Genomic DNA, 57671 nt, shown 5'->3' on the forward strand with positions numbered 1-57671 from the left:
TCTTGCGGAAAGAAATCGCCCACATTTATTAAAGACGTTAGAGCTTGAAAAATATGCTCAACATAAAATGAGACAAACAGAAGATCACATGGAAGGCATTCAAGCTTTTATTGAAAAGAGAAAGCCTCAATTTAGAGGAAAATAATGCTCTTAAACAAAAAGACTGGCTCTCTGTAGAGGACCAGTCTTTTTGTTTAACGGTGGAACAGAATTAACTTTCCACTTGGAGAGGTGCATCTGTGTGTTTTTTCTAGAGCATCTTTTTCTTTAAGCATTTTTTCACCTAAAGCTTTTGCCTCGTTGTCATCCTTTGCCTCAAAGCCTTCATCAAGGATTTTCTCTCCATTTGCTTCAAAAGCTGTTAATTTGTAAGTTTTCATATGTAAATCCCCCTAATTTCAATATTCAGATAGTTGATTATACTATTATTCTTGCATAATTTATTCTTTCTTGCAAAAGAAAATTTTTTGTGGAAAAATGAACCTTTTTTAAAACTTACCCGTATAAGTTAATGAAATGGAGGAATGAGAGATGGTATTAAAGCTAGAAGGTGTTTCGAAGAGGTTCGGAAAATTTACAGCTGTAGATGCTTTGTCAATATCGATTCCAGAGAAGGAAATGTTCGGATTCTTAGGGGCAAATGGTGCCGGAAAAACAACAACTTTTCGAATGATATTGGGGATTTTAGATGCAAGTGAAGGTTCTATTAGTTGGGATGGGAAGCCCATTAACTATACCACTAGCCATTTAATCGGCTATTTACCAGAGGAAAGGGGACTTTATCCAAAGCTTAAGGTTAAGGATCAAATTGTCTATTTAGCCAGATTAAGAGGCATGGAAAAGCAAGATGCTTTAAAAGAGCTAGACTATTGGTTAAATCGATTCAAAGTTCCTGAATATGCCAATAAGAAGGTAGAGGAACTTTCTAAAGGGAACCAGCAAAAAATTCAATTTATTGCATCCGTTATTCACAAGCCAAAGTTATTAATCCTGGATGAACCGTTTAGTGGCCTCGATCCTGTAAATGTAGAACAGCTAAAAGATGCAGTTCTTGATTTAAAAGAGAAAGGAACTACGATTGTTTTCTCAAGTCACAGGATGGAGCATGTGGAGGAAATGTGTGAGCATTTGTGTATCATGCATAGAGGAAGCCCAGTTGTTCACGGATCTTTAAAAGAGATTAAACGCAGTTTTGGTAGAAAAAATTTAATCATTCATGGAGATTTAGATTTTGGGTTCCTTAAAAACTATCCAGGTGTGACTAAAGCAAAAACAACTCCGGAAGGTATTCATCTACAAATTGAGGGAGAAGAGACTGCTGAGAAAATTTTAAGTGAGGTTGTAGGAAAGGGTTTTATTCGAAAATTCGTTCTAGAGGAGCCTTCCTTAAATGATATTTTCATAGAGAAAGTAGGTGCATCCTATGAATAACTTTTGGATCATATTATTTCATACTTACCTGAGCAAATTAAAAACAAAATCATTTATTATTACAACCATTATTACAGTGGGTATTATTCTAGCATTAACCAACTTGGAAAACATAATCAGTACTTTTAATGATGGAGAAGATAGTGATAAAGTTGCTGTCATTGATGATACAGGAGCACTATTTCAACCCTTGGAGGAACAATTAAATTTAGTTAATGAGGAAGTTGAATTAACGAAATTAGATGCTAGTGAAGCGGATGGAGAGAAGGAAGTTGAAGAAGGTAATTATGATGGTTTACTAGTGTTATCTTTTAACAATGAAAATCTTCCTATTGCTACCTATAAATCCATGACGATTGCAGATACTAGTTTACCTATGGATTTACAATCTTCTTTACAACAGATTAAAACTCAGCTTGCAGCAACACAAATCAATTTAACTTCTGAACAATTGGGTAAACTATACGAACCTATTTCGTTTGAGCGAGTGGCTCTTGAAGAAAATGCGAAAACGGCAGAAGAGTTAAATCAAGCTAGAGGACTTGTTTATGTTTTACTATTTGTTATCTATTTTGCTGTTATTCTGTATGCGAACATGATTGCCATGGAAGTAGCAACGGAAAAGTCATCACGCGTTATGGAGATTTTGATCTCAAGTGTATCTCCTATTAAGCAAATGTTTGCAAAGATACTAGGAATTGGATTACTTAGCTTAACGCAATTAGCTGTTTTGTTAGGGGTAGGGTATTTCTCTATTAAACAAAATTTAAGCTCAATGGAAGGCGGATTCTTTAGCTTCTTTGGCTTTGGTGACGTTCCTGTTGCAACCATTATCTACGCTGTCGTGTTTTTTGTACTCGGATATTTCCTGTATGCAACTTTAGCTGCATTTTTAGGATCTTTAGTAAGTCGAATTGAAGATGTACAGCAGATGATTACGCCAATGACACTAATGGTTGTGGCGGGCTTTATGATTGCCATGTTCGGGCTAGGTCAGCCAGAAACACCATTCATAACGATTACTTCTTATATTCCGTTTTTTACACCTATGCTCATGTTCATGCGAGTAGGGATGCTATCATTACCAGTGTGGGAGCCGATTCTTGGTATCGGAATTCTTTTAGTAACAATTATTATATTAGCTGTATTTGGTGCAAAGGTATATAAAGGTGGAGTACTTATGTACGGAAAATCTAACTCTTTTAAAGATATTAAGAAAGCCATTGATTTAACAAAAAATGATTAATGAGAGAAGCTCCGTTTATCGGAGCTTCTTGAGTATTTAAAAAGGGTATTTTCATATATTGGTTATAGTTTTGATGAAAATTTGTTTGCAACTAAATATGGTTATGTTATAGTAGCTATGAAAATAGCATAATATGTGTCACTAGGGGTGCCGGATAAATGGCCGGCTGAGAGTAAGACCCGTATTTAAGTCTTTGACCCTTTTACCTGATCTGGTTAGTACCAGCGGAGGGAAGTGTATTGACTGACGTCTACATACGCAGATTCCTGTTGCTGGAGTCTGCTTTTTTTGACTCCAACAATAGAAATTTGCATATTTAACTTCCCTCCATGCTAAGAAATTACATCATTGGAGGGATTTTTTTATGAGGAAAACACACAAAATGACTTTGACAGCGATGATGGTCGCAATTGGAACCCTTACAAGCCACATGTTCTATATTCCAATTGGCTTTGCAAAGGTCTTTCCTATGCAGCATTTCATCAACGTATTATCAGCTGTCCTATTAGGACCTTACTATGCAGTCGCTCAAGCCTTCACGGTTTCGTTGCTCCGGAACATCATGGGGACTGGTTCATTATTTGCTTTTCCAGGAAGTATGATTGGTGCTTTATTAGCAGGATTAGTATTTTTAAAAACCAAAAAGACCATCTATGCAGCATTTGGTGAAGTGATCGGGACAGGGATTTTCGGTGCTATGCTTTCTTATCCCATTGCGACTTTGCTTTTAGGAAGTGAAGCAACTCTATTTGGTTTTATTCCTGCGTTTATTGTTAGTTCACTGAGTGGAGCAACGATTGGTTTTATTATTTTAACAGCGTATTTTAAAAAGGTTGGAGAAAGAGGGGGACTAGGGTGGAAACAGCATTAACAATCGCAGGGTCAGACTCCAGTGGTGGGGCAGGAATTCAGGCTGATTTAAAAACCTTTTCAGCCCTAAAGGTTTATGGGATGTCAGTAATTACTGCAGTAACAGCTCAAAACACGACAGGTGTACGTTCCATTGCGACCATTCCAACAAACATCATTCAAGACCAAATGGAAGCGGTATTAGAAGATATTCCAGTAGGTGCAGTGAAAATTGGGATGCTATCATCCTCACACGTTATTAAAACAGTTGTATCAACTCTTGTAAATGTTAAGGCAACGAATATTGTTCTTGATCCAGTAATGGTATCAAAAAGTGGTCATCACCTTCTTGAATACGAAGCGGTTCAGACATTAAAAGAAGACCTAATTCCTATAGCAACGATTGTGACCCCAAATCTTCCAGAAGCTGAAGCCATTTTAGGAAGGAAAATTCTTTGTGAGGAAGATATGAAGGAAGCATGTCAACAACTAAATGAGCTTGGACCTAAATATGTACTTTTGAAGGGCGGACATTTAGAAGGAGACCCAGTTGATGTCCTTTATGATGGCACCGAGTTTCATCATTTTTACCAAGAAAGAATACTTACAAAAAATACACATGGTACGGGATGTACTTTGTCTTCGGCAATTGCTGCACATTTAGCAAAAGGAAATAGTGTGGTAGATTCAGTACATTTGGCTAAGGAATACATTACCGGTGCAATCCAGCATAGTATTTCTATTGGTCAAGGACACGGGCCGACTCACCATTTCCATCAGCTATGGTAGGGGGTAAATACGTGAAGTGTGGTGAAATTAAGCATCTTTTTAAGCTTATTAAAGACAACAATCCATTAGTTCACCATATCACCAATCAAGTTACGATTAATGATTGTGCAAATGTTACTTTAGCGATTGGCGCATCCCCCGTTATGGCAGACTACACGAGGGAAGTAGAGGAAATCGTTAGTAAAGCTGATGCCCTATTGCTAAACCTTGGGACCTTTAACGAGGAGCGGTACCAATCTATGAAAGTAGCTGGAAAAAAAGCCAATCAACTAGGGATTCCCATTGTTTTTGATCCAGTTGGGGTTGGTGCTTCAAGCTTTAGAAAAAACAAAGCACTGGAACTTCTAAAAGAAATTGATATTTGTATAATACGAGGAAACTACGCTGAGGTTAGTAGCTTAGTTGGATTAGGCGGAAAAGCAAAAGGTGTGGATTCGGTAAATCTTGAAGAGAGCTCGAATGATGTGATAAAGATTGCGAAACTAGTCGCAACAGCATTCGATTCAATCGTGGTAATAAGTGGGGAAATAGATGTTGTCACCAATGGACAAAGAGCGTGCATAGTTGAAAATGGAGACGAATGGCTTTCAAAGATAAGTGGAACGGGATGTGCTTCAGGCTCTTTAATTGCTTCATTTTCAGCGGTTACAAACGATTACTATCTTGCTGCAGTTGCTGGAATATCTACGATGGGAGTATGCGGAGAAAGAGCAAAGAAGGCTCTGGAAAAAGCGGATGGATTGGGAACATATAGAGTTAAGCTAATGGATCAGCTTTCTAGTATGGATGGAGATACATGGGGGAGAGAGGTGAGAATATATGAAGTGGAGTATGGATGAAGTTTTAAAGTTGTATTTAGTAACAAAGGAAGATATGCACATAGATATTCTACTTAAAAAAGTCGAAGAAGCTGTAAAAGGCGGAGTCACGATGGTTCAGCTAAGGGAAAAAAATTCTTCTAGTCATGAATTCTATAATAAAGCAATACGATTAAAAGAGTTACTAATTTCTTATAAAATCCCACTCATTATTAATGACCGCGTAGATATCGCATTGGCTATTGAAGCAGACGGGATCCATGTTGGTCAAAGTGACCTCCCTGCAAAAGTAGTGAAATCAATGATTCCTGATGGCATGATTCTAGGCGTTTCGGCAAGAACGATTGAAGAAGCAACGAGAGCAAAAATGGCAGGCGCACATTATATCGGAGTAGGTGCTTGTTTCCCAACCTCTACCAAGAATGATGCAAAGCTCATTCACCATGATTTAATAAAAGAGATTAATACGAAAGTAAATATTCCATCGGTAGGGATAGGTGGAATTACCATGGATAATGTTGAAAATCTAAGTCACCTTGGTTTAAATGGAGTAGCTGTCATTTCAGCCATTCTAAATGCGGAGAACACAACTCTTGCCGCACAATCCATCACAAGCAAATTTGAATCATAAAAAATATTATAGCAAGTCTACTAGGGGAGTCCATTATGCTGGGCTGAGAAAAAACGCTAAAGTCTTTGACCCTTTGAACCTGATCTGATTCATATCAGCGTAGGGAAGTAGAAAGGTGCGTCTTATGCACTTACATACTTCTTGTAACGGGTTCTTAATTGAGCCCGTTTTTTTTATGGTTCCTGTAAATTAATTGACGGTTTTACGGCCAGGCAAAAGCCAGGTTTTCAGAAAAATTTATGAAAAGAGGAGAAAACATGTCAAATAAACTTCAAGCTTTATCTCAATTTCCAGGAAGTAAGAAAGTGTACATTCAAGGGGGAAGAGAGGATGTCCTTGTCCCAATGAGAGAAATTTCCTTGTCCCCTACTGAAGGGATTTTTGGGGAAGAAGAAAACAAGCCAGTACGTGTATATGATACGAGTGGGTTATATACGGATCCGACTTATGAAGTAGACATTAACAAAGGGTTACCCAAGCTTCGTGAAAAATGGATTTTAGAACGAAAGGATGTAGAGAGCTATTTAGGAAGAGATATTAAGCCAGAAGATAACGGATACCGTAGTGAAGAGGATGCGAGACAAGTAGAAGTGTTCCCGAATGTTGTAGCAAAACCATTAAGAGCAAAAAATGGCGGGAATGTTACACAAATGCATTATGCGAAAAAGGGAATCGTTACTCCAGAGATGGAATTTATTGCGATTAGAGAGCAACTGGAACCTGAATTTGTAAGACAAGAGGTTGCGAGTGGAAGGGCAATTATCCCTTCAAATATCAATCACCCTGAAAGCGAACCAATGATTATTGGGCGAAACTTTCATGTGAAAATTAACGCTAATATTGGGAATTCAGCTGTATCATCGTCAATTTCTGAAGAAGTAGAAAAAATGACATGGGCAACCCGTTGGGGGGCAGATACAATCATGGATCTATCAACAGGAAAAAACATTCATACAACGAGAGAGTGGATTATTCGTAATTCTCCCGTTCCAGTCGGGACGGTCCCAATTTATCAAGCACTTGAAAAAGTAAAAGGTGTTGCAGAAGATTTAACATGGGAAGTGTACAGAGATACATTAATTGAACAGGCTGAGCAAGGTGTGGATTATTTTACCATTCATGCAGGGGTGTTACTACGTTATATTCCAATGACAGCCAAACGTACAACTGGAATTGTTTCTCGTGGAGGATCTATTTTAGCACAATGGTGTTTAGCTCATCATCAGGAAAACTTCTTATATACACATTTTGAAGAAATTTGTGAAATCCTAAAAACATATGATATTGCCGTGTCACTTGGTGATGGCTTAAGACCAGGATCAATTGCTGATGCAAATGATGAAGCACAATTTGCTGAATTAGAGACATTAGGTGAATTAACGGATATTGCTTGGAAGCACGATGTTCAAGTCATGATTGAAGGTCCAGGTCATGTACCGATACACATGATTAAAGAGAACATGGATAAACAACTAGAAATTTGTAAGGAAGCACCTTTCTATACGTTAGGACCTTTAACAACGGATATTGCACCAGGCTATGATCATATTACATCAGCCATTGGTGCAGCGATGATTGGGTGGTTTGGTACAGCGATGCTATGCTATGTAACACCTAAAGAGCATTTAGGTTTACCGAATAAAAATGACGTACGTGAAGGGGTAATTGCTTATAAAATTGCGGCTCATGCTGCAGATTTAGCCAAAGGACATCCTGGTGCACAAGTTAGGGATAACGCTTTGTCTAAGGCTCGTTTTGAGTTCCGATGGAATGACCAATTTAATTTATCTCTAGACCCAGAAAGAGCAAGAGAATATCATGATGAAACACTACCAGCCGAAGGAGCTAAAACAGCCCACTTTTGTTCAATGTGTGGACCTAAATTCTGTTCGATGAGAATTTCTCAAGATATTCGTAATATGGCAAACGAGAATAATAAGACTGAGGAAGAAATTATAGAAGAAGGGATGAAAGAAAAAGCGAAGGAGTTTGTTGAGCATGGATCAGCTATTTACAAATGATTCGCATATGCCCAAAGTATCTGTTTTAAAGGCTGAAATTAAACAACTAAAAGCGAACATATCTTACTTAGAAGAAAAAATAGAACAAATTCAGTTTCAGTGTAAGCATGTATTCTTAGAAGTTGAAGGATTTAGAAGATGTACGAAATGTCAGAAAGTGGATGTGTATCACTATTAAAGAATCGGAAAAAGCCTGTCATTTCTGACGGGCTTTTCCAATCCGGTACTATAAACTTTTTAAACTGGTAACGACTTGCTTTAAATAAACTTTGTTTCCCAGCACGAAGAACAGAATACTCCCTAACGAGAGAAAGGAAATAATAATAAACATCCATTGCCCACCATACTGACTTAACAAGGCTCCACCCATAATAGGGCCGAAAAAATGACCGATTTTTCGAAATTGTCCTGCACCAAAATAGGCTCCTCGCATGTTTTCATCTGCCAATTGATCAATTAAAAGACTGTTAGAAGGAAAGATTAGTATTTCTCCAATTGTGAGTAAGACGATTGATAAAATAGCAGAAACCCAGCCATTCACAAAGCTAAATCCTACTAATCCTGCACATAATAGAATTGCCCCAACCATCATTACTTTCATAGGGCTAAATTTTTCTGCAAAGTGACTAATAGGAATTTGAAAGAAAACAACAAATACAGCATTTATGGAAAGCAATACGGAGTAAATGAATACCCCATTTATAATAGAATTCTCCAAATGCTGAGGCAGGCTTGATTCTAATTGAGCATAACCAATATTTATAAGGATCACACCTAGGATAAGGAAGCGGAGTGCTTTGTCTCTTTTAACAATGTTAAAAGCATCTAAGAAAGAAATCACATTTTTAGAATCAACCTTTTTATTTTCTACAAGCATATTCAATAAAAAGAAAAGGGCAATCGCATAGATAAGATACATGGAGCCCGTAATGACAAATGTAGAATTTGCTGAAACACTTGCAAAATAAGCACCTAGTAAGGGTCCAATGGCTGCTCCTATATTAATGGCTGTGTACCTTAAGGAATAGGCCTTCATTCTATTTTTCTTATCAGTCAAATCGGCAATTAAAGCTTGAGATGTAGGTTCGAAAAATGAATTGCAAAGTCCATTAAGTGCATTAAGTAATACATATAAAAGAGGACTGCTCGCAATCGAAAAACCGAAGAATACTAGAGACAAACAAAATAAAGCAATGAGCATGATTGGTTTTCGCCCATATCGATCTGATAGGTGTCCGCCAACAAATCCGCCTATTGTTCCCATTAAAGGACTGATCCCAACCGTGACCCCAATAAGAACAGGGTGTAGGTCATGGGTTTTAGATAAATAGATGGCCAAGAATGGTAGAGTCATGAATGAAGCAAGTCTAACCATTACCGTTCCTAGCAATAATACCCAGACAATCGGGTGAAATTGATATTGATTTATATACGTTTTGATTTGATTCATCGTATGGACCTCATGAAAAAGTATTTGGAATATATCCCCATACTGTACTATAGTTCCTTTGATTGTATAAGTAAAATTTAATTTAATTATAAAAAGTCATAAGAAAAACTTATTTAGTGTTCCCATCTCTCTGTAACCCTTTTATAACTAGCCAAAAACCTCCTATAAAAATAGTGCCTAATAATCCAATTGTTAAGGCTACCTCAATTTTATGTATTAGATGGTGAAGTTTCATTATCTGTGCTCCTTGAATAATGTTCATATATGATGTAATTACTTTTAAGCGGCTGAACATAGCCTCATGTATAAAAAGACGAAATTAAAGAAATAAATGTTACAAAGACAGAACGTGCATTCGCTTTTTATAAATGATAAAATGAGAAAAAAGAGCTGGGCGAGGAACTGACATGAACGAAATCAAATTTATACATGCTGCTGATTTACATTTAGACAGCCCCATGGTTGGACTAAAGCATTTACCGAAACACATTTTTAAAAGGTTGCAGGAAAGTACCTTTCAAGCTTTAAAGACTTTAATTGATAAGGCCATTTCTAGCAAGGTGGATTTTGTTATATTAGCTGGAGACCTTTTTGATCATGAGGATCGAAGTATTCGAGCACAGGCTAGACTTCGAAGTGAATTGGAAAGGCTTCAATCAGAAGGAATAAGTGTGTTTATTGTATACGGAAATCATGATTTTATGGGAGGAAGTTGGCCGCATCTTGATCTTCCTAATAATGTTGAAGTTTTTCGAGAAACGGTTGAAACAAAGACCCTTAAAACTAGAAACGGTGCAGTGGTTCACCTATATGGATTTAGTTATCCAAGTAGACATGTCCTAGAAAGAAAGATTGATGATTATAAAAGGACGGGGAATGCTGACTATCATATCGGAATTTTACATGGAAACTTAGAAGGGAATCAAGAACATGGGAATTATGCTCCCTTTCAGTTAAACGATTTATTGGAAAAGCAATTTGATTATTGGGCACTGGGCCATATCCATAAAAGAGCAGTATTGTGTGAAGAACCTCCAATTGTGTACCCAGGAAATCTTCAAGGCCGTCATCGAAAAGAGGCAGAAGTTAAGGGATGCTATCTAGTATCTCTAAATCAGGCGAACCATTCACTAGAGTTTATCGAGACGAGTGACGTTATATGGCTTGAGAAGCAATTAGATGCAACACATATGAAATCCTTTAATGAACTTTATCACTCATGCCTTGATTTGGTAGAGAGGGTTCGTTTAGACGAAGTGGGAGTATTGTTATGCTTAAAGATTATAAATGTTAATTTAGACGAGGTTACTTTGGATGATTTAATGAAGGAGGAACTTCTAGAAGCTTTACAAGGAAATGAAGAAAAAGAAGACTCTTTCGTCTGGACCATCTCCATTCAAGTTGAAAACCAAATGACATACAACCGAGACCTCTTGGCAAAAGAGGATGACTTTTATAGTGAAATGTTTGATATGACAGATAATCTTGAATTGTTGGAGGAAAGTCTAAGTCAACTGTATCATCATCCGTTAGCTAGAAAATACTTAAAATCGTTAACACCAGAAGAACTAAAGCAGCTAAAGCAAGAGACAGAATGGATGTTGCTTCAGGAATTACTTAAGTAAAAATAAAGGAGGTGAAGGGGATGAAAATTGAAAGCCTTCATATATATGGGTATGGAAAATTTGACCAAGTAACAATTGATAATTTGAGCGGAATGAACATTTTTTATGGTGAAAACGAAGCAGGGAAATCTACCATTATGTCGTTTATACATAGCATATTATTTGGGTTTCCAACTAAGCAGCAAACAGAATTAAGATACGAGCCGAAAAAAGGTTCAAAATATGGTGGTCAATTGATTATTCAGTTTGAACAACATGGAAAAACCGTCGTCGAGAGAGTAAAAGGCAAAGCAACAGGCGATGTCAGCGTACTGTTAGAGGATGGAAATAGAGGGGGAGAGGAACTACTAAAAGAGCTATTAAGCTATGTAGACAAATCCTTATATCAATCTATATTCTCTTTCAACCTTAATGGGCTGCAGAATGTACACCAATTAAAAAGTGAAGATATTGGGAAGTTCCTATTCTCGACTGGTGCAGTGGGTACTGAAAGATTATTAACTTTAGACCTTCTACTTCAAAAGGAATTAGATTCACGTTTTAAACCAAATGGAAAAAAACCATACATAAATGAAAAGCTGCAGGAGCTAAGGGATCTTCAAAATGAGTTGAAAAAGGCGGAGCAGCACAACAGTAAGTTTTGGGATTTAAGCATAGAAAAAGAAGAGTTGCTCGAACAAGCGGAAAAAGCACAACAAAAACTTGAAGCTCTACATAAAAAGGTTACAAAACTAGAGGAATGGAAGAAGATCTCACCGATCGTGAACGAGAAGGAGTTTCTTGAGCAGGAATTAAAGAAATATGAAGGTCAGTCTTTTCCTGTGGATGGGATGACAAGGCTAAATCAATTAAAACAAATCTTACAGCCAATTGAAGGTCAAATGAAATCCCTTCGTGAGCGGATTGAACGCTTGAGAAACGAACTTAATGAACATAGACCTTGTAGAAAGGTTATAGAAAAAGAATTAGAAATTACTTCAGCTATTGAAGGTTATCCCCTTTATGAATCATTCCTAGAAGAGGAGAAGGATCTGGGGTCAAAATTAAAGAAGATAGATGAGGAAATGGAGGTTCTTAAAGACAAGCTCCATGCTCCAACAACTAATTTTGAAGATTGGCTGAGGAGTAATACTAGTGTTTTTATGAAGGAAAAAACACTTGATGCACAAAAGAAACAGGAACGATTAAGAGATAAGAAGATTGATTTAGACGAACAATTTAGCCAGGAAAAAGAGACGCTGGAAAAGATCGAAACAAATATCGAAGAGTTAAAAAGAGAGCTTCTACCAGAAAGTGAAAGAGAGCAACTCGAGAGGAAAGTAAGTGCTTTAAATAGCAAAGGGAATTTAGAAACTGAGCTTAAGAATGCACAAGAAAAAATTGCCCTTCTAAGAAAAACCGAACAACGAGAAAAGAAACACCACAAGAAACAGTTGATTCAAAATAGGGTTCAGACAGTCATATTAAGTGCACTTTTAACGGTAGTAATAGGTTGGGGACTCTGGGTTTCTGAAGTGATGGTGACGGTTTTTGGTGGAGTAGGGTTATTGACCATCATTATCCTGTATTTGAGCAAGAATCGCCAAGCAGAAAACACTGAATTGCGAGACGAAATTGAGAGCATGGTACAAAAAGAACGGGAACTAATCCAACATATAAATTCTAATTCCCCGGATTTCGCTTTAATGGAGGAGAAATTAAGGAATAATCAAGAAAAATTTGCCCGACTTAAAGCATTAGAAATCAGGTTGTCACAACAAAATGATCAATATGAGAAAGTCATATCCTCTTATGAGAAATGGGAGAAGGACTTTATTGAGCATGAATCACTTTTATTAAGTTTGGGGGAAGAGTTAAATATTCCAACTGAATTGGCACTGAATCATTTACATGATGCATTCTTAATCATTGATCAATTAAAAAGCTCTGCAAGAGATAGACAGTATGTTCTTGAACAATTGATTAAAAAGCAGCAAGCGAAACAAGGAATAGTAGAAAAGCTAGAGCAATTAGGTGAACTTATTTTAGATAAAAAATCTCTTTCTCTAAGTGATACCGTTTTTTTACTTAGGAAAAAAGTAAAAGAAGAGATGGAAAAAGAGGTTAAATTTAAAGAAAATGAAGAAATGCTAAGGGGCTCTGAAATTGAATTTCAAGGTCTTCATAAAGAATGTGCACATATTCAAGAGGAACTTTATAGCTTATTTGAGTTAGCTTCAGTAAATACAGAAGAGGAATTTCGCCTTGCTGGAAGGATGGAAGAGAAGCGGAGCCAGCTAATCGAAGAAATTGAAAATCTTTCTCTACAAGTACATCTGTCTTCTCTAACAGAAACGGAGAAAGCTGAATTTGGAAGCATAGAGGATGTCGTAGAGGAATTAACTTTGATTCATGCGCATATAGAGGAATACAGCCAATCTATTAAAAAATCTCAAAAAAGAGTTGCTGAAGTGAACCATGAAATAAGTGTACTGGAGGAGGGGGGGAAGTATACGGATTTACTCCACCGCTATCATCAGTTGAAATCAGAGCTTAATGAAGAAGCAAAAAAATGGGCTAAGTATGCTTTTGCGAAAAATGTATTAAATCAAACGATTGATTATTTTAAGAAAAAACGACTTCCTACCATGTTGAAGAAGGCAGAAGAATATTTAATTCATTTGACGGATGGGAAGTATACTCGAATTATTCTAAAGAATGAAGGTCATGGCTTCTTAGTTGAAAGGATTGATCACACCGTTTTTGAAGCAAATGAACTAAGTCAGGCAACAACCGAACAACTATATGTGTCGTTAAGACTTGCGCTTGCTACCACCATCTATCACAAATATCAGCTTCCTATAATTATTGATGATAGCTTTGTAAACTTTGATCATATTAGAGCGGAAAAGGTTATTCAACTTTTGAAGAAGGTTGAAGGTCATCAGGTCTTGTTTTTTACATGTCATAAACACATATTATCGTTTTTTGATCATACGGAGATCATCCATTTAAAAGAGGCTACAGGCTCAGCTGTTCATTTTCCTTAATAAAAAGAAGAGAAAAAGAGGCTGGTAAAATCAGTATGAGGTGACTTCATACTGATTTTACGAAACTTTGCATAATAACTAATATTGGTAGGATGTCTGAATACCGATAGAAATAAGAAAGTGTTCGGAAATATGATATACTAGTTTCAAAGAGAGGAGCGTCGGTGCAATGATAGTTAAGGGAATTCTTGATCATGAGGTGGGAGACCAAGTTGAGAAGTTTCTTCTAGTTAAAAGCTCAACCAAAGGAACTGCTAGTAACGGAAAGCCTTTTTTAACTTTAATCTTACAAGATCAAAGTGGGGATATTGAAGCAAAGTTATGGGACGCTTCAGAGGAAGATGAAATTAATTATAGTGCAGAAAAAATTGTAAAAGTTTTAGGAGATATTCAAAATTACCGTGGTCGAAACCAATTAAAGCTTCGTCAAATCCGTCCAGCTGCTCCAACTGATGCAGTAAAACTTTCAGACTTCTTGGAAACCGCGCCTGTTAGCAAGGACGAAATGACAAGTAAAATAACTCAGTATATTTTTGAAATGAAGAATCCCAATATCCAAAGAATTACACGACATTTATTAAAGAAATACCAGCAGGCCTTTTTGGAATATCCTGCTGCAACGAAAAACCATCACGAATTTGTATCTGGTTTAGCTTATCACGTCGTAAGTATGCTGGACCTGTCTAAGGCAATTGCAGGTTTATATCCTAGCTTATATAAGGACCTTTTATATGCAGGAGTTATTCTCCACGATCTTGGAAAAGTAATGGAGCTTTCAGGCCCTATTTCGACGACTTATACGGTAGAAGGTAATCTACTCGGGCATATTACGATTATGGTAAATGAAATAGGAAAAGCAGCCGATGAGTTAGGAATTTCAGGTGAAGAAGTAATGGTTCTACAACACTTAGTTCTGAGCCACCATGGAAAAGCAGAATGGGGAAGTCCAAAGCCACCATTAATAAAGGAAGCAGAAATTCTTCACTATATTGATAATTTAGATGCAAAGATGAATATGCTAGACAGGGCACTTGAAAGAGTAAAACCAGGTGAGTTTTCAGACAGAGTCTTTGCTCTGGACCAACGTTCATTCTATAAACCTAGCTTTCATAAATAAATGATTAATAGCGCCTATATTATAGGCGTTTTCTTTTTCTAAAAAATTGATAGACTATCATATTTACTTTTATAAATGCATATGTTTTAACAAAGATGGGACAACCTATTGAATGGAGGAAATGTGATGGAAGTAATACCAATTTGGGTGTTTTTTGTTGTACTAGGAATCGCAGTTAGTGCGTATATGGCTTTAAAAACAGGAAGAGAAGAACGACAGCTTGAGCAGGAGAGCATTGAGAGAGAAGGAGAAATTTATATAAAACGTCTTGAAAGAGAAAAAGAGGAGAGAGAAGTAAAACGCTCTTTAGGTTAAAATAAGGCTGTTCTCGCATGGATTTTGTAATTCGTATCTATTTACAAACTTATACTTTTTCGTAAAGAAACGGCACTATTTCCAGTTCAAAAATGCAAGTTTACGAAAAGGCAAATAAAAAAGGTTCCATAAGGAACCTTTTTTGTATCTTATTTCGCTTCTTCCTCAGTAGCAGCTTCTTCTTCTGTACCTAGGACACCCTTTAGATCTTCATCATTTACTTTCACGTTTGCTTCTTTAAGCTCGTTTTGAAGTGCTTCTTGCATAATCGTTTGATCAAGCTTAGCAACCTTCACTTCAAATTCTATATCTTCTTTCATTTCTTCAAATGAAGGTTTTTCTTTCTTCTCTGTTGTTTGGATAATATGGTAACCATGTTGTGACTGTACTGGTTCACTAATCTCATCTATTTCTAAAGCATAAGCAGCTTCTTCAAATTCAGGAACCATTTGCCCAGGACCGAAGAACCCTAAGTCTCCACCTTGTTCAGCAGAAACAGTATCTGTTGAATATTCTTTAGCTAAATCTTCAAATTTAGCCCCTTCGTTAAGCTTTTGTTTAACTTCCTTTGCTGTTTCCTCGTCGGCAACTAAAATGTGACGTGCCTTAATTTGAGTCTTGTAGTTATCGTAATACTCCTGAAGTTCTTCTTCAGTTGCTTCAATATCTTTAATCGATGCTTTTTGAACTAGTAGCTCTCTTTTTAGGATGCCTCTGAATTCTTCTTCATCCTTAATATTGTTTTGCATTAACACAAGTTCAAAGTTTTCTCCGAACTGGTCTTTTAATTCGTTAATTTTCTTATCCAATTCTTCATCCGTTACTTCATACTTTTCTGAAAGAACTTTTTCATAAAGTAACTCTTGTAGAGCTTGTTGGCCATATTTTTCTTTCATCGCTACATAGAGCTCGTCCTTCGTAATATTTCCAGCTTCTGATTCTACTACGACTTCAGATTCCTCTGCATTGTTACAGGCGGTTAAACCAATTACACCTGCTGCTAATGTGAGGGATAGGATCCATTTTTTCATGCTGCCATCTCCTAATAAAAAATTTCTGCCTGTGAGTTCCTTTACTACCCATCCAACCTAACTACATTTGGGAGGAAGTAACATGATCGTCACCCACTTAAAACCACATCAACTACTATAACATATCTTTAAACAAGAACAAAAATAATATCCATTCTGATAGAAAAAATTGGAATTTTGTAAAAATAGGCGGGAACCTATTCCCATTTCTGGGACTCCTACATAGGATAACAGTGTAATAACCAATTAACTCAGTTGGTTATAAAAAATTCATAACGATTTTAGCAGCATTCACTCAGTTCAAAGAGAGTGGATGGTCGAATTAATGAACCAATAGGAGGGATAACGATGAGCCATTTTAATCAAGGTTTCGCGTTAATTGTAGTGCTGTTCATCCTATTAATTATTGTTGGTACAGCATTTTGCTAAGGGATTTTTCCTAAAAGTGGGTTACGCGCCTACTCGAAATGAATAAAGCATGAATAGTATAGAGTATACACATTAAAGGAGGTGTTACTATGGGTCACGCATATGGTGGCGGTTTTGCGTTAATCGTAGTATTGTTCATTTTATTGATCATCGTTGGAGCAGCTTGGCTTTAATTAAAAAATAAAAGGAACATGGGGAAAGCCCCATGTTCCTCATTGTTTATGTAAAAATCAAGCAAATAGGATCTCTACATAAGATGAAATAAGCAGAATTGTCACCAAAATATTTATCGTTCTAAATACCTTTGGCTGTCGCTCCTCAGGTATTTCTTTTTGGAGGCAAAGAGAATTAGTCATTTTATTAATATTAAATAATATGAAAATAGCAAATATAATAAAGATGGAGATCATCATTGAATCCCTCCCAAGTATAGTCGTTTTTTCTCTTAAATTACAATAACAAAATTTCCAAAAAAAAGATAGTAATAACCCTTTAACAAAGTAGGATATAAAAGGACATCTTATTAGATGCCCTTAATTTATCAATTTCTACATACTAATATTTCAAAGCCATCTTCATTTTCTTCAATGTATGCATGTTTTGGCGCAAAAAGTATATCTTTTGCACATATCATATCGGAAACACACAGTCCGATGTGATAAGCTAGTAAAATGGTAAAATAATGTGCATAATCTGGTAGCAAGAAGCATCCAGCCAATAATATTGAATTAATAACCACAAATGGCATTAACAATGCTGTTAGAAATAGATGTTTACTAATCGGCTCAGTGACTCTTATATGGATAATCGGATAAAAGCCAAACTTTAGCCTTGTTGTAATTTTTAATTTATCTCTCAAACTAATCACAGGTACATAATGACAAAGTTTGTGGAGTGGATAAGTAGCAAATAAGAAAGCACAAAACACTAAAAAGTAATTATCGTTAAAAGATGAACTTACAAATAAATAAGACGATGGAATATATAGCAAAATAAAAGCAAATAACATTGTGATGATAGAGAGTATAAAAATTCTCTGAGAACCATATTGTTTTGTAATATTAATGGTCTTCCAACAATTCATCGTAAAAAGCCTCCAAAATGGAGAGAAGATATATTAGCAATGCTAATATAAGTAATCTCAATTAGTAAGTAATATAAGGTTTCATCAAACTTACTAAGATACTTTACGATGAAAAGTACAAAAAATCAATAGGGAATTTTGATTCATTTTTTCACCGTATTTACGAAAATGTTTAAACGTTATTTATATATTATGAAGTGTTTAGTATATTAATGTATAATAACTTTGGACGAACTGAAAAGAGGTCTTTACATGAATTACGAAATCTTACTTAAGAAAATCGAAAAGCTTGAATATCATCAATCTCTTTTACTAAAAATGGTGACAGATAACCAACATGATTTTTTTAAGTTAGTTATTAAATATTCTTTAGATCAAAAGGATGTAGAATCATTTCATAAACTATGTGAACATATGAGCACAGAACTTGAAAAACAGAAAGCGGAAGGTTTTGTGTACTTTCATCCGCTTTACGAAGAATTCAGAAGGAATTTACATCCGAATGTTCCTGTCGAAGAGGTTATCTTTGCATGTCTTAATCAAAGACTGTTTGAACCACTAATGGTTGAGTTTAAAAAATATTTATCGTATTAGACCACTTCTTTAGGAGTATCTTTTTTGCGAAGCTTACCATCTTCCTCAATAAATTCATTCTCAATATTGTCAAATGACCTTTCAAATATCTCCATGAAGTCATCTCCGTATATGTTACGAATGATGGCCATCATTTCAATGATATCTGGAAACTTACCGTACAATTCTTTTAAAGGCATGGCACCAGAAAAGGCAGCATTTTTATGAGGTTCATAAGTTTCCATTAATTCTAGTAAAACGCTTTCACCTTTTTCAGTTAATTGAACGTAGGTGTTCCTTTTGTCATTTTCCTTTTTAGAAAAGTTCAGTAATCCTCTTTCTTCTAACTTCTTTGAAAAATTGAATGCAGTTGAGACGTGCATAACCCCAAATTTTGCAACGTCTGAAATGGAAGCACCATTTAAGTGGTAAGCGATCCATAAGATATGATGTTCGTTAATATTCAAATCAAAAGGCTTAATCCATTGTTGCCAATCTTTCTCGATTGATTTCCATAAAGCTTTACTCAGTTGTGCAATCCTTTGGCTAAAAAGCAATGCTTCTTTCATTGAATAATGTTTTTCATTCATCCCCAATATTCACCTACTTTATTGATTCTCTATTAACATTATGCCAATAAAACAAAAATTAATAAAGATAAAAATTTACTAAATTTTTAGAAATTAAAAAAATTATCTTTAAAATTAAAGTTTCATAAGACTTTAGCATGATATTTAGAGTGTACTAGCAAAAAAAACAAGAAAATTAATAGTATATTAGTTTTCTTTTTAAATACAAAAAAATCCTTCTTTTTAGGGAAGGATTTTTCTGGAAAGCTTGTTATTGCATAATTTTTTTATCAAGTGTAGTTATTTAGTGTCTGTTTTGAGCTGGGTTTCAAGTTCACTGACGGCAGATTGAATAGAATCTAACTCTTCTTTTAAACGAATTTGGTGTGGTTGTATGTCTTGCTTCCAATCAGATATCAATAATTTTAGATCTTGTACAAATGTTAAAAGGGACTCTTTCCCTTCCTTTGATGCAGATAACACCGTTTCTTTTAATTGGAGTACAGTACTGTTTAAGTCAGCCAATTGGGACTTCCACTCAAGGCTGTTTTCCATTATATTTTTCCTAGCCTCTTTTCCTGATGTTGGAGCTGATAATAAAGTGGCAATTCCAGCTGCAACACCACCGACAACAAATCCTAAGAATAAAGACCTTAGTTTCAACTTAGAACACCTCCATATTTGGATTACCCTTTTAAAACAAGTTCTACACGAGCTGTAAAATTCCTTCAACGTTTTGACCCTACTGGTTTGCTCATACACCTAGAGTTTCAAGCATAGTTATATAATAACGTATTTTGGGGTTTCCTTCTTATAAAAGGAGTGAGTAAAGTGTCAGGAATCATTTTTGCCTTTTTTGTATTAAGTGCTGTCCTGTTTTGTGGTACTTTTTATAATATTATGGCTTTACAAAAACCGGGTTTTTATCCTCCCAAGAAGATATTAAAGAAGAGGGCAGGGGCATTAGCTGGAGGGGGAGCCTTATTTTTAATTATCGGGATGATATTCAGTAGCTTTCAGTAAAGGTATAAAAAAAGAACCCAAAATAGGGTTCTTTTTCAGTTTAACTACACTGTTTGAGTGTTAAGCTTAGTACGTTTCACAATGGTAAGGGCAACAGGGTATAGAATAATCATTGCGATTGTATTTACCGCAGCTGCTGGTAATACAACAGCTCCGAACAATGCTGCAAATGGTCCAGGTAGACCAACGATTAAATAAGCTGATGTTAAGAATGCGACTCCAGAAATAAGGGTACCAACTGCTGTTAAAACAGCTACACTAACAATTGATTTTTGGAATTTCTTTAGTAATAAAAATAAACCAAAGAAAGCAAATGCAGTAATAGGTTTGTCAATAATGTTTGGTAGTAAACCACCTGGGAAAGTTGTTGTTAATCCTGAAATTAGTCCTGTAACTAATCCTAAAAGTAAAACACTTTTTCGATCTGGAAAAAGAACAATTCCTAAAAACATCATTGTCAACATCATATCAGGTTTCATTCCGAGGAATATTCCCGGAACCACCGCATGTAAAACAGCACCCATCCCTACTAAAAGTGAAAGTACAACAAGATTCTTCGTATTCATTTCTCATCTCTCCTCTGCTATTCTAGCTTATCTAGGCTTCTCCTGTAGTGCACTCATTGCCTACAGCGAAAAACTTTCTATCATTATAGCATACTCATTTTTATAATAAAAGTTAAAGTATTCTGTTAATTTAAGGTTGTTATAGGTTTATTAATTGGGCTCTTTTCGTAAACTTTGTTGCTATTTAAGTACTTTAAACTGCTTTTAAACGGATTATGGTGCTGTTTTCTTTATTTTGGGAACAAAAGATGCCACGAAGCAGCATGGAATCCGTGTTGGAGACCATATACGAATAGAAACAATCTATGCGAAAACAGCTATTAATTAAGTTAAAGATTTAAATTTCTTCATAAACTCTGCTAATTGTATAACATGGTCAAGCGGCATTGCATTGTATATTGATGCTCGGCATCCTCCAACAGATCGATGGCCATTTAACCCCACAAAACCATAATCCTTAGCTTGTGCTAGGAATGAACTTGTAAGCTCTTCAGTTGGTAATGTGAACGTAACATTCATTTTTGAACGACTATCCTTTTGTGCATGACCGTTATAGAAACCTTTACTTCCATCAATCACATCATATAGAACGTTTGCTTTTTCAGTATTTTTTACTTCTAGCGCTTCAACTCCGCCTTCTGAATGAGCCCACTCTAGTACAAGGTCTAGTAAGTAAATAGCAAAAGTTGGAGGCGTATTGTAGAGAGAATTATGATCCGAATAAGTTTGGTAATTCATCATCGTAGGTAATTGATCGTTTGAGCGCTTTAAAAGATCCTTTTTAATAATGACAACCGTTACCCCAGAAGGACCAAGATTTTTTTGAGCACCTGCATAGATTAGCCCGAATTGATCAACATTTAAAGGTTTGCTTAAGATGTCACTAGACATATCTGCGATTAGAGGAACTGATACCTCAGGGAAGGTATCCCATTGAGTTCCGTAAATCGTATTATTACTTGTTATATGGAGATAGGCTGAATCTTGAGATAGTTTATTAAGATCTGCAGAAGGAATTTCCTTATATTGTTGATCTTTACTAGATGCGAGAACTTGTGTTTGACCGATTTTTTTAGCTTCTTTTAAGGCTTTCTCCGACCAGGAACCTGTTAATACATAAGATCCAACTGATTCGTCTATTAAAAGATTCATCGGAATCATTGAGAACTGCAGGCTAGCTCCACCTTGTATAAATAAAATTTCATATTCATCTGAAATAGTAAGTAGTTTTTTTAGTTTTAATTTTGCTCCATTATGAACTTCTTCATACACTTTGCTGCGATGACTAAGTTCCATAACAGACATTCCTGTTCCTTTAAAGTCTAATAGATGCTTTTGAGCTTCTTCTAGAACAGTTTGTGGCAGTGCAGCAGGTCCTGCATTGAAATTTAGCGCTCTACTCATGATCTTCTAGCCTCCATACAATTGTTTTTTCAATCAACGCGTCAACTAAGTAAAGATTAATATCATTATCCTACCAAAAAAATCCTAGCTGTAAATAGAAAATTGAACATTTGGAAAACTTTATTTTTAGATGATTAAAAAAGCTTTTCAGGAAGTTCCCGAAAAGCGAATTTTTTTAAGAAATTTGATTGTTGATTTCTTGAGCAATTTTTTGTAAATCTTCTGGAGTGTATTCACTTTGATGTGACTTCCATACTGCACCGAAGCCGTCTTCTTCACCATAGCGTGGTAGGAGGTGTAGGTGGAAGTGAAAAACAGATTGTCCTGCTTTTTCACCATTATTGTTTAGGAGGTTAAGGCCCACTGGCTTATAAGCTGCTTTAATGCCGTTTGCAATCTGTGGAACAACCTCAAATAGGTTTTTGGCAATCTCAGGAGTTAATTCATATAGATTTTCTTTATGTACCTTTGGAATGATAAGAGTATGTCCTTTTGTTACTTGGCTAATATCAAGAAAAGCAACTACATGTTCATTCTCAAATACTTTCGCAGCTGGGATGTCACCATTTACAATTTTACAAAAAATGCAATCACTCACTGTTCAGATCTCCTTCCATAATTAGATATTGATTTCAGAATATTTTACCATAAACTTCAAGAATTAAAAATGAACAGAATAAATGCTTATAAAAAAGTGAAGGCAGGATCCGCATGGAATCCTGCCGTCGTTGAGGGGAAATTGCTTCTTACTGGACGTTTCTACTAAGGTAAATTCTCTTTGATAAACACCTCATTTTAATATGATTTGTTATCTGAAGAGTTTCGATCTTTGTTCAAGCGAACCATCCCCTTAGCTTTTTATAAGTTGTCTCAACGTATAAAGCATGGTGATAGTCTTTAACCAACACCCCATTTTCATATTTGAAATGTGTGTTCTAAGATCTAGGTTAAACTGCAATTACATGCAACAGAACCATCCCCTTATAGGAACGTTGGAAGCTTATATTGAAAGGAACTTGTCTGCGACAGACACCCCGTTTCAAAGTTTAGTGATATTAAATCACTTTTTCTTCCCCCTCGATAATTATCATGCCCGCTTAGGGAAGCATTATGTAATTATTTTTTAATAAAGTTTTGATTCGTTGAGTAGTATTAACTATAGCTTTAAAATGACCATATTGAAGCGATTAGGGTAAATTCTATTTTTTAATAGCACAATTTGTTAAAATAAAAATAACTATTTTATGGAAGGAAGTTTTAGATGAGCTTGCTCGAAATCAAAAACTTAACGGGTGGATATACAAGAAATCCCGTCTTGAAGGATATATCGTTTGAAGTGAAAGAAAATGAAATAATCGGTCTGATTGGACTAAATGGTGCTGGAAAGAGTACAACGATTAAGCATATTATCGGATTAATGGAGCCGCAAAGTGGAGAAATAACGATTAAAGGAAAAGCGATACATAACGATAAAGAAACCTATCGAAGACAATTTACTTTTGTTCCTGAAACGCCTGTTCTTTATGATGAGTTAACATTGGAGGAACATTTGAGATTATCCGCAATGGCATATGGAATTGATGAGAAAACTTATGAAGAGAGAAAGGCTCAGTTATTAAAGGAATTCCGAATGAGTAAAAGGCTAAATTGGTTCCCAGCTCATTTTTCAAAGGGGATGAAGCAAAAGGTAATGATTATGTGTGCCTTTTTAGTACAACCCTCCCTTTATATCGTTGATGAACCTTTTGTCGGGTTAGATCCACTAGGGATTCAATCCCTTCTCGATTTAATGAAAAAAATGAAGGAAAATGGTGCAGGAATATTAATGTCCACTCACATTTTAGCAACGGCTGAAAGGTACTGTGATCGATTTGTTATTTTACATGAGGGAACGATTCGTGCATATGGAACATTAAAAGAACTAAGAGAACAGTTCTCAATGCCGGATGCAACCCTTGATGATTTATACATTCAGCTAACAAAGGAAGAAGATTATGTTTGAGGAAAATAAACTATGGAGAGAGCGGCTTGGAAAAACCTCCAAGGAGCTCGGCAAGTATTTTCGCTATATATTTAATGGACATGTTGTCATTGTACTCGTATTTCTAATCGGTACGGCAGCTTATTATTATCAGGAATGGGTAAAAACACTTTCACCGGATTTTTTTCCTGCATCGCTAATCATGGCAGCTTTATTAGCGGTTTTGTTAACGTATAGTCCCATTTTCACCATGTTAATGGAGGCTGACCGAATTTTCTTACTCCCTCTAGAATCGAGACTTGAGAAGTATTTTAACCGTACAATGGTTTTAAGCTTCTTTGTTCAAGTCTATTTACTTATTATCGGGCTAGGAGTTTTTATGCCTTTATATGCAAGGGTGAATGGTGGGGACTTTAAGCCATTTTTCATGTTTCTTATAATCATGTGTGTTGTAAAACTGCTAAATATACTCATTCGTTGGAGAATCCAGTATTTCGTTGAGACGCGCGTACATATGGTGGATTCCATCGTACGGTATTGTGTAAATGCTGTATTTTTATATTTTTTATTTTCCAATGGAGGAATACTGTTTGTACTACCTGTTTTCTTTCTGTTAATCGGGCTATTCTTGTTTTATCAAGCACAAACAAAGCATAAAGGGCTAAAGTGGGAATTCCTAATAGATCAAGAAGAACGAAGAATGATGTCCTTTTATCGGTTAGCGAATATGTTTACTGATGTACCTAAGCTTAAAGATCGTGTTAAACGGAGAAGATGGCTTGATTGGATTGCAAGAAGTCTGCCTTATCGACAAGACGTAGCCTATTTTCATCTAATGGTAAACACATTTGTGAGAGGTGGCGATTATTTAGGTTTAGTTATTCGCCTGACTGTCATTGGGATTGCGGGCCTGTACTTGATTACGTTTGGATACGGCCAAATTCTGTTTGTAGTTTTGTTTTTATTTTTAACAGGATTTCAACTTTTGCCACTATGGAATCACCATCAAAACAAGATTTGGGTGCATCTTTATCCTATCAAGGACGAGCAAAAGAAAAGTTCTTTTCAACGCTTGTTAAATCGGGTGTTGGCTATTCAAGGAATTTTCCTAAGCATTCCTCTATTTGCAAAAGGGGAGTGGGTAACAGGGGCAATTGCTCTAATTGCAGCATTTGCATTTAACTATTTCTTTGTAAATGTATATAGTAAGAAAAAATTAGAGCCGTTGAAGTGATTTTTTTAAAAGCTAATCTAAACTTGCGTGTTGAGTTGCCCTGTAAATGTTAAACAACTTTACTAACATTTGCGGGGTTTTTATGTGATTTTATAAGAAATAAGGTAGGTTCTGACAGGAGCAACGAAAAAAAGCGTAGTCGAGCAGAAGACAGATCAAGTTCTGACAGGAGCAACGAAAAAAAGCGCAGCCGAGTCAGAAGGTAGCATAAGTTCTGACAGGAGCAACGGAAAAAAGCGCAGTCTAGTCAGAAGGAAGCCCAAGTTCTAACAGGAGCAACGAAAAAAGGCGCAGCCGAGTCAGAAGAAAGCCCAAGTTCTGACAGGAGCAACGAAAAAAGGCGCAGTCGAGTCAGAAGGAAGCTCAAGTTCTGACAGGAGCAACGGAAAAAAGCACAGCCGAGTCAGAAGGAAGCTTGAGTTCTGACAGGAGCAACGAAAAAAAGCGCAACCGAGTCAGAAGACAGATCAAGTTCTGACAGGAGCAACGAAAAAAAGCGCAGCCGAGTCAGAAGACAACTCAAGTTCTGACAGGAGTAACGAAAAAAGGCGCAGCCGAGTCAGAAGGAAGCCCAAGTACTGACAGGAGGAACGAAAAAAAACGCAGCCGAGTCAGAAGGAAGCCCAAGTACTGACAGGAGCAACGAAAAAAGCGCAGCCGAATCAGTAGGTAGCCCAAGTTCTGACAGGAGCAACGGAAAAAAGGGCAGCCGAGTCAGAAGGAAGCCCAAGTTCTGACAGGAGCAACGGAAAAAAGCGCAGCCGAGTCAGAAGGTAGCCCAGGTTCTGACAGGAGCAACGAAATATAGCACAGCCAAGTCAGAAGAGAGCTCAAGTTCTGACAGGAGCAACGAAAAATAGCGCAGCCAAGTCAGAAGGTTGCACAAGTTCTGACAGGAGCAATGAAAAATAACGCTGCCGAGTCAGAAGACAGCTCAGGTTCTGACAGGAGCAACGAAAAATAGCGCAGCCAAGTCAGAAGGTAGCCCAAGTTCTGACAGGAGCCACGAAAAATAGCACAGCCAAGTCAGAAGGTAGCCCAAGTTCTGAAAGGCACAACAAAAAGCACACCCTAGTCACAAGACACATCTATGAGATCAGCTGGCACGCTAATATAAAGAAATCAGGTACCAATACTTAACTATTACCATTCTAAATGAAACTAAAATCATAATTTACCCGTATACTATTTTAGAACTACTTTTTAAGGATGATAACGGATGAACGAGTACGAATTAAAAGTGTTTGATGAAATAGAAGAATGGAAAAGAAAGCTTTTAAAGCGCTCTAGTTTAATGAATCGAATCTCAAAAAAAGCACAGGTGAAAATAAATAACTTAATTCCAGAAAAAGCCCATCAGATTGTAACGGAAAGTATTAAGAATATGGTAAAAGCAACATTGGTTGGGTCTAATTTAACCATGAAAAGAGGCCAAGAAACCTTTTCTTCATTGGCAGAGCAAGACCAAAAGGTAATGGAGAAAATGGCTGTCTACCGAAAAACAGCAGCTATTGAAGGTGCTGGAACTGGGGCAGGTGGGATTTTCTTAGGGTTGGCAGATTTTCCATTATTGCTTTCAATTAAAATGAAATTTTTATTTGACGCTGCAGCTGTTTACGGATTTGATCCGAATGAATACGAAGAAAGACTTTTCATCCTTCATATTTTTAAACTTGCTTTTTCAAGTGATGAGAAAAGAAGGGATACCTTTGAAATCCTTGACCAATGGGAGGATAGGAAACGTGAGCTAATTGATATGGATTGGCGAGAGTTCCAGCAGGAGTATCGAGATTATATTGATTTAGTAAAGATGTTTCAGCTTGTGCCAGGGATTGGAGCAGTTGTAGGGGCGTACGCAAATTATAACTTGCTTGAGCATCTAGGAACTACTACGATGAATGTTTATCGTTTAAGAATACTAAAAACATCCCCAAGACCTATGTGATCTGGGGATGTTTGAATGATTAAAATTCTTGATATTGTAAGGCTGCACTACCAAGCGTCTTAGCAGCAACTAATAAGGCTTTCTCATCAATATCAAATTTTGGATGGTGATGAGGATATGCTACAGGAACATTTTCTGGCCTTGCCCCAGTGAAAAAGAATGTCCCCTTTACATGTTGTAGATAATAAGCAAAATCTTCGCCACCCATTTGAGGTTCCGTTTCTTCAATGGTTGTAACAAGTTCGATTTCCTTAGCACATTTAATTAAGAACTCTGTTTCTTCTCCATGGTTTACTACAGCTGGATAGCCTCTTTCATATTGATATTTATAACTGCTATCGGAAGTATAACAAGTCCCTTTTACGACTCTTTCAATCTCAGCTTCTATAAAACTACGAACTTCCTCATTAAACGTTCTAACAGTTCCAATTAACTTAGCCTTATCCGCAATTACGTTAAACGCATTATCAGCTACGAAAGAACCGACCGTTACGACAGCGGAATCAATGGGATTAACCTTTCTGCTAACAATCTGTTGAAGGTTCACAACTAGCTGTGATGCTGTAACAATGGCATCTTTTGTTTTATGGGGTTGTGCCCCGTGTCCACCCTGTCCTTGGATCGCGATCTCAAACCGATCTGCAGCAGCCATAATTGGTCCTTTCCGATATTGAATTTTACCAGTAGGTTCCCCAGCCCATAAGTGAGTTCCAAAGATAGCGTCAACCCCTTCTAGGCAACCATCCTCAATCATAGATATTGCCCCACCAGGAGCATATTCTTCTGCATGTTGGTGAATCATAACATATGTACCTTCAAGGTCATCTTTCATTTCATGGAGAACCTTTGCCAGAACTAGTAATGTAGCTGTATGGCCGTCATGACCGCAGGCGTGCATAACTCCAGGGGTTAGGGATTTATATGGGACATCCTTTTCATCTTGAATAGGAAGGGCATCAAAGTCAGCTCTGAGTGCAATCGTTTTGCCAGGTTTCTTTCCATATACTTTCGCTACTACACCATTTCCACCGACATTTCCTCTAACTTCTACACCGATATTTTCATAGTATGAACGGATATAATTAGCCGTATTAACTTCTTGAAACGAAAGCTCAGGGTGTTGGTGTAGGTATCTTCTGATTTCAACCATCTCGTCGAAATGGCTTTCCAGTTTAGAAAAAAGCTGTTGTAACATTCTATTCTCTCCCTAATGTTCAAAATTTTTTTATTATTTAATAATTATAACATTCTTCTTGGGGGATTAGCTGAATTTTATCTTGAGTTAAGAGTAAAATAGTGAACATAGACTACATAAATATTAAGTGCAATTGTTTCTAATGTTGTAACTTGTTTACCTTAATAAGGCAATAATCTAAATTGACTTCTTGACCTCACTTTTTAGTAGTGTTAATATTCAAAAAAACGTTAAGTTCGATTTTTTAAAAAGGGCTTCTTAATAAGGAAGCTAATCCCATTCTTTTATAAAAGGGAGCGGATTGGCAATTCTTATAGTCTAGCTTATCTTTAGCGTTACACGTACAGAATTTTTTTCTTTGTAACAGATTTTTAGAGTAAAGTATTTTGGAGAAAGAGTAGGGATCGATGATGTTGAATAATAGACAAACATCTATATTACGAGAACTCATAGCTGCAGATTCTCCTATTACGAGTGAATTTTTGGCAAACATTATACAAGTTACTTCCAGAACGATCAGAAATGATATTAAAGAATTAGAATCACTAGTTGAGAAATATGGGAGCACCATTAAATCAACACGTGGAACTGGATATGAGTTAATCATCAATGATAACCAGTTATTCCGTAAATTACTGCAAGAAATCTCGCAGGATGATATATCTCGTTCTGAAGAACATCCGGATTTGCCAGAGGAGCGGGTTCAATACTTAATTAAGCGCCTATTACTTGAACCTAATTATGTAAAATTAGAAGATTTGGCAGATGAGTTATTTATTAGTAAATCAACCATTCAAAATGATTTACGTGATGTAAAGGAAGTTTTAAATAAATACGGAATTGTGTTAGATAAACGCCCTAACTATGGAATCAAACTAAAGGGCGAGGAAGTTAAGCTGCGTTTTTGTATGTCTGAGTATTTGTTTAATAGGAAAAAGACTGAGTTAGATATGATAAATGAAAGAGTATCAATTCTCCCAAATAGTGAATTGTTAGAGATAAAAAGAGTGATTCTAGAAGAAATACAAGAGCATGACATTCCTCTTTCAGATGTTGCTTTCAATAATCTTATTATCCACATCGCTATTGCCTGTAAACGAATAAGAAACCAAAACTACGTCTCCCTATATCCTGACGATTTACGCGATATTATTAACCAGAAAGAATTTGAAGTTGCTAGGAAAATTGTTGAAAAAATTGAAGTCCAACTGGATGTCGTTTTCCCTGAAGCTGAGGTTGCATATGTAGCAATCCATCTACTCGGAACGAAAATGGTTGCTGAATCTGGATTAAATGGAATAGAGGTAGAATACCTCATTAATGACGATATTCATGATTTAACCAAAGAAATCTTATTAGGTATTGAAGAAAAGCTAAACCTAGGAATACAAAATGATAAAGAGTTAAATATTGCATTAAGTCTTCATTTAAAGCCTGCAATCAATCGTTATAAATATGGGATGAACTTAAGAAATCCAATGATTGAAGAAATTAAGTCTAATTATCCTCTTGCCTTTGAAGCTGGAATTATTGCAGGGATGGTTCTCAAGAGAAAGCTTGGCATTAATATTGAAGAAAGCGAAATTGGCTATATAGCCCTTCATATCGGCACGGCGATTGAAAGAAAAAAAATGATTCATCAACCTAAAAAGTGCATGATCGTTTGTGCAAGTGGAGTAGGAAGTGCAAGGCTCCTAACGATTAAACTTCAATCTAAATTTCGCAACCAACTAGAAATTCTAGGAACGACTGAATATTATAAACTTCATGAAGTTCCATTTCATAAACTAGATTTCATAGTTAGTACTATACCAATTTCTACTCCAGTTCCCATTCCTATCATTGAAGTAAATACGATACTTGGTGGCAATGATTTTGAAAAAATTGAGATGGCACTTAGAGAAGAAAAAGAGTATTCGCTAGAATATACAAAAGAGGACTTGGTTTTTCTACAGGAGAAATTTGAAACGAGGGAAGAAGTAATTCAGTTTCTATGTGGAAAATTAGAATCAAAAGGGCTAGTAGATGATACATTTTTCCATTTGGTTATGGAAAGAGAAAAAATTTCTTCGACTGCTTTTGGGAATCTAGTTGCAATTCCTCACCCAATCATGCCAAAAACAGATTCAACGTTCTGGACTGTTTGTACGCTTCAGAAGCCGATTGAATGGGGTGGGAAACGTGTTCAATTTGTTTGTTTACTATGTGTGCAAAAAGAAAACGAAACTGACTTAAAGAAGATGTACGATTTACTGATTAAAGTGATAGATAACGAAAAAATTGTACAGCAGCTCTTAAAATGTACGAATTATAAACAATTTATTAATATTTTTTTACAATAGGACAATAGAACAATCTTACATTTAAAATCCCTATGGAAACCCAGGGGATTTTTTTATTGATATAATTATTTGAAGATTTAGAGTATTTAAACAACTATTTCCTTTAGGCAACGGAAAAAAATTATGTGTTAATGTAAGCGTTTACAAAATAGGATGAAATTACAACTAGAAACAAAAACTGGCATTGATAAAATTCATTACAAGGGGGAAGTGCATGAATATTTTATTATGTTGTGCAGCTGGTATGTCTACAAGTCTTTTGGTAACGAAAATGGAAAAGGCGGCAGCAGAGCAAGGGAAGGAATGTAAAATCTGGGCAGTATCGGGTGATGCAGTAAAAAATCATATTGACCAAGCTGATGTGTTATTAATTGGACCGCAAGTACGTTACATGCTGCCACAGTTAAAAAAGGTTGGTGAAGAGAAGGGCATTCCTGTTGATGTTATTAATACTGTTCACTATGGTACTTGTAACGGAGCAGAGGTTTTAAAGTTTGCTTTTCAGTTAGTCACTAAATAGGGGAGTGATCAATTATGAGTAAAGTGAATGATATATTAGAGAATAAGGTCATGCCTGTTGCGGGGAAAATTGCTGCACAACGTCACCTTCAAGCATTGCGTGACGGATTAATTTTAACAATGCCATTAATTATTGTCGGGTCCTTATTTTTAATTTTAGGTTTTCTTCCAATCCCAGGTTACACAGAATTTATGGCTTCAACTTTTGGAGATGCATGGCTAACGAAACTATTATATCCAGTTGGAGCAACCTTTGATATTATGGCACTAATAGCCGCTTTTGGAATCGCTTACAGACTCGCCGAAAAATATGATGTAGATGCTCTCTCGGCAGGTGCAATCTCAGTGGCAGCATTCCTATTGGCTACTCCTTATGAAATTTCTTTCACCCCTGAAGGTGCAACAGAGGCAATGATCGTTGGGGGAGCAATTCCTTCAGCCCTAATGGGAAGTAAAGGGCTATTCGTAGCCATGTTAATCGCTATGCTTTCAACAGAAATTTATCGTTTCATTATTCAAAAGAAAATTGTTATTAAGATGCCTGACGGTGTTCCGCCGGCTGTAAGTAAATCCTTCGTAGCACTTATTCCTGGATTTTTTGTTATTGGTATTATATGGTTATTACGTCTGATTGTCGAGCAAACCGATTTTGCAAGCTTACACAACATTGTTGGAGTAATTTTAGGAAAGCCACTTGGTGTATTAGGTGGAAGTTTAATTGGAAGTCTGTTAGCTGTTTTCTTAGTACAGTTGCTTTGGTCTTGTGGGTTACATGGAGCCTCTATTGTAGGGGGAGTAATGGGTCCGATCTGGTTAGCATCAATGGATGAAAACCGTATTGCTTTCCAAGAGGGCGCATCAGATTTACCAAATATTTTCACAGCCCAATTCTTTGATATCTTTATCTACATTGGTGGAAGTGGAGCAACGTTAGGACTTGTAATTGCTATGTTGTTCTGGGCGCGAAGTCAGCAGATGAAACAGCTTGGGCGGTTAGCTATAGCTCCTGGTTTATTTAATATCAATGAACCAATCACATTCGGTATGCCGATTGTTATGAACCCTCTGATGATTGTTCCGTTTGTATTAGCTCCGCTTGTAACAGTTATTATCACCTATGTTGCCATGTCAACTGGATTGGTTGCTAGACCAGCAGGGATTGCGGTTCCATGGACTATGCCACCGATTATTGGAGGATATTTAGCTGCTGGTGGGAAAATTTCAGGTGCGGTATTACAATTAGTTAACTTTGTCGTAGTGTTCGCGATTTACTATCCATTCTTTAAGATATGGGATCGTCAAAAGCTTGCGGAGGAACAAGGAACAATTTCCTCAAGCACATCTGATAATAATTTAAAAGCTTAGGAGAGAACAATGACTAAATTAATCATTAATGCAGACGACTTTGGATACTCAAAAGGAGTTAATCTTGGAATCATTGAAGCATATAAAAATGGAGTTGTTACATCTGCAACGATGATGACAAACATGCCGGGAGCTGCTCATGCAGCAGCTCTAGCATTAGAAAATCCAGATCTTGGTGTGGGAGTTCACCTTGTATTAGACTGTGGACGCCCGGTAAGTGATTCGGTTCCGTCTTTAATAAATGAAAATGGTGACTTTCACAAGATAGATGGCCTAGAGAAATATGCTGAACTATCTGATATCGAAAAAGAATACACATGTCAAATTGAGAAGTTCCTCTCTCTTGGATTAGTGCCAACACATCTTGATAGCCATCATCATTTACATGGACATAAGAAGATTTATCCGATTGTTGAAAAGCTTGCTCAAAAGTATAATCTACCTGTTCGTAAGGTATCAGCCGAGCAAGGTCATTCAAGTAATTCGAACCTAAAAATGGTTAACTATTTTAATCATGAATTCTTCGGTGATGACTTAACAACCGAGCTTTTTATCGAGATTATAAATAAAACACTTTCATATGAGATTTCAGAGGTCATGACTCACCCTGCTTTTATTGATGAGTCAATTTTAAGAGGCAGTTCTTACGCTCTTCAAAGAGTTAGAGAGTTAACAATCCTAACAAGTGAAGAGGTTAAAGAAGCAATCGTAAATAAAAAAATTGATCTAGCTACTTATAAAGAGGTCTCCCATCAATCTCTTGTTTAAAGGAGAGATAATTATGTCTAATCAAGAAGAAGTCATCTTCCAAATTATCCTTCATGGAGGAAATGGAAGAAGTGCAAGCATGGAGGCAATAGCAGCAGCTAAACAAGGGAAGTTTAGTGAGGCTAAAGAGAAGTTAACAGAAGCTAGTGAGGAATTGGCACAAGCGCATCATATTCAAACTTCTCTGATCCAAGGGGAAGTAAGAGGGGAAAAAAGTGAGATTTCTCTCTTGATGATTCATGCACAAGATCACTTAATGAATGCCATAACGATGAAAGATTTGGCTACTGAAATTGTTCATTTACATGAGAAGATAGGTTAGTTGCAACTTGGTGATTTAGGAACTGAAAATGAATGCGTTAACCATGAGTACTGAAACTTGAACTGGATGGCCCGTGGTGATATAGGAGTTAAATATGAGCTTATACACCTTCAAAAATGAAAAACGGAAGAATGAAGGTGTGATAGGAGAGTTCCGACACCTTCAAAAATGAAAAGCGGAAGAATGAGGGTGTGATAGGAGAGTTCCGACACCTTCAAAAATGAAAAACGGAAGAATGAAGGTGTGATAGGAGAGTTCCGACACCTTCAAAAATGAAAAACGGAAGAATGAAGGTGTGATAGGAGAGTTCCGACACCTTCAAAAATGAAAAACGGAAGAATGAAGGTGTGATAGGAGAGTTCCGACACCTTCAAAAATGAAAAACGGAAGAATGAAGGTGTGATAGGAGAGTTCCGACACCTTCAAAAATGAAAAGCGGAAGAATGAGGGTGTGATAGGAGAGTTCCGACACCTTCAAAAATGATAAACCGGAGAATGAAGGTGTCATAAGAGAGTTTTGATACCTGAGAGAGAGGCGAATCAATTTCCACACTCAGGGTATCAAACTAGACAATGCCACCGAGATAGTTTACTTAAGATTAGTAAATGATTCGGCAAAAAGACATTGTAAGAGTAGAAACTCTCTATAAATACCTTGGAGGTGTAGACATGACAAAGGGTGTTAAGATCGTAACCATTGGTGGAGGCTCTAGCTATACCCCAGAATTGGTAGAAGGTTTCATAAAAAGATACCATGAGTTACCTATAAAAGAATTATGGCTTGTTGATATACCAGAAGGTGAGGAGAAACTCAACATTGTAGGTACCTTAGCTAAAAGAATGGTAGAAAAATCAGGCCTTCCAATCGATGTTCATTTAACCCTAGACAGGCGTGAAGCTTTAAAAGACGCTGATTTTGTAACCACTCAATTCAGAGTTGGTCTACTAGATGCTCGGGCTAAAGATGAAAGCATTCCCCTTAAATATGGGGTTATCGGTCAAGAAACAAATGGACCTGGCGGGTTATTCAAAGGGTTGCGGACAATTCCCGTTATTTTAGATATATGCAAAGACATGGAAGAACTGTGTCCTAATGCTTGGTTGGTTAATTTTACGAATCCAGCAGGAATGGTAACAGAGGCTGTGTTGAGATACACGAATATCAATAAAGTTGTTGGGTTATGCAATGTACCAGTTGGTATAAGAATGGGTATTGCAAAGGTATTAGGGGTTGAGGCTAATCGAATTCAAATAGATTTTGCTGGTTTAAATCATATGGTTTATGGACTAGATGTTTTCCTAGATGGGGAGAGCATATTAGAAGATTTAATTGATAAATTAACTAGTAACAATGAGTCAGGTGTTACTATGAAGAATATCGTAGATCTTGGTTGGGAACCTGATTTCATCAAAGGATTGAAAGTGATTCCTTGTCCATATCACCGCTATTATTATCAAACAAGTAGAATGTTGGAAGAAGAACTAGAAGCTTCAAAAACAGTAGGTACACGTGCTCAAGTTGTGAAGCAAGTGGAAAAAGAATTATTCGAATTGTATAAGGATCCAAACCTAAATATTAAGCCACCTCAATTAGAAAAACGTGGTGGAGCATATTATAGTGATGCTGCTTGTAGTCTTATAAGCTCTATTTACAATGATAAGCAAGACATTCAAACCGTAAATACGAGAAACAATGGTGCAATAGCAAGTATTCCAGATGATTCAGCTATTGAAATAAACTGTGTCATTACGAAAGAAGGACCAAAACCAATTGCGGTAGGAGACCTTCCTGTTGCCGTAAGAGGGCTTGTCCAGGAAATAAAGTCCTTTGAACGGATTGCTGCTGAGGCAGCTGTAACAGGTGACTACAATACTGCTCTTTTAGCAATGGTTATCAATCCATTAGTTCCTTCTGATAAAATTGCAAAACAAATTCTAGATGAGATGCTAGAGGCACATAAGGACCATCTTCCTCAATTTGCAAATTCCATTAAGGTTTAATAAGAAAAACCAGGCTGCAATGCAACCTGGTTTTCTTATGGTTATACATTCAGAAACTTCACACAAACTGGATCAGGAACGGTGATGTCAGATTGTAAAAGAGACAGTTTTCCGCTGGATGTATCCCTTTTGAACAAGACAAGATTACTTGATTCTTGATTAGAAGCAACCAAGTAATTTTCTGAAGGATCTAGAGCAAAATCACGAGGCCAGTTACCTTCTGTTGAAGTATGCTCAATAAATGTCAACTCTCCAGATTCTTGATGAACATTAAATACCGTGATACTGTTGTGACCTCTATTACCCGCATAAATAAATTTCCCGTCAGAAGAAATATGGATAGCGCTTCCTTGATTATTTTCTGAGAAATCTGATGGAATGGTAGAAATGGTTTGCAATATCTCGAAGCTTCCATTATCACTGTTATAGCGCAACAAAACTACTTCTGAACTAAATTCAGTCATGATATAAGCAAACAGATTGTTAGGATGGAAAACGAGATGTCTAGGACCACTTCCTGGTTTAAAATCTAAACGGTTTACCTCATGTAATTCTCCGTTTGCATTTACTGTATACGTAAATAACTTATCTGCTCCAAGTTCAACTGCTGTCACATATTTTTCATCAGGTGTAAAAGCTGCATAGTGTGTATGCGGCTTTTCTTGTCTAGGATCTGGTCCGGAACCTTCATGTTTTACAGTAGAAGAAACGGGATTTAATGACCCATCTTTGTTAATTAGAAAAGATTCCACAGATCCTTTATGGTAATTAGATGTAAACACATTATGATTACCTCTGCCTACACTTACATGACACGGAGGCGCACCTTCAGCTAATTGACTATTTAGTGCAGTAAGTTCACCAGTTTGATTATTTACGGAGTAGGATGCAACTCCTCCTAAATCCCCCTCTTTTATCACTGAATAAACAAATTGATTATCTTGGCTTACGGCCAAATATGTAGGATTATCTAGTTCTGCAGCAACTTTAACGTTTGTTATCGTTTCAGAATCCGTATCTAAAGAGAAAGAGTAAATTCCTTTACTTTCGCCTTTTGTATATGTACCAACATATCCTAAGAATTTCTTGTTATTTGACATACGATTCTACCTCCTGAATTTAATGAATTAGATTATAACATGATTTGTTTTAGAAGTTCGATAATTAGGTCTACTTATATTTTTGTTCATAAAGGAAAAGATATTCTAGAGATTCAGTTATTGATTTCCTATTTGAAAGTTATAAAACATTGTAAATGGGATTCAAAGGAAATCAATTTTTAAATAGGAAAGCATGAATGATAGAAAGCCTTTTTCTTCAGCTACTGTGCAATTCTATTACTATTTTAATTTCTATGAATATCATTTCCGTTGCATTTATGAAAGCGCTTAATCATTTCCGTTGTGTAACGGAAAAAAGCTAGATTTAAATGAAAACGTTTTTAACCTACAATAAAGACATCAAGAAGAGAGCGAAAAACAAGAAGTTACAAAATGAAAGTCTTCTTGGTACAGCAATAATAACTTAATTCAATTTATTCTTATAAAATTCTTAGGAGGAGTACTCAAAAATGAAAAATATCCTATTATGTTGTGCAGCAGGTATGTCTACTAGTTTACTAGTTACTAAGATGGAAGCAGCAGCAAAAGAACAAGGTATCGAGTGTAAAATCTGGGCAGAAAGCGCGGATGCAGTAAAGAGTCACATTAATAACGCAGATGTACTATTACTAGGACCTCAAGTTCGTTACCTATTACCACAGATGAAAAAATTAGGTGAAGAAAAAGGAATCCCAGTTGATGCAATCAATCCAGTTCATTACGGAATGTGTAATGGTCCAGAAGTATTAAAAACAGCTCTAAACTTAATTAATAGCTAATAGAAGGAGTGACAAAAAATGAATGGATTTTTAAAGTTTCTTGAAGAGAAATTTATGCCGTTCGCAGGTAAATTAGCCGCTCAAAAACACCTTGGTGCTCTAAAAGACGGTATTATCCTAGCGATGCCAATGATTATTATCGGTTCGTTCTTCTTAATCTTAGGTTTCATTCCAATCCCTGGATACAATGAATTTATGGCAAGCACGTTTGGTGATCAGTGGTTAGCTAAGCTTATGTATCCTACGGACGCAACGTTCAATATGATGGGTCTTATCGCAGCATTCGGTATAGCATACCGGTTAGCAGAAAGTTATAATATCGACGCTGTAACTGCCGGTGTTATCTCTCTCTGTGCGTTCTTACTAGCAACACCGTTTAACGTCCCTTTTACTCCAGAAGGAGCAACTGATGCAGTAGCTGTAGGTGGAGCAATCCCAGTAGCGTTAATGGGAAGTAAAGGTCTATTCGTAGCAATTCTTATCGGTTTATTCTCTACAGAAGTTTACCGTTTTATCCTTAAGAAAAATATCGTTATTAAAATGCCTGACGGAGTTCCGCCAGCAGTAAGTAAATCTTTCGTAGCACTTATCCCAGGTTTTGTAGTAGTTCTAATTGTTTGGGTTATCCGTCTAGTAATCGAATACTTCGGTATCGCAAGCATTCATGATGTAGTTCAATTAGTTTTAGGTGGACCACTTGGAGTATTAGGTGGAAGCTTAATCGGATCAATCGCTGCATATATGTTAATTATGCTTTTATGGTCAGCTGGTCTTCACGGTACAAACATCGTAGGTGGGGTATTAAACCCTGTTTGGTTAATGGCAACTGAAGAAAACCAATTAGCTTTCCGTGCAGGTGAAGAGTTACCAAATATCTTAACTGCTCAATTCTTTGAAGTATTCATCAACATCGGTGGTACTGGTGCAACTTTCGGTTTAGTATTAATCATGCTATTATTCGCAAAATCTCAACAAAATAAGCAACTTGGTAGACTAGCAATTGGACCAGGTACATTTATGATCAACGAACCAGTTATTTTCGGGGTACCAATCGTAATGAACCCATTACTAATCATCCCGTTCTTCTTGACTCCAGTTGTGTTAATTATCGTAACTTATTTCGCAATGAGCACTGGCCTTGTAGCAAAACCAATCGGTGTTGCGATTCCATGGACAACTCCACCACTTATCGGAGGATTCTTAGCAACTAACAGCATCACTGGTGCTATTATGCAAGCTGTCAACATTGCCATTGCTTTCATGATCTACTTCCCATTCTTCAAAATGTGGGATGTTATGAAGAAGAAAGAAGAAGATGGATTGTCAACAACTTCAGAAAAAACTGCAGTTTAATATCTAATAAAACAACATCAAATTGTCCCCACTTAACGATAAGTTAGTGGGGATAATCGTTAAAAGATAAATGTCTATAAGCTACGCTGAATATGATTTAAAGAGAAAATGGGTAATGGTAGAGGAGGAAATAGTCATGGAAAACAACTTAGAAGGTATCATTTTTCAAATCATCTTACATGGTGGAAACGGAAAGAGCTCAGCGATGGAAGCAATCATGGCTGCAAAACAAGGTGATTTTGAAGGAGCACGTGCTAAAATCCAAGAAGCTGCTGAAGCTTTAAACGAAGCACATAAATTTCAAACGAACTTAATACAAGGTGAAGTAAGAGGAGAGAAAACAGAAGTTTCTCTATTAATGGTACACGCTCAGGACCATTTAATGAATGCAATCACAATTAAAGATCTAGCAAATGAGTTCGTTGATTTATACGAAACAATTAAGTTAGAGAAAGTTTCAAGCTAATTTCATAAATCACTCGAGAACGAACAGATACTAGAACTTTCTGATAAGGTTTTTTAAACTATTTATCACTGTTATAGTTTATCTTTCGTTCTCATTTTTAAAAGGATTAGAAAATGGATTTGGAGGGAATATCATGAAAAAAGGAATTAAAATCGCTACCATTGGTGGTGGCTCAAGTTATACTCCAGAATTGGTAGAAGGTTTCATTAAGAGATACGACGAGTTTCCGGTAAGTGAACTATGGTTAGTTGATATAGAAGCAGGTAAAGAGAAACTAGAAATCGTTGGTAACTTAGCTAAGCGTATGGTGGAGAAGGCAGGACTTCCAATCAATGTTCATTTAACTCTAGATCGTAGAGCAGCTTTAAAGGACGCGGATTTTGTAACAACACAATTCCGTGTTGGGTTGCTAGAAGCTCGTGCAAAAGATGAAAGAATCCCACTGAAATATGGTGTACTTGGTCAAGAAACAAACGGACCTGGTGGATTATTCAAAGGCTTACGTACAATCCCTGTCATTTTAGATATTTGCCGTGATATGGAAGAGTTATGTCCGGATGCATGGTTAATTAACTTTACGAACCCTGCTGGTATGGTTACAGAAGCAGTTCTTCGCTACTCAAACATTAAAAAAGTGGTTGGATTATGTAATGTTCCAATCGGAATTGAAATGGGCGTTGCCAAATTATTAGACGTTGACCACTCTAGAATCCACATTGACTTCGCTGGATTAAACCACATGGTTTATGGCTTAGATGTGTATGTAGATGGAGTGAGCGTAAAAGACAAAGTAATAGATCTATTAACTGATCCTAATAACTCTAGCTTTGTTAAAAATATTCAAGGTTTAGGCTGGGAACCAGGTTTTATTAAAGCATTGAATGTACTTACTTGTCCGTACCATAACTATTACTACAAAACGAGAGAAATGATTGAGAAAGATTTAGTAAATGCAGAAAATGAAGGAACTCGTGCTGAAGTAGTTCAAAAATTAGAAACTGAGCTATTTGAATTATACAAAGATCCGAACTTAAACATCAAACCACCTCAATTGGAGAAGCGTGGTGGTGCATATTATTCTGATGCAGCCGTTCGTTTAATCACATCTATCTATAATGATAAGCGTGATATTCAACCAGTAAACACGATGAACCGTGGTGCAATTGCAAGCATTCCTTACGATTCTGCAGTTGAAGTAAGCTGTGTCATTACAAAAGATGGTCCAAAACCTATTTCAGTTGGAGATCTTCCAGTAGCTGTTCGTGGATTAGTTCAGCAAATTAAGTCATTTGAAAGAATCGGTGCTGAAGCAGCTGTGACAGGAGATTACAACACAGCATTACTTGCTTTGACCATCAACCCGTTAACTCCATCTGATAAGATTGCCAAAGAAATCATTGATGAAATGATGGAAGCACACAAGGAACATTTACCTCAGTTTTTTTCAAAGGTTGAAGCATAATTAAGTTTATTAGTTAAAAAATATAAGGGTTCTGGTGTTTAACACCAGAACCAAATTCATTGTATAGTTTGTGAAAGTGTTATCAAAGTATGTATAGGAGTGAATGAAATGTTACATAAAGAACTTAAACCATTTCCACAAAATTTCTTGTGGGGTGCAGCATCTGCAGCCTATCAAGTAGAGGGTGCTTGGGACGTGGATGGAAAAGGTCCTTCTAACTGGGATCAATTTGTCCGTATACCTGGTAAAACGTTTAAAGGTACTACTGGTGATGTAGCAGTTGACCATTACCATCGTTATAAAGAAGACGTTCAATTAATGGCTGATATGGGGATGAAAACGTACCGATTCTCTGTAGCATGGTCACGTATTTATCCAACAGGAAAAGGAGAACTTAACGAAAAAGGATTAGAGTTCTACGATAACCTAATTAATGAACTTTTAAAGCATAAAATTGAACCGATTTTAACCATCTATCACTGGGATTTACCTCAAGCATTACAAGATGAATATGGTGGATGGGAATCTAGAAAAATTGTAGAGGATTTTACGAATTATGCAGTTACGCTATATAAGCGTTACGGAGATCGCGTGAAATATTGGGTTAGCTTAAATGAGCAAAATATTTTTACGATGCTTGGATATAGAACGGCTATGCACCCACCAGGTGTGAAGGACAACAAACTATTCTATCAAGTAAACCATCATGCCAACTTAGCAAATGCTAGCGTCATTAAAGAATTCCGTAAATATGTACCAGATGGAAAAATTGGACCTAGTTTTGCATATTCTCCAGCATACGCGGCTACCTCTAAGCCAGAAGATATTTTGGCTGCTGAAAATGCTGAAGAACTTAATAATCATTGGTGGATGGATATCTATGCTTGGGGAACGTATCCAAAAGCGACTTGGAACTACTTAGAAAGTCAAGGTCTAGCTCCTCAAGTTGAAGAGGGGGATCTTGAATTACTTAAAGAAGGCACACCGGACTTTATGGGAGTTAACTATTACCAAACAACAACATTTGAGAAAAACCCATTAGATGGTGTTTCAGAGGGAACATTTAATACGACTGGTAAAAAAGGTACTTCACAAGATACAGGAATACCTGGTGTATTTAAAACGGTTAAAAATGAAAATCTTGAAAGAACAAACTGGGATTGGAATATTGACCCAACAGGTCTACGTATCGGGCTTCGTCGTATTACAAACCGTTATGGACTACCTATCTTGATTAGTGAGAATGGGTTAGGTGAATACGATAAAGTGGAAGAAAACGGAGAAATTAATGATGACTATCGTATAGACTACATTAACTCACATCTAGTTGCCGTTCAAGAAGCTATTACTGATGGGGTTGACATGATTGGATATTGCGTATGGTCATTTACGGATTTACTTAGCTGGTTAAATGGGTTCCAAAAACGTTATGGCTTTGTCTATGTGAACCAACATGAAGAAGGAGACCATGATCTGCGTAGAATTAAAAAGAAAAGCTTCCATTGGTATAAAGAAGTCATTGACACTAATGGACAAAATCTTACTAAGTAAAACCTTTCTAAAAAATATCATGTAACTGGAGGAAACTGATATGGTAGAAAAAACATTTACGGTTACCGATAGCACTGGTATCCATGCACGTCCGGCTACTATCTTAGTTAGTAATGCTAGTAAGTTCAACTCTGAAATCAAACTTGAATATAAAGAAAAACAGGTGAATCTAAAATCCATCATGGGCGTTATGTCTTTAGGGATTCCAAAGGATGGAGTTATTAAAATAATCGCAGAAGGTGCTGATGAATTAGAAGCACTTGAAGCTCTAGAAACTCTTATGAAAAATGAGAAGTTAATCGGATAAATTCCAATACCCCTCTATATTTATATATTGAGGGGTATTTTTAGTCTGAAAATATGACGACTACCGAAAATCTGAAAAAAGGCGGAACTAAATAAATGACTTCACAAAAAATGATTTTTTTTGATATAGATGGAACCCTTTTAGATGAAGAAAAACAATTACCTATTTCCACCAAGCAAGCAATTACAAGGCTGAAAGAGCTTGGACATCTAGTTGCGATCGCAACGGGGAGATCTCCGTTCAACCTATATAAGCTAATGGATGAACTAGAGTTGGATACGTACGTAAGCTTTAATGGGCAATATGTTGTCATAGAGGGGAATGTTATATATAAAAACCCTTTAGATAGCACGACGCTACGTGCGCTAACTGAGTATTCATTAGATCAAAAACATCCATTGATTTATATGGATCATGAGGACATGCGCTCAAACTATGAAAGTCACCCGCACGTAGATGAAGCGATAGGATCGCTAAAAGTGGATCATCCTGTAACATTTGATCCACATTTCTATAAAGACCGAGAAATTTATCAATCATTATTATTTTGTACGGACGATCATCAAGAATCATATAGACGAGAGTTCAGTCAGTTTGATTTTATCCGATGGCATCAATTTTCTACAGACGTTCTTCCACAAGGAGGATCAAAAGCAAAAGGAATAGAAGAAGCTATAAGGCATCTAGGAATAAAAGATGAGAACGTATATGCATTCGGAGACGGATTGAATGATATTGAGATGCTTAAATATGTTCATAATAGTGTAGCCATGGGAAATGCTCCAGAACTCGTGAAGAACACAGCTAAATATGTGACAAAGCATGTAGATAATGACGGTATTTTACATGGCTTAGAGCTTGTTGGATTATTAAAATAATAGATTTTTAGTTTGAAACCGCTTGGTACAGTGTTGGTGTGCCCAGCGGTTTTTTTATACCTTAGCTTTTAAAATCGGGTATCAGTCCTAGTACACATACGATGACTTTTTAGACTGATTCAATAATCTACATAATAGTATTTTGGTTTGAATTTTCTGATTTTTTTAAGAATAAGGTCCACAAAACAAACATATCATTAAAATGTAATAAAACTTCAAAAATAATTAGGTTTTATTGAAGTAAAACTACATAACAGCTGAGATAGGGGATATGGATGGAGAATGGAATAGAACGAATTAGACAAGGACTAGCATTATTAAATCGATCAGAAAGAAAAGTATCTGAATTTATTCTTGATAACCCGAAAGGTATATTGCATATGCCCATTTCACAATTATCAGAAAAGACAAGAACGAGCGAAGCAACCATTATTCGAATGTGTCGATCGTTAAACTTTAAAGGGTATAGGGATTTAAAGCTGAGTGTAGCTGCTGCTCTTCCACAACAAAAGACCATTGAACATAAATATCAAGATATTTCAGCAGGAGCGAGTCTGTCAGAAACCATACAGCAAATTGCCTCTAACAATATCTATTCTATTAAAAATACACTTGCCGTTAATGATGAAAAAGATATCAAAAAAGTCATTCAAGAACTTAATAGAGCTAGAAGAATTGCCATTGTTGGGATAGGTGCATCTGCAATCGTTGCTCTGGATTTTGAACAAAAATTAAAACGTATCAATAAATGGTGTGAAGTACTAATAGACAGTCATTCACAATTAGTTTCCGTAACAAATTTAAATGAAGAAGATGTTCTTTTTGCGATTTCCTATTCAGGAGAGACGAAAGAGATTATTAATACGGTTAGTATTGCGAAAGAAAACAACATTAAAATCATTTCACTAACAGAATACTCCAATAACACACTACAAAAACTCTCAAACACAAACCTATTTGTATCCTCAACAGAAAAATTTATTCGAAGTGCTGCAACGGCCTCTAGGATCTCACAACTTACTCTAATTGATATAGTATTTACCGGATTAGCCTCTATACATTTTGATGAATCAGTTAAATATCTTGATAAAACAAGGGAAGTGATTTCAAAGTTTTCTAAATAACTTTCTTTGCGTTATAAACTTTTTATTGGTATTAACCATTTAATCATTACCTTTCTACTATCATGTAGTGATTAACAGGTTTAAACAAATATAAAAAAAGAGGTGTTCAGATTGAAAAGTAAGTTTTACAAAAGTAGTTGGTTGCTAGTGTTTGCTACACTTCTTCTTGTATTAGCAGCTTGCACGAATGAAACGACATCAGAAGAACCGAAAACGGAAGAACCAGAAACTAGTGAAGAAGGCACTAATGAAGAAGCAACTAATAATGGAATTTCAGGAGAATTAGAGGTTCAATATTTTGTTGGTGGTTATGGAGATGAATGGTGGAAAACTGTCATCGCAGATTTTAAAGACGCTTATCCAGATGTAGAAGTAATCGAACATTCCGGTCCAGATATTAATACAGAAATGAACACCCGTTGGATTTCTAACGATCCACCAGATGTCGTTTACATCGATGGAGCTGGATCTAATGAAACGCAAATGATAAGTGATGGTCAGCTAATGGATATTGCTGATTGGGCTAAAGACATTACTATGGAAGACGGGACACCATTATTAGATAGTTTTATTTCACCAGCGGAAGAAATAGATGGTGGAAAAATCTATAGTTTGCCACTTGTATTTGATACTTGGGGTGTATGGTATGATAGCGCATGGTTTGAAGAACAAGGATGGGAAGCACCTACTGATTTCGACAGTTGGTTAGAATCAATGAAGCAAATTAAAGATGAAGCTGGTATTGCACCATTTAATACGACAGGGCAATATGCTCAATACTTCCAACGTGGAGTATTATATCCAGCATTTGCTGCTGCTGGTGGTGAAGAGTTACTAAATAACCTGTCCAATGGAGTTATTGAGGCATGGGAAAGTGAAGAAACTTTAGAGGTTATGAAAAAAGTTGAGGCAATTGTAGGGGCAGATTTAGTAGATTCAGGATTTGCAGCTTATAATCATACCCAATCTCAAATGAACTTCTTACTTCATAAGAATGCCTACATTCCAGTTGGTTTTTGGCTTCCAAACGAAATGAAAAAAGATACTCCAGAAGGATTTGTATATGGGTTTGTTCCGACGCCGATGAATGATTCAGGAAAAGCAATGGCACTTGTTCCAGATATCCGTACAGTTGCTATTGCTCAAGAAGCTGATAATCCAGAAGCTGCAAAAGCATTCCTTGAATTTGTCTTTACTGAGAAATATGCACAAAAATTTGCTGAATCAACAGGTGCTATTATGAACTTAAAAAATGTAGACCTTTCAGCTAATAGTAATGTCCCAGAATTCTTAAAAGGAATTAATGATATGATCAACAACCCTGGAACGGTTCAAATTCATAAAAGAAATACTCCAGAAGGTGATGATCAAGATATCGCAGTTGAGATCACCGCTGAGATAAAACTACAAATTGTTGAAATATTAATGGGACGAATTAGTGCAGAAGAATTTGTAGAAAACATGACGAAAAAAGCAAAAGAATTAAGAAACTAATAGGTTCTGAGTTTAAAAGTTAAGAGAGACTAAGAATCTACGTCTCTCTTAACTTTTATAGTTGGTACATTGTTAATAGAAAGAAGTGATAGGTGTGGTTCAAACAAAAAAGCAAAAATTTGCCTTTTTGGCATTCTGTTTGCTTCCAACTTTTTTAGTATTCTGTATCTTTACAGTCTATCCAATGTTAGGTGGTCTCTATTATTCATTCTTTGATTGGTCGGGTATCAGTTCAGTTAAAGAATTCATTGGCATTGATCACTATAAAAGGTTGTTAAGTGATTCTGTAATTCCTAAAGCTATTTTTAATGATTACTTTTTTGTATTTGTAAAAGTATTTGGAATTATGATTTTATCTCTCTTTTTTGCTGTAGCGCTAACACAACTTCGCATAAAAGAAGCTCCATTTTATCGAATCGTTTTCTTTTTCCCCAATATCATGTCAGTAGTAGTTATCGGTATCTTATGGCAATTCATTTATGACCCCAATATTGGCTTTGTAAATGGGTTACTCCGGGCAGTAGGTTTAGAAGCATGGACCAGACCTTGGTTAGGTGACATGAATTGGGCTTTGCCAAGTATTGCAGTACCTGCAATCTGGGCTGGGATTGGATTATTTATGCTTCTTTTAATGGGAGGAATTACTAGTATTCCGAAGAGTTTGTATGAGGCATCAGACATTGACGGTGCGAGTGACTGGCAGCAATTTTGGAAAATTACCGTTCCTTTAATTTGGCCACAAATCAAAACTTCTATTATCTATATTGTCATTACATCCTTAAATGGATCTTTTGTACTTGTACAAGTAATGACTGGTGGTGGACCAGGGATGGCGACAGAAGTTATGGGATCTTATTTATACCAAAGGGCTTTTGAGGATTTTAAGTTTGGCTATGGAGCAGCAATAGGCGTTTTAATCCTTGTTGTATCTCTAGTTTCTGTTGTAATTTTACAGTTTTTACTAAAGAAAGAAAAAGTAGAGTATTAGGAGGGAAATAATGAAAATTCTTAAAACTTTATCTAGATTAGCAGTAAGAATACCTTTATTGATTTGGTCAATTATCGTTATCTTCCCTCTTGTATGGATGTTTATTGGTGCATTTAAGACAAATGCAGAAATTTTTGCTTCACCTTGGGGCTTACCAGAAAAATTTAATTTCTATAATTTTGTTGCTGCTTGGACGGATTATCAAATCGGAACTGCCTTTGTGAACAGTTTATTTGTCACTATTTTAGGAACGGTCCTGTGTTTAGTTTTCTCTATCCCAACGGCCTATGCACTTGAGAGATTACGTTTTAAAGGAAGCGAAATCTTATTAAATTCATATCTTGCCTCGATGATGATACCAGCCGTATTAGGTTGGATTCCACTATTCTTCCTACTATTAAAACTAAACATGTTGGATAATTTATGGGCTCTGTCACTAATTTATGCTGTATCCCATATCCCCTTTACCATTTTTATTTTAATAAGCTTTATGGGAAATGTACCAAAGGAATTAGAAGAAGCTGCTACCATGGATGGAATGAGTCAATATGGTATCCTCCTTAAAATTGTAACCCCGTTAGTAAAATCAGGGATTATAACAGCTTCTATATTAAATGCCATTTCGTTTTGGAATGAATATTTTATGGCCTTAATTCTTCTACAACAAGATAGTAAAAATACGTTGGGTGTAGCAATGGACTTGTTAAAAACGAACGCTCAGTACGAGAGTGCCTGGGGAGTAATGTTCGCTGGCTTATGTATTGCAGTAATCCCAGTTATCATCTTTTACACCATCTTCCAACGCCATATAGTTAAGGGAATGACGGAGGGAGCAATCAAATAAGATTAATTCTATCTTTAAAGTAAGGAAGGGACAGGAATGGAACAAACTAACTTTCAAAAAGTTGCACATTTTATTAATAAAATGATAGAAGAAGACCATATTCCTGGTGCAGTTGTTGGGGTTACTACCGCTGAAAAAACTTTATATAAACAAGCCTTTGGGTATGCGCATTTTGATAAAAAAATAAAGATGACAGAGAAGACGATTTTCGATTTAGCCTCTCTAACAAAAGTTACAGCTACTTTACCTTCCATCTTACAATTTCTAGATGGGGGAGTATTAGATATAGATGATCAGATTTCCTACTATATCCCACAATTTAAAATTAATCATTCTGATTTAACTTTAAGGCATCTATTAACCCATACAAGTGGATTTCAGCCAGAAATCAAATTTCATCTCAATAATGTTAGCAAGGAAGAAGCTATTGATATGATCGCTCAAATCCAAGACAAGAAAAGTCCGGGAACAGAAGTAATTTATAGCGATTTAAATTACATCCTGCTTGGTAAGATTATTGAATCACTAGCAGATATATCACTAGCTTCTTATACAGACATATCTATCTTTAAACCGGTAGGTATGAAAGATACATACTTTAATCCACCTAAGAATGAAAAAGAACGTATTGCTGCAACGGAATTTATTGAAACAGAAAATGATTATCGTTGGGGAGAAGTTCATGATGAAAATACGCTTCACTTTGGAGGAGTTAGTGGTCATGCCGGATTGTTTTCCACGTTAGAGGATCTCACCTTATATGCAAGAATGATTTTAAATAGTGGTGTGTCTAATGACAAAAGGATTCTTTCATCACAATCCATTAATTTAAGTTCAGTCTCCTACACAAAAGGATTAAAATTAAACAGAGGTTTAGGATGGGAGTTGTATGATTCTCCATCATTCTCTGGTCAGTTTCTACAGGATGGCTTTGGTCATACTGGTTTTACAGGTACATCCATTTGGTTTTCTAAAAAGAACAATTACTCTATCATTCTTCTTACAAATCGTGTTCATTTCGGTCGTGATAAAAATATAAGTCGAATGAGAAGGATTATTCACAACTTAATAGCTTTAGAAATGAATGGAGTAACTAAATAATGAGGGAACGATTATGCGATTAAAGAATAATGCAAGAAAAAGATGGATAGCGATTGATGGTGGAGGTACAAAAACGAGTTGTGTTATTGGTGACGAACAAGGAAATATTTTATCAAAGACTATTGGTACATCAAGTAATATCCAAACGATTCCACATCAAAAGGTGTTTACTACATTAACACATTTAATAGATAAAGTATTAATTGATTCTGGTTCAGAGTTTAAGCAAGTTGAAAGCATTCAGCTTTGTTTAGCTGGCGCTGACAGAGAGAGTGATAAACAAATTATTAAAAGGCTTTTTGAAGATACCATTTACGAACAAAAACTACAGATTAAGAATGATGCTGAAGCGGCGTTAGCTTCCGGAACTTGGGGAGAATCAGGGCTTTTACTAATTGCTGGAACCGGCTCTATTGTTTATGGAGTTTCTTATAAACCTGCAAAAATGATTAGAGTAGGAGGCTGGGGCTATCTTCTCGGAGATGAAGGTAGTGGGTTCTATATTGGGCTAAAAGGGTTAAAAGCAGTCCTAAAATCTTATGACAATAGAGGCGATAGCACAACATTAACCTCTCTCATTCTAAATCATTTCCAACTACAACAGGTCCCCGAGCTTGTTAGACTATATTCTGAAGAAAGCGTGGTACCAAATATAGCGAATTTATCTAAGTATGTATTTGAAGCTGCAAAACTAGAAGATCCTGTCGCTACAGGTATATTAGAGGATGCAGTTCATGAACTAATAAGGATGGTAGAAGTTGGTCAAAATAAGTTTGAAAATAATAATTGCTTACTTGTTTTACATGGAGGTCTTTTTTCAGACTCTTATTTTAAAGAATTATTTATTAGAAAATTGAATTCTGTACATGAGGATCATAAAGTAGTTTATCCTGAAATTCCTGCTGTTGTTGGTGCTTATTTATTAGCTATAAAAGGAGCGGGATTATTAATAGATGAGAATTTTAAAAAGAAGGTCCGACTTTCTTGGAGTAAATTAGAACAACAAAACTAGGATGCAGTTAACGGAGAGGTACTTAAGGTGCATTCTTAAGTAAAGGAGTTTATCTATGGAGCTATCAAAATTAACTACTGAGGGAAGAAATCCAGACAGTACAAAATTGGATCAAATGGATACAATTGAGATCATACAAACCATTAACAATGAAGATAAAACGGTTGCTTATGCTGTTGAAGAAGTCTTACCTACAGTAAAAAAGGTTATTGATACTGTTGTAGATTCATTGAATAATGGCGGAAGATTATTTTATATTGGCTCTGGAACAAGTGGTAGAGTTGGGATGATGGACGCATCTGAATGCCCACCAACATTTATGACGCATCCAGAGTTGGTTCAAACCGTTATGGCAGGAGGGAATAAAGCATTTTTTAAAGCAATTGAGAATGCTGAGGATAACGAGGAGCAGGGAAAATTAGATTTGCAATTAAGAAATCTCACTAAGAATGATGTTGTCATTGGGATAACGGCTAGTGGTAGAACGCCTTATCCAATAGGAGGCGTTAAATATGCAAAGAGAATTGGTGCTTATACAGTTGGCCTTTCTAGCAATAAAGATTCATTGATCAATGATTATACAGACGATGGTATCGAAGTAGTTGTGGGTCCGGAAGTTTTAACAGGTTCTACAAGAATGAAAGCAGCCACAGCTCATAAGATGATTTTAAATATGATAAGTACAGCAACAATGGTAAAATTAGGGAAAGTTTATCAAAACTTAATGGTAGATGTGAATACGAGTAATTATAAGCTGAAAGAAAGAGCAAAGAACATTATTATGGAAATAACAAACAAGCCATATGAAAAAGCAGAAGAACTATTAATACAGACAAACTACGAAGTAAAACCAGCCATTGTTATGGCTCAAACGCATTCAACTCACCAAGAAGCGTTATTAGCACTTCAAAAATGTAAGGGGAATATTACAGATACAATTACTTATTTATCTAATATTAAAAGGAATGTTTGAGTAGAGTTATTTCTTAGTTAAAGCAAGCCATTCCTGTTCTAATTAGAACACCTCTAATCTATAGGTTTTCAATATCTTAGTACAATTGCTTTAAATTAATATCTAGGTTTAATCTTTGATGTAAAAAACCTTTCATATAATGAAGTGTAAAAGGATTGATTCTGCATAAGGATCAATCCTTTTGTTTTGTTTACAAATATGTTCAGAATCACAGAAAGGAATATAAGTCTATGAGGCATGTGAATAAAAATTCCGTCTGCAGACGGATAGGAAAGCACTCCCCAGGTTGTTCATTAATCGGAAATTTTAGATAAAATAGAGATATAGAATTGAAAATATAAAGGGATATGAATCAAGATATCGAATACATATCTTATGGTATAGAAAGAAGGGACTTAGCTTTGAGATACAAATCCATTAACCAAGTTTTGCTGGCATTATTATTACTGACAGTTGGAATTGTACTATTACTTGTAAATATAGGTGTCATTTCCTTGGAAATAAAGGAGCTTTTTGTCGGCTTTTATCCTTATGTGTTAGTTACATTAGGAATGATTGCCCTAATAAATTCGTTGAGAAGTAGACAAGGAATCTTTGGAGCTATATTTTTACTATTATTTTCTTCCTTATTAATACTCGATCGCTTAGAATTTATCGATTTTAGATTTATAGATATTTGGAAGCTCTGGCCTTATTTAATCATCTATATAGGTTTTTCAGTATTATTTAAAAAGCATAGCTTTAAAGTTCATTTTGAAAACGACTTACCTGCCGATGTTTTTACGGAAAAGGAAAATAAAGAGTTTATTAATATAAATAAACACCCGAAGCACTCGAAACATTTAAAGCACTCAAAGCATCGAAGAAGAGGTTTTTCGATTGGTGATGTTAGCATGAAAAAGGCTAATTGGTCACTAGAACCACTGGAACTTTATAATACAGTTGGGGACTATTTCATTGACTTTAGTAAGGCGTATATTCCTGAAAAAGAAACACCAGTGGTTTTAAATGGATGGATTGGGGATGTTAAAATGATTGTCCCTGAAGATATTCCTGTTAAAATTCAAGCAAGAATAAAAGTTGGGGATATTAGAATCTTTGATAACCAATCCGAAGCCATAAACCGAACATTGTTCTATAAATCTAAAGAGTACGATGAGGCAGTTAGAAAGCTGAACATCACGATTGAACTTAAAATTGGCTCAATTAGAATTGATAAAGTTTAGGGGAATGCGTATGAAAAAAATCTACGGTATTCGCATTTGGTTCATTCAAAGTTTTATAATGATGGCATTTCTAAGTGCCATTGCCTTTTTTGTTGGTCTACAAATTTTTCTGTTTTATAACGAGGGGTCTTCGTTAAACATAACGATGACCTTTTGGCTTTCTCTTTTTCTATTAATTCTATTACTCTTTCTAGGGGCATATTTTGGAATTAAAGGAAGCTATTTAATTAAAGGGAGATTGTCTGATATTTTGCTTTTTGTTTCAGCTTTACGTAGTGGAAGGCATACTGAGAGACTACCGAGCTATGAAAAGGATGAAATTGGATTAATAACAGAAGAGCTAAATCAATTGGCTGATTACATACAAGAGCAAGTAAATTCGATTCAAAGGCTAGCAGATGAAAAAACATCCTTATCTCAAACTGCTCATACAGCTGCTGTAATGGAGGAAAGGCAGCGATTAGCACGTGATCTTCATGATGTTGTTAGCCAACAGTTATTCGCGCTAAGTATGATGTCCTCTGCCACATTAAGAATGTTTGAGGTGGATAGAGATAGAGCAAAAAAACAGCTTGAAGAAATATCTGAAATAGCCGCTAAAGCACAAGGGGAAATGCGAGCACTTCTTTTGCATTTACGACCTATTCAGCTTAGTGATGACAGTCTTTGCGATGGTGTTATTAAATTAATTCAGGAGCTTAAGGCAAAGACCAACCTCGATTTTCAGGCAAGTATTGATGAAATTGAACATGTAACAAAAGCCACCGAAGAACATCTTTTCCGTATTATACAGGAGGCTTTATCAAATATTCTTAGGCACGCAGATGCAAGTAAAGTGAAAGTGACGTTAACGGAAATGGAAAACTATATTTATTTGTTTATTAGTGACAATGGAAAAGGATTTGATCCCCAGATAGAACGAATTGCATCTTATGGATTGAAAACAATGCGAGAAAGATGTGAAGAAATTGGTGGGATATTTAAAATCCGCTCGAAGGAAAAGGAAGGAACTTATATAGATATTAGAATTCCTATAACGGGGAGGGAATAGATTGATAAAGGTTGCTGTAGTAGATGATCACGAGATGGTTAGGAAGGGTATCATCTCTTACTTATTAACTGAGCCTGAAATTGAGTTAGTGGGGGAAGCAAATAGTGGTAAGAACGCCATTGATCTTGTTCTAAAAGAAAGACCACAGGTTGTATTAATGGATCTATTGATGGAAAACGGAACGGGTATAGATGCTACAAAGGGAATTTTGAAGGATTATCCGGAATGTAAAATTATTATTATCACGAGTTTTTATGATGATGAACAAGTATTTCCCGCTATAGAAGCAGGGGCCTTCAGCTACCTACTAAAAACAGCAACGGCAGAAGAAGTGGTTAGTGCAATAAGAAAAGCTGCCAGTGGGGAAGCCGTTATAGAGCCTAAGGTAGCTAATCGAATGATGAATCGTCTGCGTTCACAAGAAAAAAAACCTCACGATGAATTAACTGAACGCGAAATAGAAGTTTTGATGTGTATTGGGGAAGGAATGACAAATCAGGATATTAGTGAGGAGCTTTTTATTGGAATTAAGACGGTTAAAACGCATGTAAGTAATATATTAAGTAAACTAGGGGTAGCAGACCGAACACAGGCTGCGATTTATGCAAATAGAAACGGAATTGTTAAAGGTAAATAACAGGATGGTCCTCAGGGGGGCCATCCTATTATAATGAATAAATCACTCTTCTTCAGGAATAATTAATTTCGTCACATAGGAAGGTCTTGAGAATATATTAGGTTGTTGTTGATCAACACCCTTCTCAGTCCCACGCTTTTCATGTGCCTTCTCATAAGCTTTAGAAGTTTGCCAGTCAAGAAAGGATTTCTCATTTTCCCAAACAGTTAGAATGACATATGTATCCGAATTTAAAGGTCGTAGAACTCTAATTCCAACGAAACCAGGTTCTTGCTCGATTAGACCTGCACGATTTTTAAAACGAAATTCAAAAATAGGTCGCCCTTCCTCTGTAACGGGAATATTATTCATAACCACGAAACCACCGTTTTCAATTGTGCCAGATGAATCAATCACTTCGTAACGTCTAGGTTCATTAAATATGGTTTCTCCACTTGTCTCATGTACAAGGAGGTTAGTTTCTCCATCTTGCATAAGAACGATTGTTTCCTGTGAATTCTGGTCTTTCAATTTCTTAAGAAAATCATAGGTTCCAGTCGTAATGTATAGCTTCATATCGGTTACACCTCTTTTACTAGTCTTCTACCATCATTATAACTTCCCTATTCTGGTAAAGTATAATCTTAAGCATGCTATTCTGAAGAGAAATGTGATTTTTGACATCGATTTATGTCATACAAATCATTAGAATAAAATTATCTTCGGATTAGGTTCAAATGTAAAATCTTAAAGTCGACTTTTTAAATTCGATAAAAACGTCAATTTTTTGACAGTTGATAAGGTTATCTATACATCGATAGTAGAAAAGGCTATATTAGAAGGAGTGTATAGAATCTGTCTGTTTTTTATTTTTAAGAATCTATATTAAAATGAGAAATAGAAAGTCTTGAAAGGTGGATATATTTTCATGGTGAAAGAAATAAATGAAACATTTTTAAAAGCTGCAAAAGGAGAAAAAACGGATTACGTGCCTGTATGGTATATGCGTCAGGCTGGTAGATCACAACCTGAATACAGAGCAATAAAAGAAAAATATTCCTTATTTGAAATTACGCATCAGCCGGAATTATGTGCTTATGTTACAAGACTTCCAGTTGAACAATATAATGTAGATGCTGCCATTCTTTATAAGGACATTATGTCTCCACTACCAGCAATTGGCGTGGATGTAGAAATTAAATCGGGGATCGGACCGGTGATTGACAACCCAATTCGCTCTTTAGCGGATGTTGAAAAATTAGGGGAAATCAACCCTGAAGAAGATGTCCCATACGTGTTAGAAACCATTAAGCTTTTAACTAGAGAACAATTAACTGTACCGTTAATTGGATTTGCAGGTGCTCCATTTACATTAGCGAGTTATATGATTGAGGGTGGGCCTTCTAAAAACTACAATAAGACAAAATCCTTTATGTATTCTGAACCAAAAGCATGGTTTGCCCTAATGGACAAGCTAGCAGAAATGACGATTACATATGTAAAATCACAAATTAAAGCTGGAGCTCGTGCGATTCAAATTTTTGACTCATGGGTTGGAGCACTAAATGTAGAGGATTACCGCTATTTTATCAAACCTGTCATGCAACGTATTTTCGCAGCATTAAAAGAAGAAAATGTTCCGCTTATTATGTTTGGAGTAGGAGCAAGTCATTTAGCATTAGAGTGGCATGATTTGCCGCTTGATGTAGTTGGGCTTGACTGGCGTCTGCCTATTAGCGAAGCAAGAGAAATGGGCATTCATAAAACAGTTCAAGGGAACTTAGATCCTGCCATTTTATTAGCACCTTGGGAAGTAATAGAGGAAAGAGCTAAAGCAATCCTAGATCAAGGTATGGCACAACCTGGATACATCTTCAACCTAGGTCATGGCGTGTTCCCTTCGGTGAACCCAGATACATTAAAAAAGCTAACTACTTTTGTTCATGAGTACTCAGCTTCAAAGTTAAGCAAGTAGGATTTTTTCTTAGTTTCTCAAGTATCTAGGAGATGAAAAATCTCAATCATATCATTGGTAAATAGTAAGGTTTTTTGGCAAAATAATGGACTAGAGACTTGATTTTAACGAGGTGGAACAAATGACAAAAAAGAAAATGGGATTATTGGTTATGGCTTATGGAACTCCTTACAAAGAGGAAGATATTGAGCCTTATTATACGCACATTAGACACGGACGAAAGCCTTCTCCAGAAATGCTTGAATATTTAAAGGATCGTTATGAAGCAATTGGCGGAATTTCTCCGTTAGCTAAGATTACATTAGACCAAGCTGAGAAACTAGAACAGCATCTTAACTCTATTCAAGATGATATTGAATTTAAAATGTATCTTGGATTAAAACATATTGAACCATTTGTTGAAGATGCTGTTAAGCAAATGAATGAAGATGGGATTGAAGAGGCTGTAAGTATTGTATTAGCTCCTCACTTCTCAACATTCAGTGTTAAATCATATAACGGTAGAGCAAAAGAGGAAGCAGAAAAGCTAGGTGGTCCAAGTATCGTTTCGGTTGAGAGTTGGTACGATGAGCCAAAATTCATTCAATACTGGGTGGATCAAGTAAAGGCTACATTTGAAAACATGCCAGAGGAAGAAAAGGAACAAGCAGTACTAATTGTTTCCGCACATAGTTTACCTGAAAAGATTCTTCAGTCAGGGGACCCTTACCCAAATCAGTTGCAGGAAACAGCTGATATGATTGCGAAAGGGGCCGGTGTAAAAAATTACGCAGTTGGTTGGCAAAGTGCAGGAAATACACCAGAACCTTGGCTCGGACCAGATGTTCAAGATTTAACGAGAGAATTATATGAAGAAAAAGGCTATAAAGCTTTTGTTTATACACCAGTTGGATTCGTATCAGATCACTTAGAAGTGTTATATGACAATGATTATGAATGTAAAGTAGTAACGGATGAATTAGGAGTAAGCTATTACCGACCTGCAATGCCAAATGCTCAACCTCAGTTTATTGATGCAATGGCGACAGTGGTTTTAAATTTATTGACTAACAAGTAGTCAAATTATATGTAAAGAGGCGATTCACTGTGTTGGAAGAAAAACAAAAGGTTGTAATCATCGGGGGAGGAATTACCGGGCTAACAGCTGCCTACTATTTGCAAAAGGAAGCACGTGAAAAAGGTCTACCATTGGATGTGAAAATAGTCGAAGCAACACATCGACTAGGGGGGAAAATCCAAACAGTAGTTAGAGATGGATTCGTGATTGAGCGAGGTCCTGATTCTTTTTTAGAGCGTAAACAAAGTGCTTCACGACTAGCAAATGAAGTCGGGATGGGAGAGAAGTTAGTTAACAATAAAGCCGGTAAATCATATGTACTTGTTCATGATCGTCTTCATCCTATGCCAGGTGGATCTATCATGGGGATCCCAACGCAAATTACGCCATTTGTTACAACCGGTTTATTTTCTGCAACCGGAAAGATAAGAGCAGCAGCAGATTTTCTTTTACCAAAGTCCAATCCTGCACAAGATCAGTCTTTAGGAGAATTCTTCCGTAGACGACTAGGAGACGAGGTAGTTGAGAATCTAATCGAGCCGCTATTATCTGGTATTTATGCAGGTGACATTGATCAAATGAGTCTAATGTCTACTTTCCCACAGTTTTATCAGGTTGAACAGAAGTACCGAAGCTTAATAC

General features: G+C 36.2%; 59 protein-coding genes and 2 riboswitches (2 of these 61 running past the window's edge). Of the genes, 46 read left to right on the forward strand and 13 right to left on the reverse strand.

The window, feature by feature from the left end; translation table 11 throughout:
• Nucleotides 1-145 carry the final stretch of an enoyl-CoA hydratase gene (locus tag ACFYKX_RS06280; RefSeq protein WP_389359188.1) on the forward strand. 647 nt of this gene lie to the left of the window's left edge, so 145 of the gene's 792 nt are visible here — the last part of the coding sequence; its start codon lies beyond the left edge, outside the window; it ends in the stop codon at nt 143-145.
• Nucleotides 146-194: 49 nt separating this feature from the next.
• On the opposite strand, the gene ACFYKX_RS06285 is transcribed toward ACFYKX_RS06280, so the two are convergent.
• Nucleotides 195-380: a YhzD family protein gene (locus ACFYKX_RS06285; protein WP_389359190.1), complete on the reverse strand. Its 186-nt coding sequence runs from the start codon at nt 378-380 to the stop codon at nt 195-197.
• 151 nt (nt 381-531) lie between these two features.
• On the opposite strand from ACFYKX_RS06285, the gene ACFYKX_RS06290 reads away from it, so the two are divergent.
• The 8 genes from ACFYKX_RS06290 to ACFYKX_RS06325 all read left to right on the forward strand — a co-directional run bounded on the left by ACFYKX_RS06290 (nt 532) and on the right by ACFYKX_RS06325 (nt 7963).
• On the forward strand, nt 532-1431 hold the full coding sequence (locus ACFYKX_RS06290) for an ABC transporter ATP-binding protein (protein ID WP_389359192.1): 900 nt from the start codon (nt 532-534) through the stop codon (nt 1429-1431).
• Entirely contained in the window at nt 1424-2677 is a 1254-nt protein-coding gene (locus ACFYKX_RS06295) for an ABC transporter permease (protein WP_389359194.1), read from the forward strand. Before ACFYKX_RS06290 ends, ACFYKX_RS06295 begins: the two co-directional genes overlap by 8 nt.
• Before the next feature lie 133 nt (nt 2678-2810).
• Nucleotides 2811-2927: riboswitch (TPP riboswitch) on the forward strand.
• Nucleotides 2928-3041: 114 nt separating this feature from the next.
• Nucleotides 3042-3548 (forward strand): energy coupling factor transporter S component ThiW, encoded by a 507-nt coding sequence (gene thiW / locus ACFYKX_RS06300; RefSeq protein WP_389359196.1) that lies wholly within the window; start codon nt 3042-3044, stop codon nt 3546-3548.
• Entirely contained in the window at nt 3533-4315 is a 783-nt protein-coding gene (gene thiD / locus ACFYKX_RS06305; RefSeq protein WP_389359198.1) for a bifunctional hydroxymethylpyrimidine kinase/phosphomethylpyrimidine kinase, read from the forward strand. Before thiW ends, thiD begins: the two co-directional genes overlap by 16 nt.
• An 11-nt stretch (nt 4316-4326) precedes the next feature.
• Complete coding sequence (thiM, locus tag ACFYKX_RS06310; protein WP_389359200.1) at nt 4327-5154, forward strand: hydroxyethylthiazole kinase; 828 nt, start codon at nt 4327-4329, stop codon at nt 5152-5154.
• A complete protein-coding gene (gene thiE, locus ACFYKX_RS06315) occupies nt 5135-5764 on the forward strand; it encodes a thiamine phosphate synthase (RefSeq protein WP_389359202.1) in 630 nt (209 codons plus the stop codon). The genes thiM and thiE overlap by 20 nt, the downstream gene beginning before the upstream one ends.
• A 12-nt stretch (nt 5765-5776) precedes the next feature.
• Nucleotides 5777-5887: riboswitch (TPP riboswitch) on the forward strand.
• A gap of 134 nt (nt 5888-6021) precedes the next feature.
• Nucleotides 6022-7785: a phosphomethylpyrimidine synthase ThiC gene (thiC, locus tag ACFYKX_RS06320; RefSeq protein WP_389359204.1), complete on the forward strand. Its 1764-nt coding sequence runs from the start codon at nt 6022-6024 to the stop codon at nt 7783-7785.
• On the forward strand, nt 7763-7963 hold the full coding sequence (locus tag ACFYKX_RS06325; RefSeq protein ID WP_389359206.1) for a hypothetical protein: 201 nt from the start codon (nt 7763-7765) through the stop codon (nt 7961-7963). The genes thiC and ACFYKX_RS06325 overlap by 23 nt, the downstream gene beginning before the upstream one ends.
• A gap of 48 nt (nt 7964-8011) precedes the next feature.
• Here the strand turns inward: ACFYKX_RS06325 and ACFYKX_RS06330 are convergent, their stop codons facing one another.
• On the reverse strand, nt 8012-9235 hold the full coding sequence (locus ACFYKX_RS06330) for an MDR family MFS transporter (RefSeq protein ID WP_389359208.1): 1224 nt from the start codon (nt 9233-9235) through the stop codon (nt 8012-8014).
• 407 nt (nt 9236-9642) lie between these two features.
• On the opposite strand from ACFYKX_RS06330, the gene ACFYKX_RS06335 reads away from it, so the two are divergent.
• From ACFYKX_RS06335 to ACFYKX_RS06350, 4 genes are all read left to right on the forward strand, one after another.
• Entirely contained in the window at nt 9643-10860 is a 1218-nt protein-coding gene (locus tag ACFYKX_RS06335; RefSeq protein ID WP_389359210.1) for a metallophosphoesterase family protein, read from the forward strand.
• 20 nt (nt 10861-10880) lie between these two features.
• Nucleotides 10881-13889 carry an ATP-binding protein gene (locus tag ACFYKX_RS06340; RefSeq protein ID WP_389359212.1) on the forward strand — a complete coding sequence of 1003 codons (3009 nt, stop codon included), beginning with the start codon at nt 10881-10883 and terminating at the stop codon, nt 13887-13889.
• Nucleotides 13890-14061: 172 nt separating this feature from the next.
• Nucleotides 14062-15006 (forward strand): 3'-5' exoribonuclease YhaM, encoded by a 945-nt coding sequence (yhaM, locus tag ACFYKX_RS06345; protein ID WP_389359810.1) that lies wholly within the window; start codon nt 14062-14064, stop codon nt 15004-15006.
• Between the two features lie 126 nt (nt 15007-15132).
• Nucleotides 15133-15321: a sporulation YhaL family protein gene (locus ACFYKX_RS06350; protein ID WP_389359214.1), complete on the forward strand. Its 189-nt coding sequence runs from the start codon at nt 15133-15135 to the stop codon at nt 15319-15321.
• A 149-nt stretch (nt 15322-15470) separates the two neighbouring features.
• Here the strand turns inward: ACFYKX_RS06350 and ACFYKX_RS06355 are convergent, their stop codons facing one another.
• Entirely contained in the window at nt 15471-16352 is an 882-nt protein-coding gene (locus ACFYKX_RS06355; RefSeq protein WP_389359216.1) for a peptidylprolyl isomerase, read from the reverse strand.
• Between the two features lie 348 nt (nt 16353-16700).
• Here ACFYKX_RS06355 and ACFYKX_RS06360 point away from each other — a divergent pair, with 348 nt between their 5' ends.
• Together ACFYKX_RS06360 and ACFYKX_RS06365 are read left to right on the forward strand one after the other, a co-directional pair.
• Nucleotides 16701-16781, forward strand: coding sequence for a YjcZ family sporulation protein (locus tag ACFYKX_RS06360; RefSeq protein WP_389359812.1), 81 nt, complete (start codon nt 16701-16703; stop codon nt 16779-16781).
• An 89-nt stretch (nt 16782-16870) separates the two neighbouring features.
• A complete protein-coding gene (locus tag ACFYKX_RS06365) occupies nt 16871-16954 on the forward strand; it encodes a YjcZ family sporulation protein (protein ID WP_060670486.1) in 84 nt (27 codons plus the stop codon).
• 57 nt (nt 16955-17011) lie between these two features.
• Here the strand turns inward: ACFYKX_RS06365 and ACFYKX_RS06370 are convergent, their stop codons facing one another.
• On the reverse strand, nt 17012-17191 hold the full coding sequence (locus ACFYKX_RS06370) for a hypothetical protein (protein WP_389359815.1): 180 nt from the start codon (nt 17189-17191) through the stop codon (nt 17012-17014).
• Between the two features lie 131 nt (nt 17192-17322).
• On the reverse strand, nt 17323-17865 hold the full coding sequence (locus tag ACFYKX_RS06375) for a DUF3267 domain-containing protein (protein WP_389359217.1): 543 nt from the start codon (nt 17863-17865) through the stop codon (nt 17323-17325).
• A 252-nt stretch (nt 17866-18117) separates the two neighbouring features.
• Between ACFYKX_RS06375 and ACFYKX_RS06380 the strand changes: the two genes are divergently transcribed.
• Entirely contained in the window at nt 18118-18459 is a 342-nt protein-coding gene (locus ACFYKX_RS06380) for a DUF1878 family protein (protein WP_389359219.1), read from the forward strand.
• On the opposite strand, the gene ACFYKX_RS06385 is transcribed toward ACFYKX_RS06380, so the two are convergent.
• Nucleotides 18456-19028 carry an HTH-type transcriptional regulator Hpr gene (locus tag ACFYKX_RS06385; protein ID WP_389359221.1) on the reverse strand — a complete coding sequence of 191 codons (573 nt, stop codon included), beginning with the start codon at nt 19026-19028 and terminating at the stop codon, nt 18456-18458. The genes ACFYKX_RS06380 and ACFYKX_RS06385 overlap by 4 nt on opposite strands.
• Nucleotides 19029-19307: 279 nt before the next feature.
• On the reverse strand, nt 19308-19670 hold the full coding sequence (locus tag ACFYKX_RS06390) for a YtxH domain-containing protein (protein WP_389359223.1): 363 nt from the start codon (nt 19668-19670) through the stop codon (nt 19308-19310).
• A gap of 168 nt (nt 19671-19838) precedes the next feature.
• On the opposite strand from ACFYKX_RS06390, the gene ACFYKX_RS06395 reads away from it, so the two are divergent.
• A complete protein-coding gene (locus ACFYKX_RS06395) occupies nt 19839-20030 on the forward strand; it encodes a hypothetical protein (RefSeq protein ID WP_389359225.1) in 192 nt (63 codons plus the stop codon).
• A gap of 44 nt (nt 20031-20074) precedes the next feature.
• Here the strand turns inward: ACFYKX_RS06395 and ACFYKX_RS06400 are convergent, their stop codons facing one another.
• From ACFYKX_RS06400 to ACFYKX_RS06410, 3 genes are all read right to left on the reverse strand, one after another.
• Nucleotides 20075-20596, reverse strand: coding sequence for a tryptophan transporter (locus ACFYKX_RS06400; protein WP_389359227.1), 522 nt, complete (start codon nt 20594-20596; stop codon nt 20075-20077).
• 324 nt (nt 20597-20920) lie between these two features.
• Nucleotides 20921-22000 (reverse strand): 3-phosphoserine/phosphohydroxythreonine transaminase, encoded by a 1080-nt coding sequence (serC, locus tag ACFYKX_RS06405; RefSeq protein ID WP_389359229.1) that lies wholly within the window; start codon nt 21998-22000, stop codon nt 20921-20923.
• 175 nt (nt 22001-22175) lie between these two features.
• Complete coding sequence (locus ACFYKX_RS06410; RefSeq protein WP_389359230.1) at nt 22176-22598, reverse strand: HIT family protein; 423 nt, start codon at nt 22596-22598, stop codon at nt 22176-22178.
• Between the two features lie 663 nt (nt 22599-23261).
• Here ACFYKX_RS06410 and ACFYKX_RS06415 point away from each other — a divergent pair.
• The 3 genes from ACFYKX_RS06415 (at nt 23262) to ACFYKX_RS06425 (ending at nt 27160) form a co-directional block, all read left to right on the forward strand.
• The gene (locus tag ACFYKX_RS06415) at nt 23262-24002 is read left to right on the forward strand and encodes an ABC transporter ATP-binding protein (protein ID WP_389359232.1); all 741 of its coding nucleotides are present in this window, start codon (nt 23262-23264) and stop codon (nt 24000-24002) included.
• Nucleotides 23995-25215, forward strand: a complete 1221-nt coding sequence (locus ACFYKX_RS06420; RefSeq protein ID WP_389359234.1) for an ABC transporter permease — start codon at nt 23995-23997, stop codon at nt 25213-25215. The genes ACFYKX_RS06415 and ACFYKX_RS06420 overlap by 8 nt, the downstream gene beginning before the upstream one ends.
• Nucleotides 25216-26434: 1219 nt before the next feature.
• Nucleotides 26435-27160: an EcsC family protein gene (locus ACFYKX_RS06425; protein WP_389359236.1), complete on the forward strand. Its 726-nt coding sequence runs from the start codon at nt 26435-26437 to the stop codon at nt 27158-27160.
• 19 nt (nt 27161-27179) lie between these two features.
• Here ACFYKX_RS06425 and ACFYKX_RS06430 read toward each other — a convergent pair whose 3' ends face one another.
• Nucleotides 27180-28355, reverse strand: a complete 1176-nt coding sequence (locus ACFYKX_RS06430) for a M20 family metallopeptidase (protein ID WP_389359238.1) — start codon at nt 28353-28355, stop codon at nt 27180-27182.
• A gap of 410 nt (nt 28356-28765) precedes the next feature.
• Here ACFYKX_RS06430 and ACFYKX_RS06435 point away from each other — a divergent pair, with 410 nt between their 5' ends.
• The 6 genes from ACFYKX_RS06435 to ACFYKX_RS06460 all read left to right on the forward strand — a co-directional run bounded on the left by ACFYKX_RS06435 (nt 28766) and on the right by ACFYKX_RS06460 (nt 35672).
• Nucleotides 28766-30697 carry a BglG family transcription antiterminator gene (locus ACFYKX_RS06435; RefSeq protein WP_389359817.1) on the forward strand — a complete coding sequence of 644 codons (1932 nt, stop codon included), beginning with the start codon at nt 28766-28768 and terminating at the stop codon, nt 30695-30697.
• Between the two features lie 214 nt (nt 30698-30911).
• Nucleotides 30912-31217, forward strand: a complete 306-nt coding sequence (locus ACFYKX_RS06440; protein ID WP_389359240.1) for a PTS sugar transporter subunit IIB — start codon at nt 30912-30914, stop codon at nt 31215-31217.
• 14 nt (nt 31218-31231) lie between these two features.
• Complete coding sequence (celB, locus tag ACFYKX_RS06445) at nt 31232-32581, forward strand: PTS cellobiose transporter subunit IIC (RefSeq protein WP_389359241.1); 1350 nt, start codon at nt 31232-31234, stop codon at nt 32579-32581.
• 9 nt (nt 32582-32590) lie between these two features.
• Nucleotides 32591-33349 (forward strand): chitin disaccharide deacetylase, encoded by a 759-nt coding sequence (gene chbG / locus ACFYKX_RS06450; RefSeq protein ID WP_389359243.1) that lies wholly within the window; start codon nt 32591-32593, stop codon nt 33347-33349.
• Between the two features lie 10 nt (nt 33350-33359).
• A complete protein-coding gene (locus tag ACFYKX_RS06455; RefSeq protein WP_389359819.1) occupies nt 33360-33671 on the forward strand; it encodes a PTS lactose/cellobiose transporter subunit IIA in 312 nt (103 codons plus the stop codon).
• Nucleotides 33672-34340: 669 nt separating this feature from the next.
• Nucleotides 34341-35672: a 6-phospho-beta-glucosidase gene (locus tag ACFYKX_RS06460; protein ID WP_389359245.1), complete on the forward strand. Its 1332-nt coding sequence runs from the start codon at nt 34341-34343 to the stop codon at nt 35670-35672.
• A 41-nt stretch (nt 35673-35713) separates the two neighbouring features.
• On the opposite strand, the gene ACFYKX_RS06465 is transcribed toward ACFYKX_RS06460, so the two are convergent.
• Complete coding sequence (locus tag ACFYKX_RS06465; protein WP_389359247.1) at nt 35714-36772, reverse strand: lactonase family protein; 1059 nt, start codon at nt 36770-36772, stop codon at nt 35714-35716.
• Between the two features lie 470 nt (nt 36773-37242).
• Here ACFYKX_RS06465 and ACFYKX_RS06470 point away from each other — a divergent pair, with 470 nt between their 5' ends.
• The 17 genes from ACFYKX_RS06470 (at nt 37243) to ACFYKX_RS06550 (ending at nt 54018) form a co-directional block, all read left to right on the forward strand.
• Nucleotides 37243-37551: a PTS sugar transporter subunit IIB gene (locus tag ACFYKX_RS06470; protein ID WP_389359248.1), complete on the forward strand. Its 309-nt coding sequence runs from the start codon at nt 37243-37245 to the stop codon at nt 37549-37551.
• Between the two features lie 18 nt (nt 37552-37569).
• On the forward strand, nt 37570-38904 hold the full coding sequence (celB, locus tag ACFYKX_RS06475) for a PTS cellobiose transporter subunit IIC (protein WP_389359250.1): 1335 nt from the start codon (nt 37570-37572) through the stop codon (nt 38902-38904).
• Nucleotides 38905-39040: 136 nt separating this feature from the next.
• Nucleotides 39041-39370 carry a PTS lactose/cellobiose transporter subunit IIA gene (locus ACFYKX_RS06480; RefSeq protein WP_389359252.1) on the forward strand — a complete coding sequence of 110 codons (330 nt, stop codon included), beginning with the start codon at nt 39041-39043 and terminating at the stop codon, nt 39368-39370.
• A 133-nt stretch (nt 39371-39503) separates the two neighbouring features.
• Nucleotides 39504-40832 (forward strand): 6-phospho-beta-glucosidase, encoded by a 1329-nt coding sequence (locus ACFYKX_RS06485; protein WP_389359254.1) that lies wholly within the window; start codon nt 39504-39506, stop codon nt 40830-40832.
• A 108-nt stretch (nt 40833-40940) separates the two neighbouring features.
• Nucleotides 40941-42383 (forward strand): glycoside hydrolase family 1 protein, encoded by a 1443-nt coding sequence (locus tag ACFYKX_RS06490; RefSeq protein ID WP_389359256.1) that lies wholly within the window; start codon nt 40941-40943, stop codon nt 42381-42383.
• Between the two features lie 40 nt (nt 42384-42423).
• Nucleotides 42424-42690, forward strand: a complete 267-nt coding sequence (locus ACFYKX_RS06495; RefSeq protein ID WP_389359258.1) for a phosphocarrier protein HPr — start codon at nt 42424-42426, stop codon at nt 42688-42690.
• A 95-nt stretch (nt 42691-42785) separates the two neighbouring features.
• The gene (locus ACFYKX_RS06500; protein ID WP_389359260.1) at nt 42786-43568 is read left to right on the forward strand and encodes a Cof-type HAD-IIB family hydrolase; all 783 of its coding nucleotides are present in this window, start codon (nt 42786-42788) and stop codon (nt 43566-43568) included.
• A 275-nt stretch (nt 43569-43843) separates the two neighbouring features.
• Nucleotides 43844-44692, forward strand: a complete 849-nt coding sequence (locus ACFYKX_RS06505; protein WP_389359262.1) for a MurR/RpiR family transcriptional regulator — start codon at nt 43844-43846, stop codon at nt 44690-44692.
• Between the two features lie 102 nt (nt 44693-44794).
• Complete coding sequence (locus ACFYKX_RS06510) at nt 44795-46186, forward strand: ABC transporter substrate-binding protein (protein ID WP_389359264.1); 1392 nt, start codon at nt 44795-44797, stop codon at nt 46184-46186.
• Between the two features lie 94 nt (nt 46187-46280).
• On the forward strand, nt 46281-47174 hold the full coding sequence (locus tag ACFYKX_RS06515) for a carbohydrate ABC transporter permease (protein WP_389359265.1): 894 nt from the start codon (nt 46281-46283) through the stop codon (nt 47172-47174).
• Between the two features lie 10 nt (nt 47175-47184).
• Entirely contained in the window at nt 47185-48018 is an 834-nt protein-coding gene (locus ACFYKX_RS06520; protein ID WP_389359267.1) for a carbohydrate ABC transporter permease, read from the forward strand.
• Nucleotides 48019-48054: 36 nt separating this feature from the next.
• Complete coding sequence (locus tag ACFYKX_RS06525) at nt 48055-49119, forward strand: serine hydrolase domain-containing protein (protein WP_389359269.1); 1065 nt, start codon at nt 48055-48057, stop codon at nt 49117-49119.
• A gap of 13 nt (nt 49120-49132) precedes the next feature.
• Entirely contained in the window at nt 49133-50131 is a 999-nt protein-coding gene (locus ACFYKX_RS06530) for a BadF/BadG/BcrA/BcrD ATPase family protein (RefSeq protein WP_389359271.1), read from the forward strand.
• Between the two features lie 55 nt (nt 50132-50186).
• On the forward strand, nt 50187-51104 hold the full coding sequence (murQ, locus tag ACFYKX_RS06535) for an N-acetylmuramic acid 6-phosphate etherase (protein WP_389359273.1): 918 nt from the start codon (nt 50187-50189) through the stop codon (nt 51102-51104).
• A 401-nt stretch (nt 51105-51505) separates the two neighbouring features.
• Nucleotides 51506-52330, forward strand: a complete 825-nt coding sequence (liaF, locus tag ACFYKX_RS06540; RefSeq protein WP_389359275.1) for a cell wall-active antibiotics response protein LiaF — start codon at nt 51506-51508, stop codon at nt 52328-52330.
• A 10-nt stretch (nt 52331-52340) separates the two neighbouring features.
• Nucleotides 52341-53381, forward strand: a complete 1041-nt coding sequence (locus ACFYKX_RS06545; protein WP_389359277.1) for a sensor histidine kinase — start codon at nt 52341-52343, stop codon at nt 53379-53381.
• A gap of 1 nt (nt 53382) precedes the next feature.
• Nucleotides 53383-54018: a response regulator gene (locus tag ACFYKX_RS06550; RefSeq protein ID WP_389359279.1), complete on the forward strand. Its 636-nt coding sequence runs from the start codon at nt 53383-53385 to the stop codon at nt 54016-54018.
• A gap of 42 nt (nt 54019-54060) precedes the next feature.
• Here ACFYKX_RS06550 and ACFYKX_RS06555 read toward each other — a convergent pair whose 3' ends face one another.
• Nucleotides 54061-54573 carry an antibiotic biosynthesis monooxygenase family protein gene (locus tag ACFYKX_RS06555; protein WP_389359281.1) on the reverse strand — a complete coding sequence of 171 codons (513 nt, stop codon included), beginning with the start codon at nt 54571-54573 and terminating at the stop codon, nt 54061-54063.
• Nucleotides 54574-54925: 352 nt separating this feature from the next.
• Here ACFYKX_RS06555 and hemE point away from each other — a divergent pair, with 352 nt between their 5' ends.
• The 3 genes from hemE to hemY all read left to right on the forward strand — a co-directional run.
• The gene (gene hemE / locus ACFYKX_RS06560; protein ID WP_389359283.1) at nt 54926-55972 is read left to right on the forward strand and encodes a uroporphyrinogen decarboxylase; all 1047 of its coding nucleotides are present in this window, start codon (nt 54926-54928) and stop codon (nt 55970-55972) included.
• 121 nt (nt 55973-56093) lie between these two features.
• Complete coding sequence (gene hemH, locus ACFYKX_RS06565) at nt 56094-57029, forward strand: ferrochelatase (protein ID WP_389359285.1); 936 nt, start codon at nt 56094-56096, stop codon at nt 57027-57029.
• A gap of 29 nt (nt 57030-57058) precedes the next feature.
• Nucleotides 57059-57671 carry the start of a protoporphyrinogen oxidase gene (hemY, locus tag ACFYKX_RS06570; protein ID WP_389359287.1) on the forward strand. It continues 794 nt past the right edge of the window, so only the first 613 of its 1407 coding nucleotides appear in the window; it begins with the start codon at nt 57059-57061; its stop codon lies off the right edge, out of view.

It is taken from the genome of Cytobacillus spartinae, assembly GCF_042865285.1.
Lineage (GTDB): Bacteria > Bacillota > Bacilli > Bacillales > Cytobacillaceae > Robertmurraya_A > Robertmurraya_A spartinae.

Bases quoted from the DNA above. Each gene is read 5' to 3' on its own strand.
- ACFYKX_RS06285 (WP_389359190.1), bottom strand. From the start codon at position 380: ATGAAAACTTACAAATTAACAGCTTTTGAAGCAAATGGAGAGAAAATC.
- ACFYKX_RS06290 (WP_389359192.1), top strand. From the start codon at position 532: ATGGTATTAAAGCTAGAAGGTGTTTCGAAGAGGTTCGGAAAATTTACA.
- ACFYKX_RS06295 (WP_389359194.1), top strand. From the start codon at position 1,424: ATGAATAACTTTTGGATCATATTATTTCATACTTACCTGAGCAAATTA.
- thiW (WP_389359196.1), top strand. From the start codon at position 3,042: ATGAGGAAAACACACAAAATGACTTTGACAGCGATGATGGTCGCAATT.
- thiE (WP_389359202.1), top strand. From the start codon at position 5,135: ATGAAGTGGAGTATGGATGAAGTTTTAAAGTTGTATTTAGTAACAAAG.
- thiC (WP_389359204.1), top strand. From the start codon at position 6,022: ATGTCAAATAAACTTCAAGCTTTATCTCAATTTCCAGGAAGTAAGAAA.
- ACFYKX_RS06325 (WP_389359206.1), top strand. From the start codon at position 7,763: ATGGATCAGCTATTTACAAATGATTCGCATATGCCCAAAGTATCTGTT.
- ACFYKX_RS06330 (WP_389359208.1), bottom strand. From the start codon at position 9,235: ATGAATCAAATCAAAACGTATATAAATCAATATCAATTTCACCCGATT.
- ACFYKX_RS06335 (WP_389359210.1), top strand. From the start codon at position 9,643: ATGAACGAAATCAAATTTATACATGCTGCTGATTTACATTTAGACAGC.
- ACFYKX_RS06340 (WP_389359212.1), top strand. From the start codon at position 10,881: ATGAAAATTGAAAGCCTTCATATATATGGGTATGGAAAATTTGACCAA.
- ACFYKX_RS06350 (WP_389359214.1), top strand. From the start codon at position 15,133: ATGGAAGTAATACCAATTTGGGTGTTTTTTGTTGTACTAGGAATCGCA.
- ACFYKX_RS06355 (WP_389359216.1), bottom strand. From the start codon at position 16,352: ATGAAAAAATGGATCCTATCCCTCACATTAGCAGCAGGTGTAATTGGT.
- ACFYKX_RS06360 (WP_389359812.1), top strand. From the start codon at position 16,701: ATGAGCCATTTTAATCAAGGTTTCGCGTTAATTGTAGTGCTGTTCATC.
- ACFYKX_RS06365 (WP_060670486.1), top strand. From the start codon at position 16,871: ATGGGTCACGCATATGGTGGCGGTTTTGCGTTAATCGTAGTATTGTTC.
- ACFYKX_RS06370 (WP_389359815.1), bottom strand. From the start codon at position 17,191: ATGATCTCCATCTTTATTATATTTGCTATTTTCATATTATTTAATATT.
- ACFYKX_RS06375 (WP_389359217.1), bottom strand. From the start codon at position 17,865: ATGAATTGTTGGAAGACCATTAATATTACAAAACAATATGGTTCTCAG.
- ACFYKX_RS06380 (WP_389359219.1), top strand. From the start codon at position 18,118: ATGAATTACGAAATCTTACTTAAGAAAATCGAAAAGCTTGAATATCAT.
- ACFYKX_RS06385 (WP_389359221.1), bottom strand. From the start codon at position 19,028: ATGAATGAAAAACATTATTCAATGAAAGAAGCATTGCTTTTTAGCCAA.
- ACFYKX_RS06400 (WP_389359227.1), bottom strand. From the start codon at position 20,596: ATGAATACGAAGAATCTTGTTGTACTTTCACTTTTAGTAGGGATGGGT.
- serC (WP_389359229.1), bottom strand. From the start codon at position 22,000: ATGAGTAGAGCGCTAAATTTCAATGCAGGACCTGCTGCACTGCCACAA.
- ACFYKX_RS06415 (WP_389359232.1), top strand. From the start codon at position 23,262: ATGAGCTTGCTCGAAATCAAAAACTTAACGGGTGGATATACAAGAAAT.
- ACFYKX_RS06420 (WP_389359234.1), top strand. From the start codon at position 23,995: ATGTTTGAGGAAAATAAACTATGGAGAGAGCGGCTTGGAAAAACCTCC.
- ACFYKX_RS06425 (WP_389359236.1), top strand. From the start codon at position 26,435: ATGAACGAGTACGAATTAAAAGTGTTTGATGAAATAGAAGAATGGAAA.
- ACFYKX_RS06430 (WP_389359238.1), bottom strand. From the start codon at position 28,355: ATGTTACAACAGCTTTTTTCTAAACTGGAAAGCCATTTCGACGAGATG.
- ACFYKX_RS06435 (WP_389359817.1), top strand. From the start codon at position 28,766: ATGTTGAATAATAGACAAACATCTATATTACGAGAACTCATAGCTGCA.
- ACFYKX_RS06440 (WP_389359240.1), top strand. From the start codon at position 30,912: ATGAATATTTTATTATGTTGTGCAGCTGGTATGTCTACAAGTCTTTTG.
- celB (WP_389359241.1), top strand. From the start codon at position 31,232: ATGAGTAAAGTGAATGATATATTAGAGAATAAGGTCATGCCTGTTGCG.
- chbG (WP_389359243.1), top strand. From the start codon at position 32,591: ATGACTAAATTAATCATTAATGCAGACGACTTTGGATACTCAAAAGGA.
- ACFYKX_RS06460 (WP_389359245.1), top strand. From the start codon at position 34,341: ATGACAAAGGGTGTTAAGATCGTAACCATTGGTGGAGGCTCTAGCTAT.
- ACFYKX_RS06465 (WP_389359247.1), bottom strand. From the start codon at position 36,772: ATGTCAAATAACAAGAAATTCTTAGGATATGTTGGTACATATACAAAA.
- ACFYKX_RS06470 (WP_389359248.1), top strand. From the start codon at position 37,243: ATGAAAAATATCCTATTATGTTGTGCAGCAGGTATGTCTACTAGTTTA.
- celB (WP_389359250.1), top strand. From the start codon at position 37,570: ATGAATGGATTTTTAAAGTTTCTTGAAGAGAAATTTATGCCGTTCGCA.
- ACFYKX_RS06480 (WP_389359252.1), top strand. From the start codon at position 39,041: ATGGAAAACAACTTAGAAGGTATCATTTTTCAAATCATCTTACATGGT.
- ACFYKX_RS06485 (WP_389359254.1), top strand. From the start codon at position 39,504: ATGAAAAAAGGAATTAAAATCGCTACCATTGGTGGTGGCTCAAGTTAT.
- ACFYKX_RS06490 (WP_389359256.1), top strand. From the start codon at position 40,941: ATGTTACATAAAGAACTTAAACCATTTCCACAAAATTTCTTGTGGGGT.
- ACFYKX_RS06495 (WP_389359258.1), top strand. From the start codon at position 42,424: ATGGTAGAAAAAACATTTACGGTTACCGATAGCACTGGTATCCATGCA.
- ACFYKX_RS06500 (WP_389359260.1), top strand. From the start codon at position 42,786: ATGACTTCACAAAAAATGATTTTTTTTGATATAGATGGAACCCTTTTA.
- ACFYKX_RS06505 (WP_389359262.1), top strand. From the start codon at position 43,844: ATGGAGAATGGAATAGAACGAATTAGACAAGGACTAGCATTATTAAAT.
- ACFYKX_RS06520 (WP_389359267.1), top strand. From the start codon at position 47,185: ATGAAAATTCTTAAAACTTTATCTAGATTAGCAGTAAGAATACCTTTA.
- ACFYKX_RS06525 (WP_389359269.1), top strand. From the start codon at position 48,055: ATGGAACAAACTAACTTTCAAAAAGTTGCACATTTTATTAATAAAATG.
- ACFYKX_RS06530 (WP_389359271.1), top strand. From the start codon at position 49,133: ATGCGATTAAAGAATAATGCAAGAAAAAGATGGATAGCGATTGATGGT.
- murQ (WP_389359273.1), top strand. From the start codon at position 50,187: ATGGAGCTATCAAAATTAACTACTGAGGGAAGAAATCCAGACAGTACA.
- ACFYKX_RS06545 (WP_389359277.1), top strand. From the start codon at position 52,341: ATGAAAAAAATCTACGGTATTCGCATTTGGTTCATTCAAAGTTTTATA.
- ACFYKX_RS06555 (WP_389359281.1), bottom strand. From the start codon at position 54,573: ATGAAGCTATACATTACGACTGGAACCTATGATTTTCTTAAGAAATTG.
- hemE (WP_389359283.1), top strand. From the start codon at position 54,926: ATGGTGAAAGAAATAAATGAAACATTTTTAAAAGCTGCAAAAGGAGAA.
- hemH (WP_389359285.1), top strand. From the start codon at position 56,094: ATGACAAAAAAGAAAATGGGATTATTGGTTATGGCTTATGGAACTCCT.